52 protein-coding genes (1 of these 52 only partly in view) are annotated in these 55,935 nt (G+C 73.5%); 33 read left to right on the plus strand and 19 right to left on the minus strand.

Annotation, left to right across the window (positions count from 1 at the left end; genetic code table 11):
* The 3 genes from ACIBQ8_RS07465 to ACIBQ8_RS07475 form a co-directional block, all read right to left on the minus strand.
* Window positions 1-1,471 carry the 5' portion of a M4 family metallopeptidase gene (locus ACIBQ8_RS07465; protein WP_397191457.1) on the minus strand. 1,169 nt of this gene lie to the left of the window's left edge, so 1,471 of the gene's 2,640 nt are visible here — the first part of the coding sequence; its start codon is at window positions 1,469-1,471; its stop codon lies beyond the left edge, outside the window.
* Window positions 1,472-1,696: 225 nt separating this feature from the next.
* Complete coding sequence (locus ACIBQ8_RS07470; RefSeq protein WP_397174022.1) at window positions 1,697-2,842, minus strand: amidohydrolase family protein; 1,146 nt, start codon at window positions 2,840-2,842, stop codon at window positions 1,697-1,699.
* Between the two features lie 91 nt (window positions 2,843-2,933).
* Window positions 2,934-5,060, minus strand: coding sequence for an anthranilate synthase component I (locus ACIBQ8_RS07475; RefSeq protein ID WP_397191458.1), 2,127 nt, complete (start codon window positions 5,058-5,060; stop codon window positions 2,934-2,936).
* 238 nt (window positions 5,061-5,298) lie between these two features.
* On the opposite strand from ACIBQ8_RS07475, the gene ACIBQ8_RS07480 reads away from it, so the two are divergent.
* Complete coding sequence (locus ACIBQ8_RS07480) at window positions 5,299-6,738, plus strand: glycosyltransferase family 39 protein (RefSeq protein ID WP_397174018.1); 1,440 nt, start codon at window positions 5,299-5,301, stop codon at window positions 6,736-6,738.
* A 138-nt stretch (window positions 6,739-6,876) separates the two neighbouring features.
* Window positions 6,877-10,374 (plus strand): S8 family serine peptidase, encoded by a 3,498-nt coding sequence (locus tag ACIBQ8_RS07485; protein ID WP_397191459.1) that lies wholly within the window; start codon window positions 6,877-6,879, stop codon window positions 10,372-10,374.
* A 103-nt stretch (window positions 10,375-10,477) separates the two neighbouring features.
* Here the strand turns inward: ACIBQ8_RS07485 and ACIBQ8_RS07490 are convergent, their stop codons facing one another.
* Window positions 10,478-11,263, minus strand: a complete 786-nt coding sequence (locus ACIBQ8_RS07490) for an SGNH/GDSL hydrolase family protein (RefSeq protein ID WP_397174015.1) — start codon at window positions 11,261-11,263, stop codon at window positions 10,478-10,480.
* Between the two features lie 89 nt (window positions 11,264-11,352).
* Between ACIBQ8_RS07490 and ACIBQ8_RS07495 the strand changes: the two genes are divergently transcribed.
* On the plus strand, window positions 11,353-12,945 hold the full coding sequence (locus tag ACIBQ8_RS07495) for a CocE/NonD family hydrolase (protein ID WP_397191460.1): 1,593 nt from the start codon (window positions 11,353-11,355) through the stop codon (window positions 12,943-12,945).
* The gene (locus ACIBQ8_RS07500; RefSeq protein WP_397174011.1) at window positions 12,927-13,871 is read left to right on the plus strand and encodes a helix-turn-helix transcriptional regulator; all 945 of its coding nucleotides are present in this window, start codon (window positions 12,927-12,929) and stop codon (window positions 13,869-13,871) included. The genes ACIBQ8_RS07495 and ACIBQ8_RS07500 overlap by 19 nt, the downstream gene beginning before the upstream one ends.
* A gap of 93 nt (window positions 13,872-13,964) precedes the next feature.
* Here ACIBQ8_RS07500 and ACIBQ8_RS07505 read toward each other — a convergent pair whose 3' ends face one another.
* Window positions 13,965-14,855, minus strand: a complete 891-nt coding sequence (locus ACIBQ8_RS07505) for an SDR family oxidoreductase (protein WP_397191461.1) — start codon at window positions 14,853-14,855, stop codon at window positions 13,965-13,967.
* Window positions 14,856-14,933: 78 nt separating this feature from the next.
* Here ACIBQ8_RS07505 and ACIBQ8_RS07510 point away from each other — a divergent pair, with 78 nt between their 5' ends.
* The 4 genes from ACIBQ8_RS07510 (at window position 14,934) to mctP (ending at window position 18,145) form a co-directional block, all read left to right on the plus strand.
* The gene (locus tag ACIBQ8_RS07510) at window positions 14,934-15,482 is read left to right on the plus strand and encodes a VOC family protein (RefSeq protein ID WP_358286477.1); all 549 of its coding nucleotides are present in this window, start codon (window positions 14,934-14,936) and stop codon (window positions 15,480-15,482) included.
* Window positions 15,482-16,111, plus strand: coding sequence for a carboxymuconolactone decarboxylase family protein (locus ACIBQ8_RS07515; protein WP_387675525.1), 630 nt, complete (start codon window positions 15,482-15,484; stop codon window positions 16,109-16,111). The genes ACIBQ8_RS07510 and ACIBQ8_RS07515 overlap by 1 nt, the downstream gene beginning before the upstream one ends.
* Before the next feature lie 229 nt (window positions 16,112-16,340).
* Window positions 16,341-16,553 carry a DUF3311 domain-containing protein gene (locus ACIBQ8_RS07520; protein WP_352329975.1) on the plus strand — a complete coding sequence of 71 codons (213 nt, stop codon included), beginning with the start codon at window positions 16,341-16,343 and terminating at the stop codon, window positions 16,551-16,553.
* A complete protein-coding gene (gene mctP / locus ACIBQ8_RS07525) occupies window positions 16,550-18,145 on the plus strand; it encodes a monocarboxylate uptake permease MctP (RefSeq protein ID WP_397174007.1) in 1,596 nt (531 codons plus the stop codon). Before ACIBQ8_RS07520 ends, mctP begins: the two co-directional genes overlap by 4 nt.
* 3 nt (window positions 18,146-18,148) lie before the next feature.
* Here mctP and ACIBQ8_RS07530 read toward each other — a convergent pair whose 3' ends face one another.
* On the minus strand, window positions 18,149-18,493 hold the full coding sequence (locus ACIBQ8_RS07530) for a DUF6285 domain-containing protein (protein ID WP_397174006.1): 345 nt from the start codon (window positions 18,491-18,493) through the stop codon (window positions 18,149-18,151).
* Between the two features lie 342 nt (window positions 18,494-18,835).
* On the opposite strand from ACIBQ8_RS07530, the gene ACIBQ8_RS07535 reads away from it, so the two are divergent.
* The 5 genes from ACIBQ8_RS07535 to ACIBQ8_RS07555 all read left to right on the plus strand — a co-directional run bounded on the left by ACIBQ8_RS07535 (window position 18,836) and on the right by ACIBQ8_RS07555 (window position 23,145).
* Window positions 18,836-19,021, plus strand: coding sequence for a hypothetical protein (locus tag ACIBQ8_RS07535; RefSeq protein WP_397174004.1), 186 nt, complete (start codon window positions 18,836-18,838; stop codon window positions 19,019-19,021).
* Window positions 19,022-19,220: 199 nt separating this feature from the next.
* Window positions 19,221-20,114 (plus strand): hypothetical protein, encoded by an 894-nt coding sequence (locus ACIBQ8_RS07540; protein WP_397191462.1) that lies wholly within the window; start codon window positions 19,221-19,223, stop codon window positions 20,112-20,114.
* 2 nt (window positions 20,115-20,116) lie between these two features.
* Entirely contained in the window at window positions 20,117-20,908 is a 792-nt protein-coding gene (locus ACIBQ8_RS07545) for a hypothetical protein (RefSeq protein ID WP_397191463.1), read from the plus strand.
* A 9-nt stretch (window positions 20,909-20,917) separates the two neighbouring features.
* Window positions 20,918-22,108 (plus strand): acyl-CoA dehydrogenase family protein, encoded by a 1,191-nt coding sequence (locus tag ACIBQ8_RS07550; RefSeq protein WP_397173999.1) that lies wholly within the window; start codon window positions 20,918-20,920, stop codon window positions 22,106-22,108.
* Complete coding sequence (locus ACIBQ8_RS07555; protein ID WP_397191464.1) at window positions 22,105-23,145, plus strand: phosphotransferase family protein; 1,041 nt, start codon at window positions 22,105-22,107, stop codon at window positions 23,143-23,145. Before ACIBQ8_RS07550 ends, ACIBQ8_RS07555 begins: the two co-directional genes overlap by 4 nt.
* A 34-nt stretch (window positions 23,146-23,179) precedes the next feature.
* On the opposite strand, the gene ACIBQ8_RS07560 is transcribed toward ACIBQ8_RS07555, so the two are convergent.
* Window positions 23,180-23,755, minus strand: a complete 576-nt coding sequence (locus tag ACIBQ8_RS07560) for a TetR/AcrR family transcriptional regulator (RefSeq protein WP_397173995.1) — start codon at window positions 23,753-23,755, stop codon at window positions 23,180-23,182.
* Complete coding sequence (locus ACIBQ8_RS07565) at window positions 23,752-24,171, minus strand: hypothetical protein (protein WP_397173994.1); 420 nt, start codon at window positions 24,169-24,171, stop codon at window positions 23,752-23,754. The genes ACIBQ8_RS07560 and ACIBQ8_RS07565 overlap by 4 nt, the downstream gene beginning before the upstream one ends.
* Before the next feature lie 55 nt (window positions 24,172-24,226).
* On the opposite strand from ACIBQ8_RS07565, the gene ACIBQ8_RS07570 reads away from it, so the two are divergent.
* The 5 genes from ACIBQ8_RS07570 to ACIBQ8_RS07590 are packed head-to-tail and all read left to right on the plus strand — an operon-like array spanning window position 24,227 to window position 29,553.
* Window positions 24,227-24,907, plus strand: coding sequence for a class I SAM-dependent methyltransferase (locus ACIBQ8_RS07570; protein WP_397173992.1), 681 nt, complete (start codon window positions 24,227-24,229; stop codon window positions 24,905-24,907).
* 50 nt (window positions 24,908-24,957) lie between these two features.
* Entirely contained in the window at window positions 24,958-25,728 is a 771-nt protein-coding gene (locus tag ACIBQ8_RS07575; protein WP_397173990.1) for a hypothetical protein, read from the plus strand.
* On the plus strand, window positions 25,725-26,855 hold the full coding sequence (locus ACIBQ8_RS07580; protein ID WP_397191465.1) for a hypothetical protein: 1,131 nt from the start codon (window positions 25,725-25,727) through the stop codon (window positions 26,853-26,855). The genes ACIBQ8_RS07575 and ACIBQ8_RS07580 overlap by 4 nt, the downstream gene beginning before the upstream one ends.
* On the plus strand, window positions 26,843-28,279 hold the full coding sequence (locus ACIBQ8_RS07585; RefSeq protein WP_397191466.1) for a hypothetical protein: 1,437 nt from the start codon (window positions 26,843-26,845) through the stop codon (window positions 28,277-28,279). The genes ACIBQ8_RS07580 and ACIBQ8_RS07585 overlap by 13 nt, the downstream gene beginning before the upstream one ends.
* Entirely contained in the window at window positions 28,270-29,553 is a 1,284-nt protein-coding gene (locus ACIBQ8_RS07590) for an AAA family ATPase (protein WP_397191467.1), read from the plus strand. Before ACIBQ8_RS07585 ends, ACIBQ8_RS07590 begins: the two co-directional genes overlap by 10 nt.
* A gap of 23 nt (window positions 29,554-29,576) precedes the next feature.
* On the opposite strand, the gene ACIBQ8_RS07595 is transcribed toward ACIBQ8_RS07590, so the two are convergent.
* Complete coding sequence (locus tag ACIBQ8_RS07595) at window positions 29,577-30,506, minus strand: GNAT family N-acetyltransferase (protein ID WP_397191468.1); 930 nt, start codon at window positions 30,504-30,506, stop codon at window positions 29,577-29,579.
* A 52-nt stretch (window positions 30,507-30,558) separates the two neighbouring features.
* Between ACIBQ8_RS07595 and ACIBQ8_RS07600 the strand changes: the two genes are divergently transcribed.
* Entirely contained in the window at window positions 30,559-30,897 is a 339-nt protein-coding gene (locus ACIBQ8_RS07600) for an STAS domain-containing protein (RefSeq protein ID WP_397173981.1), read from the plus strand.
* On the opposite strand, the gene ACIBQ8_RS07605 is transcribed toward ACIBQ8_RS07600, so the two are convergent.
* The gene (locus ACIBQ8_RS07605) at window positions 30,878-32,452 is read right to left on the minus strand and encodes an MDR family MFS transporter (protein ID WP_397191469.1); all 1,575 of its coding nucleotides are present in this window, start codon (window positions 32,450-32,452) and stop codon (window positions 30,878-30,880) included. The genes ACIBQ8_RS07600 and ACIBQ8_RS07605 overlap by 20 nt on opposite strands.
* 100 nt (window positions 32,453-32,552) lie before the next feature.
* Between ACIBQ8_RS07605 and ACIBQ8_RS07610 the strand changes: the two genes are divergently transcribed.
* Window positions 32,553-33,101: a TetR/AcrR family transcriptional regulator gene (locus ACIBQ8_RS07610; RefSeq protein ID WP_397173977.1), complete on the plus strand. Its 549-nt coding sequence runs from the start codon at window positions 32,553-32,555 to the stop codon at window positions 33,099-33,101.
* A 92-nt stretch (window positions 33,102-33,193) separates the two neighbouring features.
* A complete protein-coding gene (locus tag ACIBQ8_RS07615) occupies window positions 33,194-33,625 on the plus strand; it encodes an ATP-binding protein (protein ID WP_352350930.1) in 432 nt (143 codons plus the stop codon).
* A 227-nt stretch (window positions 33,626-33,852) separates the two neighbouring features.
* On the opposite strand, the gene ACIBQ8_RS07620 is transcribed toward ACIBQ8_RS07615, so the two are convergent.
* Complete coding sequence (locus tag ACIBQ8_RS07620) at window positions 33,853-34,230, minus strand: hypothetical protein (protein ID WP_352331442.1); 378 nt, start codon at window positions 34,228-34,230, stop codon at window positions 33,853-33,855.
* A 58-nt stretch (window positions 34,231-34,288) separates the two neighbouring features.
* Window positions 34,289-35,248: a Ppx/GppA family phosphatase gene (locus ACIBQ8_RS07625; RefSeq protein WP_397191470.1), complete on the minus strand. Its 960-nt coding sequence runs from the start codon at window positions 35,246-35,248 to the stop codon at window positions 34,289-34,291.
* A 99-nt stretch (window positions 35,249-35,347) separates the two neighbouring features.
* On the opposite strand from ACIBQ8_RS07625, the gene ACIBQ8_RS07630 reads away from it, so the two are divergent.
* Window positions 35,348-36,574 carry a UDP-N-acetylglucosamine--N-acetylmuramyl-(pentapeptide) pyrophosphoryl-undecaprenol N-acetylglucosamine transferase gene (locus tag ACIBQ8_RS07630; RefSeq protein WP_397191471.1) on the plus strand — a complete coding sequence of 409 codons (1,227 nt, stop codon included), beginning with the start codon at window positions 35,348-35,350 and terminating at the stop codon, window positions 36,572-36,574.
* On the opposite strand, the gene ACIBQ8_RS07635 is transcribed toward ACIBQ8_RS07630, so the two are convergent.
* The 3 genes from ACIBQ8_RS07635 to ACIBQ8_RS07645 form a co-directional block, all read right to left on the minus strand.
* Window positions 36,544-37,443, minus strand: coding sequence for a hypothetical protein (locus tag ACIBQ8_RS07635; RefSeq protein WP_397173969.1), 900 nt, complete (start codon window positions 37,441-37,443; stop codon window positions 36,544-36,546). The two genes, ACIBQ8_RS07630 and ACIBQ8_RS07635, sit on opposite strands and share 31 nt — an antisense overlap.
* Window positions 37,444-37,504: 61 nt before the next feature.
* On the minus strand, window positions 37,505-38,392 hold the full coding sequence (locus ACIBQ8_RS07640; protein WP_397173967.1) for a hypothetical protein: 888 nt from the start codon (window positions 38,390-38,392) through the stop codon (window positions 37,505-37,507).
* Between the two features lie 49 nt (window positions 38,393-38,441).
* Entirely contained in the window at window positions 38,442-39,926 is a 1,485-nt protein-coding gene (locus ACIBQ8_RS07645; RefSeq protein WP_397191472.1) for a hypothetical protein, read from the minus strand.
* Between the two features lie 155 nt (window positions 39,927-40,081).
* Here ACIBQ8_RS07645 and ACIBQ8_RS07650 point away from each other — a divergent pair, with 155 nt between their 5' ends.
* Window positions 40,082-40,738, plus strand: coding sequence for a response regulator transcription factor (locus ACIBQ8_RS07650; RefSeq protein ID WP_397173963.1), 657 nt, complete (start codon window positions 40,082-40,084; stop codon window positions 40,736-40,738).
* Window positions 40,735-41,874, plus strand: a complete 1,140-nt coding sequence (locus ACIBQ8_RS07655; RefSeq protein WP_397173961.1) for a sensor histidine kinase — start codon at window positions 40,735-40,737, stop codon at window positions 41,872-41,874. Before ACIBQ8_RS07650 ends, ACIBQ8_RS07655 begins: the two co-directional genes overlap by 4 nt.
* Before the next feature lie 51 nt (window positions 41,875-41,925).
* Here the strand turns inward: ACIBQ8_RS07655 and ACIBQ8_RS07660 are convergent, their stop codons facing one another.
* Window positions 41,926-44,742: an NACHT domain-containing protein gene (locus tag ACIBQ8_RS07660; RefSeq protein WP_397191473.1), complete on the minus strand. Its 2,817-nt coding sequence runs from the start codon at window positions 44,740-44,742 to the stop codon at window positions 41,926-41,928.
* A gap of 76 nt (window positions 44,743-44,818) precedes the next feature.
* Window positions 44,819-46,684, minus strand: coding sequence for a propionyl-CoA synthetase (locus ACIBQ8_RS07665; protein WP_397191474.1), 1,866 nt, complete (start codon window positions 46,682-46,684; stop codon window positions 44,819-44,821).
* Window positions 46,685-46,741: 57 nt separating this feature from the next.
* Here ACIBQ8_RS07665 and ACIBQ8_RS07670 point away from each other — a divergent pair, with 57 nt between their 5' ends.
* Entirely contained in the window at window positions 46,742-47,380 is a 639-nt protein-coding gene (locus ACIBQ8_RS07670; RefSeq protein ID WP_397173956.1) for a DNA polymerase beta superfamily protein, read from the plus strand.
* Window positions 47,377-48,138, plus strand: coding sequence for a DNA polymerase beta superfamily protein (locus ACIBQ8_RS07675; RefSeq protein WP_397191475.1), 762 nt, complete (start codon window positions 47,377-47,379; stop codon window positions 48,136-48,138). The genes ACIBQ8_RS07670 and ACIBQ8_RS07675 overlap by 4 nt, the downstream gene beginning before the upstream one ends.
* Before the next feature lie 33 nt (window positions 48,139-48,171).
* On the opposite strand, the gene ACIBQ8_RS07680 is transcribed toward ACIBQ8_RS07675, so the two are convergent.
* Complete coding sequence (locus ACIBQ8_RS07680; RefSeq protein WP_397191476.1) at window positions 48,172-49,107, minus strand: GNAT family N-acetyltransferase; 936 nt, start codon at window positions 49,105-49,107, stop codon at window positions 48,172-48,174.
* A gap of 241 nt (window positions 49,108-49,348) precedes the next feature.
* On the opposite strand from ACIBQ8_RS07680, the gene ACIBQ8_RS07685 reads away from it, so the two are divergent.
* Both ACIBQ8_RS07685 and ACIBQ8_RS07690 read left to right on the plus strand, forming a co-directional pair.
* Window positions 49,349-50,392 carry a hypothetical protein gene (locus ACIBQ8_RS07685; protein WP_397173950.1) on the plus strand — a complete coding sequence of 348 codons (1,044 nt, stop codon included), beginning with the start codon at window positions 49,349-49,351 and terminating at the stop codon, window positions 50,390-50,392.
* A 121-nt stretch (window positions 50,393-50,513) separates the two neighbouring features.
* A complete protein-coding gene (locus ACIBQ8_RS07690; RefSeq protein WP_364337432.1) occupies window positions 50,514-51,029 on the plus strand; it encodes a hypothetical protein in 516 nt (171 codons plus the stop codon).
* A gap of 51 nt (window positions 51,030-51,080) precedes the next feature.
* Here ACIBQ8_RS07690 and ACIBQ8_RS07695 read toward each other — a convergent pair whose 3' ends face one another.
* Window positions 51,081-51,875 (minus strand): class I SAM-dependent methyltransferase, encoded by a 795-nt coding sequence (locus tag ACIBQ8_RS07695; protein WP_397173948.1) that lies wholly within the window; start codon window positions 51,873-51,875, stop codon window positions 51,081-51,083.
* Window positions 51,876-52,026: 151 nt separating this feature from the next.
* Between ACIBQ8_RS07695 and def the strand changes: the two genes are divergently transcribed.
* The 5 genes from def to ACIBQ8_RS07720 all read left to right on the plus strand — a co-directional run bounded on the left by def (window position 52,027) and on the right by ACIBQ8_RS07720 (window position 55,534).
* Window positions 52,027-52,566 carry a peptide deformylase gene (gene def, locus ACIBQ8_RS07700; RefSeq protein WP_397173947.1) on the plus strand — a complete coding sequence of 180 codons (540 nt, stop codon included), beginning with the start codon at window positions 52,027-52,029 and terminating at the stop codon, window positions 52,564-52,566.
* Window positions 52,567-52,573: 7 nt separating this feature from the next.
* Window positions 52,574-53,221: a helix-turn-helix domain-containing protein gene (locus ACIBQ8_RS07705; protein WP_397191477.1), complete on the plus strand. Its 648-nt coding sequence runs from the start codon at window positions 52,574-52,576 to the stop codon at window positions 53,219-53,221.
* The gene (locus ACIBQ8_RS07710; RefSeq protein WP_397191478.1) at window positions 53,214-54,626 is read left to right on the plus strand and encodes a pyridoxal phosphate-dependent decarboxylase family protein; all 1,413 of its coding nucleotides are present in this window, start codon (window positions 53,214-53,216) and stop codon (window positions 54,624-54,626) included. Before ACIBQ8_RS07705 ends, ACIBQ8_RS07710 begins: the two co-directional genes overlap by 8 nt.
* A 131-nt stretch (window positions 54,627-54,757) precedes the next feature.
* A complete protein-coding gene (locus tag ACIBQ8_RS07715) occupies window positions 54,758-55,174 on the plus strand; it encodes a CBS domain-containing protein (protein ID WP_352325227.1) in 417 nt (138 codons plus the stop codon).
* Window positions 55,175-55,183: 9 nt separating this feature from the next.
* Window positions 55,184-55,534, plus strand: coding sequence for an MmcQ/YjbR family DNA-binding protein (locus ACIBQ8_RS07720; RefSeq protein WP_364088265.1), 351 nt, complete (start codon window positions 55,184-55,186; stop codon window positions 55,532-55,534).
* The last annotated feature ends 401 nt before the right edge of the window (window positions 55,535-55,935 follow it).

The raw sequence follows: 55,935 nt of genomic DNA on the forward strand, positions 1-55,935 counted from the left end.
CGAAGCCGGCGCCGAGCCGCTCCCTGACGTCCCACAGGGCGCCGGAGAAGATCGTGGAGTTGAGGTGCACGCCGCCGGCGTCGATCGCGGTGGTGACGCCGAGGTAGTCCTCGGCGGCGTCGCGGTCGTCGTCCAGGTCGCGGGTGGCGCACTGGGCGGGCGGCAGGCTCTTGCACAGGTCCTCGCCGAGCAGGCTGGCGTCGGGGTCGCTCATCGGGATGCCGAGCGCGCCGGTCTGGATGGCGTTGCCGAAGTAGTCGGCCAGGCCCTCGTTCATCGCGCCCGACTGGCCCTGGTAGACCAGGTCGGCGCTGTGGGTGATGACGCCGTGGGTCATCTCGTGGCCGACGACGTCGAGGCCGGCGGCGAAGGAGTGCAGGTCGGCGCCGCCGCCGCCGTAGACCATCTTGGTGCCGTCCCAGAAGGCGTTCTCGAACGGGCTGCCGTAGTAGGTGACATTGACGACCGAGTACATCGTGCCGCCCTTGCCGTCGAGCCCGTCGCGGCCGAGCCCCTTGTAGTACTCGTAGACCTTGCCGGCGCCCCAGTGGGCGTCCACGGCGCCGCTGCCGGTGTGCTCGGGGCCGAAGGCGGGCGTGGGCGACTTGGCGAGCTCGGTGCCCGCCGGCACGCCGGGTTCGAGGAACTGCTGCACGTCGGCGCCGGCGGCGTCGTAGCTGAGGATCTCGCCAGTGGCGCCGTTCCACATCGGGCGGGCGCGGTCGCGCAGCTCGTACGCGCCGTCGGCCCGCTGGTAGGCGTTGAGCGGGACGGTCCTGCCGTGCGCGGTCTGCCCGCTGCCGGTCGCCGGGCCCTCCATGCGCAGCCGGTCCAGGGCGAACAGCGGCCGGCCGGAGTGGGCGTCCACGTAGGCGTCCAGCAGGACGGGCCGCTTCCTGGCCGCGTCGGCGCCGGTCAGGGTGACGTGCCAGGCCAGCACGCCCGTGCCGCGCGGCAGCACGACGAGCTCGCCGGGCGTGGCCTTGACCGTGGCGCGGACCTGGTCGTCCCGGACGAGCCGGGCGCGGGCCAGCCGGGCCGCCAGCGCGGGGGTGACCGTGGGCGTGGTGTTCACGTCGAGCTCGGTGAGGAAGCGGCCGCCGGCGCCGGTGACCTCGCGGTCCGCGCCGTCCTTGCGGAAGCGGACCAGGTACTGGGCGCCGAAGACGGGCAGGTTCCGGTACCGCTGGGCGAACCTGACGGTCTCGTCCTGGCCGTTCACGACCGTGCGCAGGGGCACCAGGTCGGCGGGGTCGAGGTGGTAGCGCGGGTCGGCCAGGTGGGCCTTGGCCGCGGCGACGGGGTCCGGCGCGGCGGCGGGCTCGGCCAGCCCGCTCACCTCGGCGGGGGCCCGGGTGCCGGCCCGGGACTCCACCTGCGGCTGCGGCGGGTCGTCGGCCGCCGCGACACCGGGGACGGCCAGCGCGAGTGACAGGGCTGCGGCCGTGAGGGCCAAGGGACGCCAGGACACGACACCTCCAGGTGTGGCGTAGGGGTTCTGGCGCCCACGATCATCACAGCAATATTGACAAACAGACAAATCACAATTTGATTACCGGAAATGCAAATTTCCGATTAGCGCATGAAATGTCGCGAATTAATGGCATTCCGTCACGGCCACAACGCGCACCGCCGCCACCGGCGGCGTCCGGCCCACCAGGCGGGGCCCCTTTGAGCCGCCACCGGCGGGCGGCCGTCAGAGGCGGTACACCCGGCGGGCGTTGCCCGAGCCGATCATGTGGGCGATCCTGGCCGCGTCGGCCGGGCTCCACTCCCCCGCCTCCAGCCGGGCCAGCAGGGCCGCGCCCAGCGCCTGCCGGTGGTACAGGGCGCCGAGGTAGCCGCTCTCGGCCACGCCGCGGCAACCGGAGCTGAACAGCTGCTTGTGGAACGGCGCCAGCTCCAGCAGTTCGTCCATGACGCGGGCCGAGGCGGCGGCGGTGTGCGGCAGGGCCGGGCCGACGTCGACGTAGACGTGCGGGTAGACGCCCGCCAGGTAGGCGGCGGTGCGGTGGTAGGGGTAGCAGTGGAGCAGGATGACCGGCACGCCGAGGGGCTGCAACGCGTCCATGAGGGCGCTCAGCCGGGCCGGGTCCGTACGGTGCAGGTCGGGGCCGCGCCCGCCGAACCCGGCCTGGAACTGCACCGGCAGCCCCCGCTCGCGGGCCACGTCGATCGCGCTCCACAGCAGGTGGCGCAGCAGCACCGGGTCGGTCAGCGGCCGTTTGGGGTCGGCCAGGCGGCGGTTGGCCCCGGCGATGACCGAGCCGGTGCTCGGCCTGGCCGGGTCGAAGTCGAGCCCGCAGCGGGCCGCGACGACCGTCTTGAGCCCGACCGCCCTGGCGGCCCTGGCCGACAGCTCGTCGGCCAGGCCGTCGAGGTAGTCGACGGCGAGCTGCGCCGACTCGGCGACGTCCTGCTCGATCTGCTCGATCCGGACGATCTCGTCGGCGGCGGCCCCGCCGTGGCGGCCCATTTCGGCCGCCGACAGCAGGTCGATGTCCTCGTCCCCGGTGTCCACCAGGAACGCCACCACCCCCGCCCCGGCCAGCAGGCGCCGGTTGACCTCTCCGGCGCCCAGCTCGGCCCGCCGGGCGAGGTAGACGGCCGGCGGCGCGTGCGGCTCCAGGCCGAGCAGCGGGGCGCACCAGCGGCGCAGGCTCAGGCCGAACGGCGAGTCGAAATGCGTGGTGCCGGGCGGGGCCGGGGCGCCGCCGGCGTTGATCAGCGGCTCGAACTGGGCCCGGGTCAGGTCGTCCCGGCGAACCCCGTGACAGTGGTGGTCGACGAGCGGGGCGAGCAGCGCGTCACGCACCGTGTCGGGCAGGGCTACGGGGAGCATGCGGAGACTCTAGGGGAGCCCCGCACGCCCCCGCGGACGTTTTGCCCTACGACAGGAACACCCTGCCCCTTCCCAGACGAACCGGCGCGGGTCAGCGCCGGGTGAGCCGCAGCACGTTCGCGATGATCTTCGCGCCCGCGCCGCCCTCCTGGGTGAGGATCGACTCGGGGTGGAACTGCACGGCGAAGCGCCGCCGCTCGACGTCCTCGATGGCCATGACGTTGCCGTCGGGCGTGAGCGCGGTCGGGGTGAAGCCGACCACGCCGGGCCGCTTGGCGTGCAGCGAGTGGTAGCGGGCCGCGGTGAACTCCTCGGGCAGCCCCTCCAGCAGCGCGCTGTCGCCGAGGCGGCTGACCTGGCCGCGCTTGCCGTGCTCGGGATAGTCGAGCAGCTCCAGCGAGCCGCCGGCGTGCTCGACCATGGCCTGCAGGCCCAGGCAGACGCCGAAGACGGGCAGGTCGCGGGCGTAGATCTCGTCGATGAGCGCCGCCATGCCGAAGTCGGACGGCCAGCCGGGGCCGGGCGAGAGCACGACCAGGTCGGGCGCGACGTCGTCGATGGTGCGGGCCGGGAAGCCGTGGCGCAGCGTCACCACGTCGGCCCCCTCCTGGCGGAAGTAGTCGGCCAGCGTGTTGACGAAGGAGTCCTCGTGGTCGACCAGCAGCACCTTCATGCCGGCCCCCCGCTGCTCCCTGACCACGGCGGGCGGGACGACGTCGGGCTGGTTGACCGCGGCCAGGGCGCCGAGCAGGGCGCTGGCCTTGAGCTCGGTCTCGCGCTCCTCGGCCTCGGGGTCGGAGTCGAACAGCAGGGTCGCCCCGGCCCGGACGGTGGCCACGCCGTTCTTGATCTGGGCGGTGCGCAGGGTCAGGCCGGTGTTCATGGAGCCGTCGAAGCCGATGAAGCCGATGGCGCCGCCGTACCAGCGGCGGGTGGTGGCCTCGTGGTCCTCGATGAACTGCATGGCCCACGTCTTGGGGGCGCCGGTGACGGTGACGGCCCACATGTGGGTGAGGAAGGCGTCGAGGGCGTCGAACTCGGGACGCAGGCGGCCCTCGATGTGGTCGACGGTGTGGATCAGGCGCGAGTAGAGCTCGATCTGGCGGCGGCCGATGACCTTGACCGTGCCGGGGACGCAGATGCGCGACTTGTCGTTGCGGTCGACGTCGGTGCACATGGTCAGCTCCGACTCCTCCTTGACGCTGCTCAGGAGGGTGCGGATGGCCTCGGCGTCCTCGACCGGGTTGCTGCCGCGGGCGATGGTGCCGGAGATGGGGCAGGTCTCGACGCGGTCGCCGTTGACCCGGACGTACATCTCGGGCGAGGCGCCCACGAGGTGCTCGCCGTCGCCGAGGCTGATGATGAACTCGTACGGCGCCGGGTTGCTGTGGCGCAGGCTGCGGTAGAAGGCCGACGGGTCGGTGCAGACGGCGTGGAAGACCTGGCCGGGCACGACCTCGAACAGGTCGCCGCGCTTGAACCGCTCCTTGGCGGCGGCCACGACCTTGGCGTACTCGCCGCGCACGGGGTCCTTCGGCAGCTCGCCGGGGACGACCTGCGGGACGGAGGTGCCGGTGCGCTCCAGGCCGCGGGTGGTGGCGCCGTCGACGGTGAACTCGTAGCGGTACTCGACGCTGGTCTCGCGCTGGCGGTCGATGACGACGATCCGGTCGGGCAGGTGGAGCACCAGGTCGCGCTGGTCGTCGGGACGGGCCAGCTCCTGCCGGATGGGCTCGAACTGGAAGGCCAGGTCGTAGCCGAAGGAGCCGTAGAGGCCGAGGTGGGGGTCGTCGCCCGCGAAGGCGGCGATGACCTCGCGGATCGCGGTGAACACGGTGGGCCGGCGGCTGCGCATCTCCTCCGGCAGCAGGTCCTCCGACTCCGGGACGTGCACCTCGACGCGGTCGGGCGTCGGCTCGCTGACCGGCTTGCCCGCGGCGAGCAGGCAGGAGGCCACGGCGGGCAGCACGACCCTGCCGCGCTCGTTGAGCGCGGTCGCCGAGATGACCCGCCCCTTGGCGACCAGCTCCAGGCAGGGGTCGACGTAGCCGAAGGCCCATCGGCTGTAGCGGCCCGGGTAGTCCATGCCCGACGAGAAGGCGCCGCCGCGCCGCTCGCCGAGCGCGGTCACGATCTCTTCGAGCGCCTCTTCCGACACGTCGCGTGCCTCGCGCTCGACGCCGACGCCCCCGGCGGTGGTATATCCGCTGCTCTCCACTTGCTGCCCCTTACCACGTCACATCATGAGGCCCCGGGGGCGGACACGAGAAAGGCCGCCATCCGGGGCGGCCGTCCTTTGAGAGGAATGCGAAAACGCGCCGCCTAGGAGCGGCGCCACCACTGGATCTGAGGGCGATTTCGCATGCCCCCAGGTTAACCGGCGGACCAAGATCGCGCAACGCGACACCCGCTCCGGCAGTGACAAACGGCAAGGAAAGGATCTAGCCTCGACGTCCATGGAACGGCCCTGGGCGTGGCGTCCGGTGACGGTGACCGCGGTCCTGACCGCCGGCGTGGCCCTCGCACTGAGCCCCTGGTACGGCTACCACCGCGACGAGCTGTACTTCCGCGTCCTGGCCGGCCACCCGGCCTGGGGGTACGTCGATCAGCCCCCGCTGACGCCGATGCTGGCCAAGGCGGCGCTCGGCCTGTTCGGCGACACGGTGACGGCGCTGCGGGTGTTCCCCGCGCTGGCCGCCGCGGTCGTGGTGGTGCTGGTGGCGCTGGTGGCGCGGGAGCTGGGCGGCGACCGGCTCGCCCAGACGATGGCCGCCGTGGGCGCGGCGACCGGGGCGTACACGCTGATCGCGGCGCACACGCTGCTGACGGTCAGCTTCGACCTGCCGCTGTGGACGGCGGCGATCCTGTTCGCGCTGCGGGCGCTGCTGCGCGAGCAGCCGCGCTGGTGGCTCGCGGCGGGCGCGGTGATCGGGCTGGCCACCTACAACAAGCACCTCATCGCGCTGCTGGTGCTGGGCCTGGCGGCGGGCCTGCTGATCGCCGGGCCGCGCCGGGCGCTGGGCAGCCCGTGGTTGTGGGGCGGCGCGCTGGTGGCCGCCGTGCTGGCCGCGCCGAACCTGATCTACCAGGCCACGCACGGCTGGCCGCAGCTGTCGATGGCCGCCGCGCTCAGCGCGGACAAGGGCGCCGAGATGCGGGCGCTGTTCGTGCCGATGCAGCTCACGCTGTTCGGGCCGGTGGTCTCGGTGATCGCGGCGCTGGGGTTCGTCCGGCTGTGGCGCGAGCGGCGGGCGCGGGCGCTGGCGGTGGCCTATCCGGTGACGGCGGTGCTGACGCTGGTCAGCGGCGGGCGCTTCGACTACACCGCGGGGCTGATCGTGGCGCTGTTCGCGGCCGGGTGCGTGAGCGTGTCGCGGGCGCGGGCCGGGCGGGTGCGCGCGGCGTGGGCGTTCCTCGCGGTCAACGCGGCGGCCTGCGCGGTGCTCGCGCTGCCGCTCGTGCCGGTCGGCGCGCTGGCCGCCACACCGGTGCCGGCGATCAACGAGGTGGCCCGCGAGTCGGTCGGCTGGCCGCGCTTCGCCGCCGCCGTCGGCGGCGTGCTGCAGGGGCTGCCGCCGGACGAGCGGGCCCGCGCGGTGGTCGTGACGGGCAACTACGGCGAGTACGGCGCCCTCGACCGGGCGGGCCTGACCCGCGTGTACTCCGGCCACAACCAGCTCTGGGCGTACGGCCCGCCGCCGGACGACGCGACCGTGGCGATCCTGGTGAACATGGGCGGACGGGCCCGCGCGCTGTTCGGCTCCTGCGAGCAGAAGGCCCGCGTGGACAACGGCGTGGACGTCGGCAACGAGGAGCAGGGCCTGCCGGTGTGGCTGTGCCGGGATCCCGTGCGGCCGTGGTCCGCCACCTGGCCGATGTGGCGACATTTCAGCTGACCACATTACATTTCGGGATTTTTCGGAGCTTGTTAGGATCAGCGCCCTTGCTTTCCCGACAGGATCTCTTCACCCTTCTCGACAGAGGCGGAAAGATCACCTCTTCCTCACCGTCGTGAACGTCGTGAAGGAGAGCACGTGCGCAACACCCTCACCTGGCGTGCGATCCTGACCGGGATCGTCACCGCCGCCGCCCTGGCCGTCCCCCAGGCCCCGGCGCACGCGGCGCCCGAACCCGGCAAGATCTCCCGGACCGTCCAGGCCGAGCTGGACAAGGACGGCAAGGCCACCTTCTGGGTCCGGATGAAGGGCACCGCCGACCTCGGGGCCGCCCGCCGGGCCGCCACCAAGCGGGCCCGGACGCAGCTCGTCTACCAGGCCAAGACCGAGCGGGCCAGGACCTCGCAGGCCGGGCTGGTCAAGCTGCTGGACGCCCAGAAGGCCGACTACACCTCGTACTGGATCGTCGACGCCGTCCGGGTGACCGCGGACGCCAAGCTGGCCTCGGCGATCAGCGAGCTGCCCGAGGTGGACCGGATCGACCCGGTCACCGTCGTCGCGCTGCCCAAGCCCGTGACCGGCCGGGCCGAGCCCCGGGCCGGCGCGGTCGAGTGGAACGTCGACCGCGTCGGCGCCCCGCGGGTGTGGAGCGAGCTGGGCGACCGGGGCGAGGGCATCGTGGTCGCCTCGATCGACTCCGGCGTCCAATACGACCATCCCGACCTGGCCGCGAGCTACCGGGGCAGGAACCCCGACGGCTCCTACACCCACGACTACAACTGGTTCGACCCGGCGCGCATCTGCCCGTCGGCGGCGCCGTGCGACAACAACGGCCACGGCACGCACGTCATGGGCACGATGGCGGGCGCGAACGGCATCGGCGTGGCGCCCGGCGTGCGCTGGATCGCCGCCAAGGGCTGCGAGGTCAACACCTGCACGGACGCCTCGCTGCTGGCCGCCGGCCAGTGGGTGCTGGCCCCGACCGACCTCAACGGCGGCAACCCGCGTCCCGACCTCGCGCCGGACATCGTCAACAACTCCTGGGGCGGCAACGGGTTCGACCCCTGGTACGTCGAGACCGTCCAGGCGTGGGTGGCCGCGGGCATCTTCCCCGCCTTCGCCAACGGCAACGAGGGCCCGGCCTGCCGCACCAGCGGCTCCCCCGGCCAGTACGCGATCAGCTACAGCGCCGGCGGCTTCGACGTCAACAACGTCCTGTACGGCAGGTCGAGCAAGGGCGAGGGCCAGGACGGCGAGATCAAGCCGAACATCGCGGCCCCCGCGGTGAACGTGCGCTCCTCGGTCCCGGACGACGACTACGACTCCTACACCGGCACCTCGATGGCCTCGCCGCACGTGGCCGCCACGGTGGCGCTGATCTGGTCGGCCGCGCCCCGGCTCCAGGGCGACGTGGCCGCGACCCGGCCGCTGCTGGACCGCACGGCGATCGACGTGGCCGACACGAGCTGCGGCGGCACCGCGGCCGACAACAACGTCTGGGGCGAGGGCCGCCTGGACGCCTACGCCGCCGTCCAGGCCGCGCCGGACGAAGGGCTGGGCGAGCTGCGCGGCACGGTCACGGCGGCGGGCGAGCCGGTGCCGGGCGTGACGGTCAAGGTGACCGGGCCGCTGGCGCGCGCGGTGGTCACCGGCCAGGACGGCACGTACACGATCCCGCGCCTGCTGCCCGGCGAGTACGCGCTGACGGCGGAGAAGTTCGGCTACGACCGCGGCAGCGCCACGGCCACGGTGACCGCCGAGCAGGTCACGACCGGCGACGTGGCGCTCACCCGGCAGCCGTCCGGCACGCTGTCGGGCACGGTCAGCACGGCCGGTGTGCCCGAGGCGGGCGCGACCGTGGCCGCCGGCGGCACGCCGGTGAGCGCGGTCACCGACGCCTCCGGCCGGTACACGATGACGCTGCCGCGCGGGACGTACACGCTGACGGTCACCCCGGTCTCGCGCTGCTCCAGCGGCGCGAGCGCGCAGGTCGCCGTGGACGGGGACACCGTCAAGGACGTGGAGCTGCCGCTGCGCGGCGACGGCTTCGGCTACACCTGCCGGGCGGCGGCGCAGCCGTACGTCGCCGGGACCGAGAGGCTGGCGCTGACCGGCGACGACGAGGCCGTGCAGGTGACGCTGCCGTTCGCGGTCCCGTTCTACGGCACCGGGCAGTCGAAGGCGTGGATCAGCACGAACGGGTTCGTCACCTTCGCCGCCGACCGGGTCACCACGGGCAGCAACAGCCGCCTGCCGGGCACGGGCACGCCGAACAACGCGGTCTACCCGTACTGGGACGACCTGAAGGTGGACGCCGAGGCGGGCGTCTACACCGGCGTCGTGGGCACGGCCCCGCACCGCCAGTACGTCGTGGAGTGGCGCAACGTCACCTTCTACAGCGGGACCGGCGAGCGGGTGTCGTTCGCGGCGCTGCTGGGCGAGGACGGCTCGGTCTCCTTCCGGTACAAGGACGTCGAGAGCGAGCGCGACCAGGGCTCCAGCGCCACGGTCGGCATCGAGAACGCGGCCGGCACGGACGCGCTGCTGTACTCCTACGAGGAGGCCGCGCTGGCCACCGGCCGCGGCGTGACGTTCACCGCGAGCCGGCACGGCCTGGTGACCGGCGTGGTCACCGACGCCAACGACGGCGAGCCGCTGGCCGGGGCGTCGGTGAAGCTGGGCGACGCGGCCTCGTTCACGACCGGCGCGGACGGGTCGTTCTTCGGGCAGGTCCCGGCGGGCGACTACGACGTGGTGGTGGCCAAGGAGAACTACGGCACCTTCACCAAGCCGGTCACGGTCGCGCCCGGCACGCTGACCAGGATCGACACCGCCCTGGTCACCGGCCGGGTGAGCGCCTCGGCCGCCGAGCTGACCGCGGTCATGCCCGCCGGGGCGACCAGGACGCGCACGCTGGAGCTGACGAACCTGGGCTCCCCCACCGCCTACACGGTGACCAGTGACGCCGACTGGGCGTCGGTCACGCCGCAGGCGGGCGAGCTGGCCAGGGGCCAGAAGGCGACGCTGCGGGTGACGCTCTCCGGCGCCGGGGTGACGCCCGGCGGGATGCGCACCGGCAAGCTGGTCGTCAAGTCGGCCAGCGGGCGGCAGCCGGCCATCGAGATCAAGGTGACCGTGGTGGTGCCCAAGTTCCAGGTGGCCGTGGACGCCGGCGGGACGAAGGCGCTGACCGACGCCGACGGCGACGCCTGGACGCCCGACCGCCGCTGGGCCCAGGGCGGGTACGGCTACGTGGCGACCTCCTCCAAGACGGCGAGCACGTCCAGGACCATCGCGGGCACCGCCGACCAGGCGCTGTTCCGGACGGCCAGGGAGGGCATGCTGGAGTACCGGTTCGACGGCGTGCCCGCCGGGACGTACACGGTGGAGCTGGACTTCGCCGAGGTGAAGAGCACGCAGATGGGCAAGCGGGTCTTCGACGTCCTCGTCGAGGGCCAGCTCGCGATCCCGGCGCTGGACCTGGCGCTGGAGGCGGGCACGTACACGGCGGTGGCCAGGCAGTACACGGTGAAGGTGACCGACGGTCAGCTCAACGTGCGCTTCGCCGCCCGGCAGGGGGCCACGCTGGTCAACGGCGTGCGCGTCTCCGAGCGCCCGGACAAGGCGCTGCCCTGACCGTCCGGGGTCCCGCCGTTCCTGGTACGGCGGGACCCCGGGCCGCCGGCCGGATCAGCGGCCAGGGTCAGCGGCCGGGATCGGCGGCGGGCCGGGGCCGGGGTCAGGGGCCGGCGGTGGGCAGCGGGGCGAGGTCGGGGCGCTTGGGCGCGACGCCGTCGCCCGAGGAGCGCCGGTTGATGCGCCTGCCGATCCACGGGCCGAGGTAGGTCCTGGCCCAGCGCAGGTCCTCGCGGCGGGCGGCCGTCCAGACCGGCGGCCGCCTGGCCGGGTAGGCCTCCCGCCAGTCCTCCGCCACCGGCACGCCGAGCACCTCGGCGGCCCGCAGCGCCACCCGGCGGTGGCCGTCGGGGCTGAGGTGCAGGCGGTCGGCGTTCCAGGCGCGCGGGTCGCGCAGGACCGGCATCGGCCACAGGTCCACCAGCAGCGCGTCGTAGCGGCGGGCGATGTCGTGGATGTGCAGGTTGTAGACCTCGATCTTGGAGTGGGCCAGCCGCATCACCGGCACGTGCCGCAGGTCGAAGCCGGTGAACATGAGCACCCGGCTGCCCGCCTCGGTGAGCGTCCTGACGCCCTCCTCCAGCCGCCTGGCCACGGACGCCGGTCCGCTGCCCGGCCGCAGGATGTCGTTGCCCCCGGCGCACAGCGAGACCAGGTCGGCGCCGAGCTCGACCGCCTTCGGCACCTGCTCCGACACGATCTGGTCGATCAGCCGGCCGCGCACGGCGAGGTTGGCGTACCGCAGTGCGGGCTCCCCGGCCCGGCGGCGGTCGGCCTCGATGTGCTCGGCCAGCCGGTCGGCCCAGCCGCGGAACCCGTGGTCGGCCGGGTCCTCAAGTCCTTCGGTGAAACTGTCCCCTAGGGCGACATACGAAGTGATTCGTCCCATGACCGGATAGTTTGCCAAGGACCTTTGTCCTTACGCGACCGTAACCCCCGGCTACCACCCGTCGCGCCCGATCTGTTACTGGTTAGGACATGAGACGCGTGCGGCTCCGGCGGGACATCCCGGTCCCGATGCCCGACGGTGTGACGCTGCTGGCCGACCATTACGCCCCGGGGCACGGGCGGCCGGGCCCGGCGGTGCTGATCCGTTCGCCGTACGGCCGGCGCGGCCTGTTCGGCTGGATGTACGGCCGCGGCTTCGCCAGGAACGGCTTCCACGTGCTGATCCAGAGCTGCCGGGGCGGCTTCGGCTCCGGCGGCAGCCTCGACCCGCTCGGCGACGAGCACGACGACGGCCTGGCCACCATCGCCTGGCTGCGCGAACAGCCCTGGTACGGCGGCTCGTTCGCCATGTTCGGCCCCTCCTACCTCGGCTACGCCCAGTGGGCCGTCGCCGCCGAGGCCGGGCCTGAGCTCAAGGCCATGGCCACGCAGATCACCGCCTCCCAGTTCAGGGACGCCGCCTACGTGGGCGGCGCGTTCGCGCTGGAGTCGACGCTGAGCTGGACCACGCTGACCGACACCATGACGCGCCGCTTCGTCGGCGGGGCCGCGATGCTGACCGCCCCCAGGCTGACCCGCCGGGCCGTGCTGTCGGGGCGGCCGGTGGCCGAGCTGGACCTGGCCTCGGCGGGCCGGCCGCTGCGGTTCTTCCGCGACCTGCTGGCCCACCACGCCGACCCGGCCGTGCCGTACTGGCACAAGCGCGACTTCTCCCTCAAGGTCGGCGAGGTGGAGGCGGCGGTCACCATGCTCGGCGGCTGGTACGACGTGTTCCTGCCCTGGCAGCTCAAGGACTACGCGGCGCTGCGGGCGGCCGGGCGGCGGCCGTACCTGACGATCGGGCCCTGGTACCACGTCGACTCCCGGCACGGGCGGCCCTCGAAGGCCGAGGCGCTGGCCTGGTTCCGCGCCCACCTCATGGACGACCCGTCCGGCCTGCGGGCGGACCCCGTGCGGCTGTACGTCACCGGGGCCGGGGAGTGGCGCGACTACCCCGACTGGCCGGTGCCGGGCATGCGGGAGCAGCGCTGGCACCTGCGGCCGGGCGGCGGGCTGGACCCGCGCGAGCCGGAGGAGGCCGGGTCCGACCGGTTCCGCTACCACCCCGCCCATCCGACGCCGGCGATCGGCGGTCCCGTGCTGCTGGCCGACTCCAGGCCGCGCGACCAGCGGCGCCTGGAGGCCCGCCGCGACGTGCTGGTCTACAGCTCGGCGGCGCTGGAGGCGGACGTGGAGATGATCGGCCCGGTGCACGCCGACGTCCACGTCCGGTCCAGCACGCCGCACGTGGACGTCGTGGTCCGGGTCTGCGACGTGCAACCCGACGGGCGCTCGCTCAACCTGTGCGAGGGGGTGCGCCGGCTGACCGCCGTCGAGGGGAACGGCGACGGCGTGCGCCGCGTCCGGGTGGAGTTGTGGCCGATCGGCCACCGGTTCCGGCGCGGCCACCGGATCCGGGTGCACGTGGCGGCCGGCGCGTACCCGACGATCGCCCGCAATCCGGGCACCGGCGAGCCGGTGGGCGCGCCCGGCGGCCCGATGGTGCCCGCCGACGTCGAGGTGTTCCACTCCCCCGCCCGCCCCTCGGCCGTGGTGCTGCCGCTGTGCGCGCCGCGCGGCTGATGTCGCTGGTCCTGCTGTTGCAGGCCAGGGGCGGGATGACGGCGGCCGAGCTGGCCAGGGAGCTGGAGGTCTCCGAGCGCACGGTGCACCGCGACGTGCTGGCGCTGTCGGAGGCGGGCGTGCCGGTCTACGCCGACCGCGGGCGCGGCGGCGGCTACCGGCTGCTGGACGGCTACCGCACCCGGCTGACCGGGCTGGACCGGGCCGAGGCCGAGGCGCTGTTCCTGTCGGGGGTGCCCGCGGCGCTGCGCGAGATGGGCTTGCAGGAGGTGGCTGCGACGGCCCGGCTCAAGGCCGCCGCGGCGCTGTCCCCCTCGCTGCGCGACGCCCCCGCCACGGCCGCGCAGCGTTTCCACCTGGACGCGCCCGGCTGGTACGCCGCCGACACGCCGCCGCCCCCGGCGCTGGCCCCGCTGGCCAGGGCCGTGTGGAACGACCTGCCGGTCACGGTGGTCTACAAGGAGCGCACGCGGGAGCTGGAGCCGTACGGGCTGGTGCTGAAGGCGGGCGCCTGGTACCTGGTGGCCCGCCTCGGCGAGCGGTTCCTGATCTTCCGGGTGGACCGCATGGGGGACGTCCGCGCCCGCGAGCCGCGTTTCGAACGGGACGCGGACTTCGACCTGGCCGCCTTCTGGGCCGGGCAGGCGGCCGAGTTCAGCCGCTCCCTGCTCAGGGACGTGATCACGTTGCGGCTGACCCCGGCCGGCCGGCGCATGCTGCGCTATGTCGCCGACCCGGCCGCCCTGGACGACGCCCTGGCCTCGCTCCAGCCGGACGGGACCGTCCACCTGGCCGTGGAGTCGGTGCGGGTGGCCTTCACCCAGGTGCTGCGGTTCGGCCCGGAGGCCGAGGTGCTGGCGCCGGAGGAGCTGCGCGCCCAGGTCGCCGACGCCGCCGCCCGCATGGCCGAGCTCTACCGGCGCTGAGGACGCCCGCGTGACCGGGCTCCACCTGCGCTGAGGACGCCCGCGTGACGGGGCTCCACCTGCGTCGAGAACTGCCCGGCCGCGCGGCGGCGGTCAGCGGTAGTCCTCCCAGCCGCCGTCGCCGCCCTTCTCCATGACCTCGGCGATGTAGCGCCACACCTGCGGCCGGCTGCCGTCCACGTCGGTGACGCCGTACGCCTCGGCCAGCTCGCCGCTGGTCACCGAGGAGCCCGACCACCTGCGCCGGTCGGGATCCCGGGCCAGGGCGGCCACGCCGCGGCCGACGTAGGCGGGGGTCTCGGAGACCATCCACGCGCGGTCCGCCTTCGCCTCGTGCCAGTTCTCCTCGGTGACGCCGAAGCCCTCCAGCATCGCCTCCGAGCGCAGGAACCCGGGCGTGACGGCCACCGCCGTCCCGCCGTACGGGCGCAGCTCGTGGGACCAGGCGAAGGCCAGCCGGTTGACCGACAGCTTGGCCAGGTCGAAGTAGACGTTCTCGCGGTAGCGGGTCCGGTGGAACTCCCAGGTGCCGTCGGTGACCTCCACGACCAGGCCGCCCTCGTGCCGGATCAGCAGCGGCAGCAGGTGGCGGGCGCTGATGAGGTGGGTGTCGACGGCCAGCCTGAGCAGGCGCAGCCCGTCGTCCAGGTCGTGCTCCCAGACGGGGGTCTCCCACTTCCACAGGCCGTCGCCGCCCCACACGTCGTTGACCAGCACGTCCAGCCGCCCTTGTTCCCGCTCGACGCGGGCGGCCAGCCCGGCCACCGCCGCCGGGTCCAGGAAGTCGACGGGGACCACGATGCCCGTCCCGCCCGCCGCGCTCACCAGCTCGGCGGTCTCCTCGATCGTCTCCGGACGGTTCATCTCCGAACGTCGCTCGCGCGTGCTGCGTCCGGCGCAGTAGACCGTCGCTCCGGCCGCCCCGAGGGCGACCGCCATTCCTCGTCCCGTTCCGCGGGTCGCGCCCGCCACCACAGCAATCACGGGCACGATCGTGGCCCGGATACCCGCCACCTCCTGTCATGTTTTCCATCCGGACGCTGTGATAAGTAGTTGATTACCATGAACAGCGAATTCGAGCTCCGCGGGGTCAACCACATCGCCCTGGTCTGCTCGGACATGAAGCAGACCGTCGACTTCTACTCCGGCGTGCTGGGCATGCCGCTGATCAAGACGATCGAGCTGCCCCTGGGCTGGGGTCAGCACTTCTTCTTCGACTGCGGCGGCGGCAACGCGCTGGCCTTCTTCTGGTTCCCCGACGCGCCTGAGGGCGTGCCGGGGGTCTCGGCGCCGAAGAACCTGCCGGACCGGGGCGAGCTGCTGTCGGCGGTCGGCTCGATGAACCACATCGCCTTCGACGTGCCGCCCGAGCGCATCGAGGAGTACCGCGACCGGCTGGTGGCCAAGGGCATCGACGTGGGCGTGCTGCTCAACCACGACGACAGCGAGTTCGGCGTGGCGCCCGCGATGCACGAGGGCGTCTTCGTCCGGTCCATCTACTTCAAGGACCCCGACGGGATCCTGGTGGAGTTCGCCGCCTGGACGCGGCCGGTCGGGCAGCCGGGCGACGTCCGGCACGAGCCCAGGACCGCCGCCGACCGGACCGTCTGATGCCGCGCCTGCGGCGGGTGCCGCCCGAGGAGGTGACCGACCCCGTCGTCCGGTTCTTCCACGACCGGCTGCTGTCGCCCGACGGCACGGGGACCGCGACCGGCTCGCCGGGCGACTGGTGGACGGTCTTCGCCCTCGACCCCAAGATCTTCCGCCACTGCGTCAAGGGCTTCCAGATCTACCGGGAGTCCCGGCTGGACCCGGTGCTGCGCGAGCTGGGGCAGACCAGGGCGGGCTGGGCGCGGCAGAGCCAGTTCGTCTACTCCCAGCACTGCAAGCAGCTCAGGGCGCTCGGCGTGCCCGAGGAGAAGGTGCGGGCGGTGGCCTCCTGGCAGGTCAGCGACCGGTTCGGCGAGCTGGAGCGGGCGGTGCTGGCCTACACCGACGGCCTGGTGCTCGACGGCGGCCGGGTGCACGACGAGGTGTTCGCCGTGCTGCGCGCCCACCTGCCCGACGAGCAGATCCTGGAGCTGACCTACATCGTCTGCCTGTACGAGATGCACGCCACCATGGCCCGGGCGCTGCGGCTGGAGTTCGACGACCGCCCCGACCCGATCACCGAGGTGCCCGCTCCCGAGGGGTACGGCACGCGCGACATCGCCGACGAAGTGACCGTTCGTCGCGAGTAGCCGACCATTCGCCGATCGCCCCGTTCCGCGCGGCGCGGGAGCGACTTAACGTGCCGTTGGCGAGGGGTGGCTTTGGTCTCGCATATTGAGATTTCATCTCGACATTTAGGCCAAACCGTAATGTTCCGGACATTGGGTTTAATACCACCGGAAAGCTAATCTCCCTCCATTGACGACGTTGTCAGGAGCCGGTCAACACGCCGCTCCTGATCCCCCAATCGGAGGGCCGATGACTACCGGGGAATCCGGGCAGCCGCCGCGTACCGACCGCAGCCCGTGGAACTGGCTGCTGGTCGTGCCGATCGTGCTGCCGCTGCTGACGTTCCTGTTCAACTCCGACGAGCCGCGCCTGCTCGGCTTCCCGCTGTTCTACTGGCTGCAGCTCGCCTTCATCGTGGTCGGCGTCGGCTGCACCACGATCGTCTACAGGATGACCAAATGAGCGGGCACGTGACCGAGCTGGTCGTCTTCGGGCTGCTGTTCATCCTGGTCAGCGGCATGGGCTTCGTGGCGGCCCGCTGGCGGCGGCCCACCGACCTGGCCAGCCTCAACGAGTGGGGCCTCGGCGGCCGCAGCTTCGGCTCGTGGGTCACCTGGTTCCTGGTCGGCGGCGACCTGTACACCGCCTACACGTTCGTGGCCGTGCCCGCGCTGGTGTTCAGCTCCGGCGCGCTCGGCTTCTACGCGCTGCCCTACACCGTGGTGGTCTACCCGCTGGTGTTCCTGGTGCTGGCGCGGATGTGGTCGGTCTCGCACGTGCACGGGTTCGTCACGCCCGCCGACTTCGTCCGGGCCCGGTTCGGGTCGCCGACGCTGGCGCTGCTGATCGCCATCACCGGGCTGGTGGCCACGATGCCGTACATCGCGCTGCAGCTCGTCGGCATCGAGGCCGTGCTGAAGTCGATGGGCATCACCGGGCACCTGCCGATCATCATCGCCTTCGCGATCCTGGCGGCCTACACCTACCAGTCGGGCCTGCGCGCGCCCGCGCTGATCGCCTTCGTCAAGGACGCGCTGATCTACATCGTGATCCTGGCCGCGGTCATCTACATCCCGGCCAAGCTGGGCGGCTGGGGCAACATCTTCGACATGGCGCAGGCCAAGTTCGACAAGACCCCCGCGCCGGGCGACGGCATCCTGCTCAACGGCGCCAACCAGCTCCAGTACGTCACGCTGGCCTTCGGCTCGGCCCTGGCGCTGTTCCTCTACCCGCACAGCCTCACCGGCGTGCTGGCCTCCAAGAACCGCAACGTCATCAAGCGCAACATGTCGGCGCTGCCCGCCTACAGCTTCGTGCTCGGCCTGATCGCGCTGCTCGGCTTCATGGCCATCGCGGCCGGCACCAAGCCGGTCGGCGGCGACCCGAACACGATCGTGCCGAACCTGTTCGACCAGCTCTTCCCCGACTGGTTCGCCGGCGTGGCGTTCGCGGCCATCGGCATCGGCGCGCTGGTGCCGGCGGCGATCATGTCGATCGCGGCGGCGAACCTGTTCACCCGCAACATCTACCGCGAGTACATCAACAAGCAGGCCACCGACGCCCAGGAGGCCAACGTCTCCAAGGTCGTCTCGCTGGTGGTCAAGGTGGGCGCGGTGCTGTGCATCCTGCTGCTCGACCCGCAGTTCTCGATCGACCTGCAGCTCATCGGCGGCGTGATCATCCTGCAGACGCTGCCGTCGGTGGCGCTCGGCCTGTACACCCGCTGGTTCCACAAGGGCGGCCTGATGGCCGGCTGGGCCGCGGGCCTGGCGGCGGGCATGTGGATGCTCTACCTCATCCCCAACCCGGCCAAGGGCAAGGAGCACTTCGGCGGCTCGGCCTTCGGCCTGTCGAACCTGGGCCTGGACACCAAGATGACCCTCTACGCGGGCTTCCTCGCGCTGATCGTCAACCTGGTGGTCGCCGCGGTCGCCACGCTGATCTTCCGGGCGGCCAAGGTGGCCGACGGCGAGGACGCCACCCGGCGCGGCGACTACTTCGCCGACGAGGGCGACCCGGGCGTCAAGGACCTGGACCTGGCCGGGTCCCACTGACGCTCACGGCTGCTGGAGGTAGCCGGGATCGGCCACCTCCAGCTTGGCCCGGACGGCCTGGACCAGGGCGGCGGTGAGCGCGTCGTCGCCGTCGAAGCGGCCCGCGCGGACGGCGGCGGCCAGCTCGGCGTCGTCGGCCACGCCCAGCGCCGCCAGCCGCGCGGCGTGCTCGGCGGCCTGGTCCTGGCCCAGCTCGATCTCCCGCTCGACCATGGCCAGCACGTTGATCGCCACCCGCGTGTGGAAGCGCACCCGCCCCTCGACCGCGGGCAGCACGTCGTCCCGCAGGAACCCGCGGACGGCCGCGACGAGCTGCGCGGCGGTGGGCACGTCATGGGGCTGCGCCATCGGCGGCACTCCCGTCCCTCGGCTCCGGAGCCGTACGCCCGCGCACGGCCAGTCGTGAGCCCAGGCATAAGGATCGTTCCCCCTGCCTGTCAAGGCCCCCGGCCCGTGGATGACCTTTCTCCACCCCCGGGACGACAGACCTTCCCCCGCGATCGGCGTGTCTCTACCGAACCGCCCCTACCGGCGGTGGCGGGTCCCCGCGCGACGATGGCACGCTTCCCGAGCGGCCCGGCCCTCCGGGGTCACGCGGACGGCCCGGACGGCTGGGAAAGTCGCCCGGCGCAGCTCCCGGCCCCCGGCTTCCCGGGCCGCTCAGCCGCAGTCAACCCGAGGGAGCGCAGCATGAACGACGACGTACGCGTCAAGGCCTGCCGCATCAACGACCACGTGGAACTCATCCACGACTCCTCCCCCGACGTGATCCTGGAGATCCCGCGCCGCGACTGGCAGCACTTCCTGGAGGCGGTCAGGTCGGGCGCGTTCGAGCTGGAGGTACTGCCCCGCAAGGCCGAGGAGAACGCGGCCTGACCCCGTCCCCTCCGAAGGGTCCGGCGGCCGCGGATGCACTGCGGCCGCCGGGCCCTTTCCCGTGCCACGGCGGGTCCACAGCGGGTCCGCGGCGGGTCTGCGGCGGGTCTGCGCGGTCCGGGCGGGCGCGGGCGGCACGATGGGGGCCGGTTCTGTCGGTGGGCACGCGTACGGTCGTCCCAACCGGACGGTGGGTGGTATGTCGGTGACCGAGGAGCAGGCCGCGGTGCTCGCCCTGACCAGGGCCACCGCCGGGCCGTGGCACCACACCGCGCGGGTCGTGGAGGCCCGGGGCAGCGCGCTGCGGCTGGCCCGCGGCGACCTCGGCGGGCTCGGCGAGCCCGACAGGGCGCACGCCGCGCGGGTCGTCGCGCGGCTGCGGCCGGGCGACCTCGGCCGGGCCGAGGCGCTCATCGCCTCCTGCCCCGCCGCGCTGGTGACCGTCCTCGACGACGGCTATCCGGGCAACCTGGCCGCCGCCTACAACCTCCAGCCGTTCCTGTGGGTGCGCGGCCGGTTGAGGGGCTGCGACCACCGGTCGGTGGCGGTCACCGGCGACGCCCCCGGCGCCTGCGCCGGGGCCCGCGCCCTGGCCGCGGCCGGCCTGACCGTCGTCTGCGACGCGCCACGCACCGCCGCCGCCGCGATGACGGCCGGAGGCCGCGCCATCATGGTCGCCCCGCACAACAGCCGGCCGGTGACCGAGGAGCCCGACGCCCTGACGGTCGGCCCCGACGGCGGACGGCAGGTGACCCCGGAGCCCCAGGCCCTGGGGGGCGGGCCGGGCGGGGGCGGGGCCCTTGTGGTGGTGTCGGCGTTCTGGCCGGGCACTGTTGTGACGGACCGGACGCGGGCGGTGGCCGGGCTGGTGACCAGCGGGATGGCCGCCGCGTTCTACGCCGGTGGCGCGGGCGACGGCGAGCGGGCGGCGATGGCGCTGTCCCAGGGCAAGCACGTCTTCGCCGCGCCCGGCCTGCCCTGGACGCCCCGCCTGGCCTACCGGGGAGGAGTCACTGTCGTAGCGGGCATTGACGACCTGGCGCGCCAGGCGGTCAATCTTGTAGATGTGACCCGGCTGACGACCGTCTTCTGACCATGGGCGACGCCCGCGCGGTGACCGAGGCGTACCTGCAGATCTTCCGCAACGTCCCGGCCGCCGGCCCCGGCGTCTGCCGGATCTGCCACACCGGCGCCGGCGGGCCGTCCGGCCTCTGCGTCACCTGCGGGGTCACCACCCAGGGCCTGTACCGCCACACCGAGCACGTCGTGCCCGTCTCGCTGTGCGTGCGCGACGGCGACGGCGCCCAGTTGCACGCGATCGTCACCCGCCGCAGGGACCCGCCGGGCAGCGTGCGGCGGGTGCCCTTCCTGGCCGCCACCGTGGCGCGCTTCCACCGGGCCCACTCCGCCTGCCTGACCCGGCTGGCCGGCGGCCCCTTCACGATGGTGACCACGTTGCCCGGCACCCGGCTCGACCGGCCCGTCGAGGTCTTCGGCCCGATGCCGCGGATCGTCGACATGGTGGGCGGCCTGCGGGGGCTGCACCGTCCCGTGCTGATGGCGGGGTCGGCGCAGGCGGCCGAGAATCTCGCGCGGCGGCGTTCGGACGAGCGGGCCTTCCAGGTGCTGGGCCGCGTCGACGGCGCGCGGGTGCTGCTGGTGGACGACCTGTTCGTCTCCGGCGCGCACGTCCAGAGCGCGGCCTCGGCGCTCTACCTGGCCGGGGCGCGGGCGGTGGTCGCGCTGGTGATCGCGCGGCTGGTCTTCCCGCGCGCCGGCGGCGAGACCGCCCGCCTGTGGGAGCGGGCCTGCGCCGAGCGGTTCGACTTCGACCGCTGCTGCTGCGCGGGCGCGCCGACCGTTGACCGCGCAACGGATTTCGGTTGAGATCACCCCATGAGCTTCGCCGTACCCGAGCACGTCCGGCCGATCCGCGACGCCGTGCGCGCGTTCATGACCGAGCGCGTCGAACCGGCCGAGGAGGTGCTGCACGAGGGCGGGCCGCGGGCCGCCGCCACCATGGCCGGGCTGCGGGACGAGGCCAGGAAGGAGGGCCTGTGGGCCCTCGGCCACCCGCGCGAGCTGGGCGGCGGCGGCCTGCCGTTCCTCGACTACGTCTACGTCAACGAGGTCCAGGGCCGCAGCGAGTACGGGCAGCTCGCCCTCGGCACGTTCACGCTCCAGGACTCGCTGATGCTGCACGAGCACGCCTCCCCCGAGCAGCGCGAGCGCTACCTGGAGCCGCTGGTGCGCGGCGACATCTCGCCCAGCTTCGCGATGACCGAGCCGGAGGTCTCCAGCAGCGACCCCACCCAGCTCACCACCTCCGCCGTGCTCGACGGCGACGAATGGGTGATCAACGGGCACAAGTGGTTCACCACGGGCGCGTCGGCGGCGGCGTACACGACCGTGATGTGCCGGACCGAGCCGGACGCGCCGCCCCACCGGGCCTTCTCCATGATCCTCGTGCCGACGGACACGCCCGGCTACACGATCGTGCGCGAGACGCCGGTGCTCGGCCTCGGCGGCGCGCACTGCGAGGTGCGCTACGACGACGTGCGGGTGCCGGCCGCGAACCTGCTGGGCGAGCGCGGGCACGGCTTCGTCATCGCCCAGCGGCGTCTCGGGCCCGGCCGGATCTTCCACTGCATGCGCTGGCTCGGGCAGGCGCAGCGGGCCTTCGACCTGATGTGCCGGCGGCTGCACGCGCGCACCGCCTTCGGCGAGCCGCTGGCGGCCAAGCAGCTCATGCGGCAGCACGTGTTCGACTCCTACACCGAGATCCAGGCCGCCCGCCTGCTCACGCTCCAGGCCGCCGAGGCCGTGGACGCCGGCTCGCAGGCCCGCGTCGAGATCGGCGCGATCAAGGTGGTGGGGGCGCGCATGCTGCACAACGTCATCGACCGGGCCGTCCAGGTGTACGGCGCGGCCGGCCTGACCCCCGACACGCCGCTGGACCGCATGTACCGGCACGCCCGCGCCGCGCGCGTCTACGACGGCCCCGACGAGGTGCACATCGACGCGGTCGGCCGCCGCCTCCTGGGCGCGTACGCGGCCGGCGGGGCCTGGGAGTTCGGCCCGCGATGAACCGCGTCGAGACGATCGTCCGCGAGGTGTACGGCCCGGAGGCGGCCGTCCCGTACGCGGTCAGGCTGCCCGGCGGGGCCTCCAGGGAGACCTGGGCCCTGGACGTGGTCGTCCCCGGCGGCGACCGGCACGAGCTGGTGCTCCGGCTCGACGGGCCGAGGGCCGCCCTGGAGGCGGGTACGGGACTGGCCGAAGAGGCGCGGCTGATGCGGGCGGCGTCCGCCGCCGGAGTGCCCGTCCCGCACGTCGTCGCCGCCGGCCCGCCCGCCCAGCCGCCCGCCGGGTCGTACGTGCTGATGAGCCGGATCCCCGGCGAGACCATCCCGCGCCGGATCCTGCGGGACGAGGCGTACCGGGAGGCCCGGCCGAGGCTGGCCGCCCAGTGCGGGCGGGCGCTGGCGGCGATCCATCGCATGCCGCTGTCATGCCTGCCCGAGCCCGAGCCCGAGCCCGAGCGCGCGCCCGAGCCCGCGCCCGACCCCGCGACCGAGCCCGCGACCTCCTCAGAGACCGCGCCGCAGAGCGTGCCCGCTGACCCGCTGCGCCGCTGGCGTGACGTGCTGGACCTGACCGGCGAGCCGCACCCGGTGTTCGAGCTGGCCCTGCGCAGGCTGGAAGCCGACCGGCCGCCCGCCGTCCCGGCGTGTGTCGTGCACGGCGACTTCCGCAACGGCAACCTGATCGTCGGCCCGGAGGGCGTCCGGGCCGTGCTCGACTGGGAGCTGGCCCACGCCGGCGACCCGCTGGAGGACCTGGGCTGGCTGTGCGTCAAGGCGTGGCGGTTCGGCTCGCCGCTGCCCGTGGGCGGGTTCGGCGGCTACGCCGAGCTGGCCGCCGCCTACGAGGAGGCCGGCGGCCCGCCCGTCGACCTGGACGCGCTGCGCTGGTGGGAGACGTTCGGGGTGCTGAAATGGGGGATCATCTGCGTCATGCAGACCATGCGGCACCTGCGCGGCGGCGCCTCCTCGGTGGAGCTGGCCGCCCTCGGCCGCCGCGCCTGCCAGAACGAGTGGGACCTGCTCGGCCTGCTGACCTGACCGGGCCGCCGCCCGTCCGTCAGGCCGCCGGGCCTCAGCCCACGGCGACGGCCGCCGCGATCACGTCGACCAGCCCCTCCACCACCTGCGAGCGGTCGACCTCCGGATGCTCCAGCCACCAGTCGCCCGTCGTCTGCACCATGCCGACGAACGCGTGGCCGAGCACCTGCGCCCGCACCGGGTCGGCCACCACCCGCTCGTCGGCCAGCACCCGGCCCAGCTCCTCGCCCAGGCCGCGCACGAGCGAGGTCATGTGGGAGCGGATGCGGGTGTCCTCGGCGCTGGCCCGGTGGAACAGGAAGCGGTAGAGGTCGAGGTTGGCCGAGATCAGGTCGAGATAGACGCCGATGGCGGCGCGGGCACGGGCCCGCAGGTCGGTGCCGGGCCCGGCGAACTGCGGGCGGAGCTGGGCGATGACCGTGCGCACGTGGCGGTCGGCCAGCGCCTGGTACAGGCCGCTCTTGTCGCCGAAGTGGCGGTAGAGGACGGGTTTGGTGATGCCGGCCTCGGCGGCGATGGCCGCCATCGACACCTCGGGACCCTCGGCCAGGATGGCCCGGTCGGCGGCGTCGAGCAGCGCCCTGCGCCGGTCGGGGTCCCGTCTGCTCATCTGCTCAGGATAGATCGCAGACGACGCGGCAGCAGCGCCGAGAAGACCAGTAACGCGCCGGTGTAGGCGTACAGGCCGGTCGCCCCGGCGAGGGTGCCGGGGGGCTCGGCCCACGGCGGCTCCCACAGGCCGGGCAGCGCGGCCGCCAGGCCGATCGCGGCCCGCAGGTCGAGGGCGAACAGCACGCCCGCCACCGCCAGCGGCAGCCCGCAGGCCAGCGCCGCGGCGGGCCAGGCGGCCAGCAGCGCGACGATCAGGGCCGCCGCCGCCAGCAGGCCCGGCCCGGCCGGGGCCGGGGCGAAGGCCGCCTGCCCGGCCCGCAGCGCCCTGGCGCCCGCCTCGGTCAGGTAGTAGACGGGGGGAACGGCGGCCAGGCCCACGCCGACGCCGATCAGAACTCGTACCTCACCGGTCACAGAGGCCATCGTCCCCCGCTCACGCGCGGCTCACGCGGCGGTTAGGTTTTTGGGCATGAAGAACACCGGCACAGGCCCAGGCGTCATCACCCCCGACGGATCCCCGGTCGAGTTCTACACCCTCCTCCGGCCCGGCCGCGACGCCGAGATCGTCATCCGGGAGACCCCGCCGGGCGGGTCCGTCCTGGAGCTCGGGGCCGGTGTCGGCAGGGTCACCCACGCGCTCGTCGAGGCCGGGTTGCAGGTGGTGGCCGTGGACGAGTCCGCCGAGATGCTGGCCCACGTGCGCGGGGCCGAGACCGTGCACGCGCGGCTTCAGGACCTGCGGCTCGACCGGCGCTTCGACACCGTGACGCTGGCCTCCCAGCTCGTCAACGTCGTCGACGTGGAGGTCAGGCGGTCCTTCCTGGCGGCGTGCGCGCGGCACGTCAAGCCGGGCGGGGCGGTGCTCGTCCAGTGGATGACGGCCGAGCGGCACGACGGCTGGCGGGCCGGCTCGGGCCGCAAGGACGGCGACGTCACGATCACCCTGGCGCAGGTCGAGCAGATCTCCCCCGCCGTGTTCGCCGCGACCATGCGCTACGAGCACGGCGACCGGGTCTGGACCCAGTCGTTCACCTCGCGCCGCATGACCGACGACGAGCTGGCCGACGCCCTGGCCGCCGAGGGGCTGCGGCTGGAGCGGTTCGTCACCGAGGACCGCATGTGGTTCCTGGCCCGGCCCTTTACATCGTAGATTTCGGTGTAAATACTGGGAAATACTGGAACTGTTGATACCCTCGCGCCATGAGTGACCCGCTGGACGAGCTGGAGCGGCGGATCGACGAGCTCCGGGCCGGCGTGCGCAGGGCCATGCGCGTCAAGGACGGCGCGACGGCGCGCGTCCTGCGTGCCGAGCTGCGCGCCGCCGAGCGCGCCTGGGACGCCCTGGTGAGCGGCGAGCAGCCGCGCGCCAAGGCGGAAGGGCCCCGGCTGGTCACCGTGCGCGAGCAGGTGCACCAGGCGCTCGCGCTGCTCGGGGCCGCCGCGCAGCCGCGCCTGGTGGTGGCGGTCAGCGGCGCGTTCTTCGCCGGCACCATCCGCAGCGCCCAGCTCACCAGCCTGCGCCGCGACGAGGAGCGCTCGTTTCGGTCCACGCCGCACGGCAGGCCGTACTACCTGTGCGCGGCGCTGACCGACCGCCTCTCCCCCGCCCGCGGCCTGCTGACGCTCAGCACGTGGCCGCTGGAACGGCGGGTGGTCGGCCCGCTCAGCCCCCGCGTCGACTTCCTGACCTGCGCCGTCGCGGTGGCCTCGCACGACAGCGAGGACGAGCGGGCCCTGCGCTTACTGGCGCGCATGGCCAGGAACGTGCCCGGCGCCACGGCCACCGACCTCGGGCCGCCCGACCGCCGGCGGATCGCCGAGGCGGCCAGGGCCGAGCTGGCGGTGCACGCAGAACGCGACACGCGCGACCGCGCCGAGCTGGCACGACGCGCCACATCCCAGCTCGGTGACGTGGCCAGGCTCTTCGGCGCCGCTACGCTGGGCACGATCAAGGAGGAGACAGCGACGTGAGCGGCTTGAGACGCGAGGACGGCCCGGCCCACCGGCTCGACGCGCTGCGCGGCACGACGCCGCCCAAGCCGCACGACGCCAGAGCGATCGCGGCCCTGGCCGCCAACCCCGGCTGCACCCGCCGGGCCCTCATGGACGGCGCCGGCGTCGACAAGGACGCCGCCGCCCGCCACCTGGGCTTCCCCGCCCCGTTCGGCCAGTCGCCGTTCGCGATCACCCGCGGGAACGCGTTCGAGGCGCTGGTGAAGGCCGACGGCTGCGCCGAGCTGCTGCGCATGCTGCGCGAGGTGCTGCACCTGCCGGTCGCCGAGGTGGCCTACCACGACGTGGAGAACGTCGGCGCGCACCTGCGCCACACCCACACCCGCGCCCTGTTCGACCGGGCGGCGCGCGGCGACCAGGACGCCGGCACGCTGTTCGACCACCCGCTGCTCAGCCTGGAGATCGCCGGCCACACCGCGTTCCTCGAACCCGACGTGGTGGCCTTCCAGCTCGGCGGGCGCTTCCACGTGGTGGAGATCAAGTCTTTCGCGGTGGTCGACGGGCAGGCCGAGCCGGCCGCGGTGGCCGCCGCCGCCCGCCAGGCCGCCGTCTACGTGCTGGCGCTGCGCACGATGCTGGCCGAGCTGGGGCACGACCCGCTCGCCGTCTCCCACGACGTGGTGCTGGTGTGCCCCGAGAACTTCGCCAACCGGCCGGTGGCGACCCTGGTCGACGTGCGCAGGCAGCTCGCCGTGCTGCGCCGCCAGCTCACCCGGATGACCGGCCTCGACCGGCTGCTCGCCGCGCTGCCCGACGACCTCAGCTTCGACCTGCGGCCCGGCGAGGACGGCCGGCCCACTCGCCCGGTGGCCGAGCTGGCCGACGCGCTGCGCAGGACCACCGCCCGCTACGCCCCCGACTGCCTGTCGGCGTGCGACCTGTGCTTCTTCTGCCGGGACGAGGCCCGCCAGGAGGGCGCCTCCGACCTGCTCGGCCGCCAGGTGCGCGACGAGCTGGGCGGGGTCGCCTCGGTGGCCGAGGCGCTGGGCCTGGCCGACGGCCTGCGCGACCCGGCCGACGGCCAGGAGGAGATCGCCGGCCTGCTCCGCAACGCCGAACGCCTGCGCAGGGAGTGCCTCAGTTGAGCCTGCTCACCTCGCTCGCCCGGCTGCGCGCCCTGCGGGAGGGGATCGCCCAGCCCGTCGCCACGGTCCGCCACTGCCACGTGGGCGCGCGGCCGATGGTGTTCATCCCGCTCAAGCTGTCGGGCGAGGCCGCCGCGCCGCTGGCCGCCATGCTGGGCACCGACCGCGACCGGCCGCGCCTGCTCGTCGTCACCCAGCCGCGCAACCGCGACCTGCGCTTCGCCTGGGCCGCCGAGCTGGCCGGGGTGCTGCTGCCGTACGTCGAGGGGTTCACCGCCGACACCGAGACGGTCGAGCGCAAGAACTCCGACCCCTACGAGCGGTCGCTCGACGCGCCGCAGCTCGTCCTGCCGAACCTGGCGGGCGTCGGCTTCACCAGGCTGCTCGGCCGCTCCACGCGCTTCCGCAGGCCCGACGGGCCCTACCCGGTGCCGCCCGAGGTGCCGCTGCTGGGGCGGTGGCTGACGTACTTCGCCGAGCGGGCGGCCTACCCGGGCTCGTCGCTGACGCTGGCCGCGACCGAGGAGCTGGGCCGCCACTGGGCCAGCGGGCAGAGCGCGCTGGAGGACGCCAACCTGGCCGCGCTGCTGTCCTGGATCACCCAGGGGCCCTCCGACGACGCCGAGGACCCGCTGATCTGGCCGCCCGCCGGGCCCGCGACCGATCCGGGCTTCGACGCCGAGGTGCTCGCGCCGGCCATCGACAGCGAGTCGCCCGAGCGGGTCGCCGAGGCGCTGCGCACCCAGCTCGAACCCACCTGGCGGCTGATGTGGCAGGCGCTCGACCTGCTGGCCGGGCTGGAGCCGGGCGCGAGCGTGGCCCAGCGCTGGGAGCAGGACCGCGGCTCGTTCAGCGCCATGGCCGCCCACATCGCCGAGGGCGCGCCGCCGCAGGCCAGGCGCGACGGCGCGGTGGCCGCCGCGGCCAAGCTGGCCCGCATGGAACGTGCCCAGGCCGCCTACGACGTGCAGCGCGCCTACGACGACCCGCTGGTGATGGCCGAGTACCGGCTGACCGGCGAGGCGTTCGCCGGCGAGGTGGTCGAGACCGTCCCCGACAATGTCGAGGGCGAGGGCCGCTCGCGCAAGCTGCGTCCGCTGGTGGTGCTCAAGACCGACGACCCGGTACGCCTGCCGCCCGGCGCCTCGCTCGGCACCCCGCAGCGCCGCGGCCAGGGCGCCGAGCTGGTGGAGGCGCACGGCGGGCTGATCACCCTGAAGATCACCAAGGGCATGGGCCGCGGGAAGACGCCCGCCCCCGGCGCGGTGCCGGAGATCGGCGAGCGGGTCTGCTACACCTCGCTGACCGACGACTTCCAGGGCTCGCCGGCGCTGCCCGAGGCCGAGGCCACGCCGTGGACGCACGGCGGGCCGCCGCAGGAGTACATCCCCGACGACGAGGACGCCCAGGAGGAATGGTCGTGAGCGAGAGCCCGGAGCAGGTGATCGCGAACGTCCTGGCCGACCTGCCCAGGAACCGCGGCGTCGTGGTGGACTCCCCGCCGGGCGCGGGCAAGTCCACGCTGGTCGTGCGCGCGGCCGCGCACATCGCCGCCACCGGCGAGCCGCTGATGATCGTCGCCCAGACGAACGAGCAGGTCGACGACCTGGTGGCCCGCATCTCCGACAAGCACCCGCACCTGAAGGTCGGGCGGCTGTCGGCCGGCGGGTACGTCCCCCACCCGCGCATGCTGGAGCTGGCCGGCGTCACGATCGGCACCAGGATCCAGGACCTCGGCGACCCCGACATCGTCATCGCCACGGCCGACAAGTGGGCGTGGATCTCCGGCCGGGTGTGGCCGTGGGCGATCGTGGACGAGGCGTACCAGATGCGCTCGGACAAGCTGCTGCGCATCGCGGGGCTGTTCGAGCGGGCGCTGTTCGTCGGCGACCCCGGGCAGCTCGACCCGTTCTCGATCGTCGACGGCGACCGCTGGTCGGGGTTGTCGTGGGACCCGTTGCAGAGCGCGGTGGCGGTGCTGCTGCGGCACAACCCGGAGCTGCCGGTCCACCGGCTGCCGGTGTCCTGGCGGCTGCCCGCCTCGGCCGCGCCGGTGGTGTCGAAGGCGTTCTACCCGTTCACCGGGTTCCGGTCGGGCACCTCGGCGTGCGACCGGCGGCTCGAACTGACCGCGGGCGGCATGGGCACCGTGCACGACCGCGCGCTGGAGGAGGCCGCCCGGTCGGGGTGGGCGCTGCTGGAGCTGCCCGAGCGGCACACCGTGCGCACCGACGGCGAGGCCGTGCAGGCCGTGGCGCTGCTGGCGGCGCGGCTGCTGCAGCGCGGCGCGGTGGCCGCCTCCGAGCAGGGCGAGCGGCCGGTGACCGCCGACCGGATCGCGGTCGGGGCGGCCCACCGCGACCAGGTGGCCGCGATCAGGGCCGCCGGGCTGCCGCCGGAGATCACCGTCGACACCGCCAACCGCCTCCAGGGCCGCGAGTACGACGTGACGATCGTGCTGCACCCGCTGTCGGGCCGCCGCGACGCCACCGCCTTCCACCTGGAGTCGGGGCGGCTGTGCGTGCTGGCCTCACGTCATCGGCACGCCTGCGTGATGGTGGCGCGGGCGGGCATCGCCGAGCTGCTGGACGCCCACCCGTCGGCCGAGCCGGTGCAGCTCGGGGTGCCGGTGAAGTTCCCCGACGGCTGGGAGGCCAACCAGTCGGTGCTGGAGCACCTGGCCCGCCACCGGGTCTGAAGGGAGCCGGTGGCGGGACGCCGTCACACGCGGCGCCGCCAGACGTCGATGGCCAGCACGCGGCGCATGCCCGCCGACTCGTACAGGCCCAGCGCGGGGGTGGTGTTGTTGCTGTCCACGTGCAGGATCGTGCCCTTGCGACCTCTGGCGGCGTCGGCGGCGAAGGCGTGCCGGAGCAGGAAGCGGCCCAGGCCGCGGCCGCGGAAGCCCGGGTGCACGGCGAGCGTGGCGACGTAGCCGCAGTCTTCGTCGGGGACGAACTGGTTGCTGCCGATCAGCACGCCGGCGGGCTCCCCGTCGATCCTGGCCAGGGTGAGCTGGCTCCAGTCGGTGACGCTCATCGCCTGGCGGCGCTCGTACCAGTGGTCGTAGTCGACCGGGACGAAGCCGAAGTGCTCGGCGAAGCCGATCTGGTGCACCTGGTGCGCGGCGCGACGGGTCTGCTCGTCCTCGCCGGTGTGCAGGGTGAGGCCGGGCGGCGGGGCGGGCGCCTCGACCGGGGCCGCGTGGTCGGCGCGCATGCGGTGGAAGCTGGTGCCGGGCTCGAAGCCCTGCTCCTTGGCGTAGGACTGCTTGTCCTGGTCGGCGCGGTAGATGCCGATGTCGAGGGTGACGCCGTCGTGGCCGCGCTCGGCGCCGAGCTCGCGGGCGCGGGCGGTGACCGTGCGCCACAGCTCCTGCCGCAGGTCGTCCAGGCCAGGGCGGGTGACGACCTCGATGTTGACCAGGTCGCTGTCGCCCACCCGGCAGGCCCAGGCCCAGCCGGTCAGGCGGCCCGTCTCGTCGCGGGCCAGCCAGCCGTCCCTGTCGAGGTCGAAGCCCGGCTCGGCCAGCTCGTCGGCGATGTCGTCGAGCGTCATGTCGGGCGACCCGATGACCTCGGTGTCGTAGGCGGCGACCAGCTCGTGGATGGCCGCGGCGTCGTCGACCCGGGGGCGGCTCAAGATGTGCATGGGGAGGATTGTCCACACTTCACCCACCCCGGCGCCTCCCATTTTTCCCGGGGTGGCTAGGCTGGGCCGGGTGGTCGACAGGAAGCCGCTGCACATCGAGGTCGCCACGCCCGACGCGACGACCGTAGCGCTCGCCCTGTCCGGCGACCTCGACTACGAGTCCGTCAGCCGGCTGGGCGACTTCCCCATCGCCGCCGGTTGCACGGCGATCGACGTCGACCTGTCCCGGCTGACCTTCGTCGACTCCTCCGGCCTGGCCGGGCTCGTCCGCCTCCACCTGCGCGCCGCGGACGCCGGCGCCACCGTACGGGTGGTGGCGCTGACGCCCTACCTGCGCAGCCTGTTCCTGCTGACGGCGATCGACCGGCTGTTCAGCCTGCCGCCGGGCTGACCGCCTCCTGCGGGGCCGCCTCGGCGGGAGCGCCGCCGCGCAGCGGGATCTCCTTGATGAAGGCCGCCAGCAGCGGCACCACGACGGCGAAGGCGATGGCCCACCAGAACACGCCGGAGATGGAGGTCGCCAGCGACTCCAGGATCCCGGTGCGCATCTGCGGGGCGAGCTGTTCGAGCTGCTTGGGGTCCATCCTGGCGCCGCCGCCCGAGGTCATGCGCTCGGCCGCCTGGGCGCCGAAGCGGCCGGTCAGCTCCGACAGGTAGTGGTTGTTGAAGATCGCGCCGAACAGCGAGACGCCGAACGAGCCGCCGATCGACCGGAAGAACGTGGTGGCGCTGCTGGAGACGCCGAGGTCCTTCTGCTCGACGCTGTTCTGCGCGATGAGCATGGTGGTCTGCATGAGGAAGCCCATGCCGAGGCCGAGCACGGCGATGTAGAGGCCGGTCTGCCAGGAGGCCGTGTCGACGCCCATCGTGGACAGCAGCCACATGCCCGCGGCCATGCCGACGCCGCCGATGATCGGGTAGATCTTGTACTTGCCGGTGCTGGTGATGGCCTTGCCGACGAACAGCGACACGACCATGGCCGCGGCCATCATGGGCAGCAGCAGCAGGCCGGAGTTGGTGGCCGTGGCGCCCTGCACGGTCTGCTGGAACAGCGGCAGGAAGTTGATCGCGCCGAACATGGCGAAGCCGAGCAGGAAGCCGATGCCCGAGATCAGGGTGAAGTTGCGGTTGCGGAACAGCTGGAGCGGCATGATGGGCTCGGCCACGCGGCGCTCGACCACGATGAAGCCGGCCAGGAAGACCACGGCGACCGCGATCAGGGTGAGGATCTGCCAGGAGCCCCAGGTGTACTCGTTGCCGCCCCAGGTGGTGATGAGCACCATCGCGGTGATGCTGACCGACAGCAGGACCGCTCCGGCCCAGTCGATGCGCACCTTGTTGTGCGTGCGCGGCAGGTGCAGGTTGAGCACGAGCAGGACCAGCGCGACCGCGCCGACCGGCAGGTTCACGTAGAAGGCCCAGCGCCAGTCGAGGTGGTCGGTGATGAAGCCGCCGACGAGCGGGCCGGCGATCATCGCCAGCGACATGACGCCGGCCATGATGCCCTGGTACTGGCCGCGCTCGCGGGGCGGCACCAGGTCGCCGATGATGGCCATGACGTTGACCATGAGGCCGCCGGCGCCGAGGCCCTGGATCGCGCGGAAGGCGATCAGCTCGGTCATGCCGTCGGCGGGGCCGCCGAGCATGGAGGAGCCGGCCATGCCGCACAGCGCGGAGCCGATCATGAAGATGACGACCGAGGTGATGAAGATGGTCTTGCGGCCGTACAGGTCGCCGATCTTGCCCCAGATCGGCGTCGAGACGGTCGTGCCCAGGACGTAGGCGGTCACCACCCACGACAGATGGGTCAGGCCCCCTAACTCGCCCACGATGCGCGGCATGGCCGTGCCCACGATCATGTTGTCCAGCATGGCCAGCACCATGGCCAGCATCAGGCCCGGCAGGACGACCATGACCTCGCGGCGCCGTCCGACTGCCTCCGCCACTGCACACCCCCAGTTGTGATCTTGCTTACTTGCCGACCGGCAAGCTTAGAATAAGCTAGATACTTACTTGCCGACCGTCAAGTCGAAATCAAGGTGCAAAGTGCGGGAAGACACGCGGGCGCGGATCCAGGAGATCGCGCTGAAACTCTTCACGGAGCAGGGGTACGAGGCGACCTCGCTGCGCGAGATCGCCGAAGAGCTGGGCGTGACCAAGGCCGCGCTGTACTACCACTTCAAGACCAAGGAGGACATCATCGGCAGCCTGGTCGACCTCCGGGTCGCCGAGCTGCGGGAGCTGCTGGAGTGGGCCAGGAGCGCGCCGAAGACGCCCGAGACCCGCCGCGAGCTGCTCGAACGCTACGCCGAACGGCTGCGCCAGCCCCGTTACCTGGCCGTCGCCCGCTTCCTGGAGAGCAACCAGACGGCGATGCGCAACCACCCCCAGCTCGCCAAGATGCGCGACACGATGATGGAGCTCACCGCCGAGATGAGCGACCCCGGCGCCACGCCCACCGAGCGCATCAGCCGCTCGCTGGCGCTGTTCGCGCTGCACGCCGGCAAGTGGCTGTCGATGGCCGGCGAGGGGCTGACCGAGGAGGAGATCGACAAGGCGTGCATGGAGGTGGCGCTGCGGCTCGTGGAGCAGTAGCGACCCCTGTGGCACTTCGACGGCGGCGCGGACGATTGGCACGCGGGATCCGGGGCAGAAGGCTCGCACGCATCCAGACGGGAGGAGACGCAGTGGAGGCGACGATAGCGCTCCGACTGCCCAGGGATGCGGCGAGCGTCCCGCTGATCAGGCAGATGCTGGACGGCACGCTGCGGTCGCTCGGCGTCGAGGCCCAGATTCGCGACGACATCGAGCTGATGCTGACCGAGGCGTGCGCGAACGTGGTCAAGCACGCGACGCCCAGCGACGACTACACCGTCAGCGCCTGCGTGCACGACGACCTGTGCGTCATCAAGGTCGTCGACACGGGGGGCGGTTTCGATCCGAACAAGGTGATCGAACCCGGCCCGGGGGCCGAGCACGGCCGCGGACTGCAGATCATGCGCGCGCTCGCCGACGACATCCGCTTCACCAACGTGCGCGAGAACGGGGCGATGGTCTGCCTGGAGAAGAAGCTGCGCTTCACCCCCGGGGCGGCGGGACAGCATCTCATCGCCAGGTGACCCGCACACCGGGGCCGGGGGGGGGGGGCGGGCCGGCCCCCCCCCCCCGGGGCCCCCCCCCCCCCCCCGCCGCGTAGCAGTGTGCAGGCCTGCGCGCAGAGGCGGGCGGGGCGGCGGGCCCCCCCCCCCCCGGGGGGCGGCGGCCCCCCCCCCCCCCCCGGGGCCCCCCCCCCGGGGGGCCCGGCCCCCCGCCCCCCCCCCCCCCCGGCCCTTTCACTGCTCGTTCCTCACTGTTCGTTGCCGGAGACGGCGGTCGTGGTGAGGCCGGAGGGCCTGCGTACGCGGGCGCTCCGGCCGGGACGGCTCACGTCGGGACGCCGGTCGCCCCCGCGGATCACGGGCGCGAGCCGGAGACGGCGGCTCACCAGGGGCGTGCCGCCGCTCAGCTTCGCCCGCAGCCGCGCGGGCGCCTCGGGGGCGCTGAGTTTCAGCGTCAACCGTGCCCCTCGGCGGGTCAGCCGCCGCCACAACGTGTGCCAGTCCACCATCGTTCCGGCCAGCGCGGCCATCGCCAGCATCGCGACCACCGCGATGACCAGGACGGCCAGGACGATGAGGACGAAGACGATCACCAGGGAGCCGATCGTACCGAGGACTGTCAACATTGGGCGAAAAGTGCCCGCTCACCAGCGAACTATGCCAATTTTTTGGGATATATCGGCCTTACTCGGCAATCCCCGTCGACTGGTCCAGCCGTCCGGGCAGGAGGTCGAGCCGGCGCAGTATCACGCCCTCGCGCAGCGCCCACGGGCACACCTCCAGCCGCTCCACCTCGAACAGGTCCATGGCGGCGTCGGCCACCAGCGCCCCGGCCGCCAGTTGCGCGGCCCTGCCCTCGGACACCCCGGACAGCGCGGCCCGCTCGGCGGAGCTCATGCCGGTCAGCCTGGCCGCCCAGGACGCCATGTCGGCGCGGGAGAGCGCGCGCGAGACGTACGGGCCCTCGCTGGAGGCCGGCGCGCCGGCGATCCTGGCGAGCTGCTTGAAGGTCTTGGAGGTGGCCACGGCGCGGTCGGGCTCGCCGTACCTGGCCACGTCGCCGACCGTGCGGGCGATCTCCGTACGGACGTGCTTGCGCAGCTTGCGCACCTCCTCGGCGGAGGGCGGGTCGCCGGTGAACCAGTCGCGGGTCAGCCGCCCGGCGCCGAGCGGCAGCGACACCGCGACGTCGGGCTCCTCGTCCACCCCGGCGGCGATCTCCAGCGAGCCGCCGCCGATGTCGAAGGCCAGCAGCCGCCCGGACGACCACCCGAACCACCGGCGCACCGCGAGGAACGTCAGCCGGGCCTCGTCGCGCCCGGACAGCACCGCGATGTGCACGCCGCAGCGCTTGTCGATCTCGGCGAGCACGTGCTCGCCGTTGGCCGACTCGCGCACGGCCGAGGTGGCGAAGGCGAGCAGGTCCTCCACCCCCTTGTCCTCGGCCAGGCGCACCGCCTCCTCGACGAACGCGCCGAGCCGTTCGATGCCCTCGGGCGCGAGCCGGTTGTCCGCGCCCAGGTACTGGGTGAGGCGCAGCTCTTCCTTGTGGGAGTAGGCGGGCATGGGCCGCGCGCCCCGGTGGGCGTCGACGACGAGTAAATGGACGGTGTTCGAGCCGATGTCCAGCACGCCTAGTCGCATGGGAAAACGCTACCGGTCTGCGGCTTTTCGGGCGAAGTCGGCTCCGCCCCGGCCGAGCCGGGCACACGGGCTTCCGCCGCGCGGCCATAGTCTGATCGCATGTCACGAACCCTGCGACTGCTGATCACCGGCGGCGGCACCGGCGGTCACACCTATCCGGCCCTGACGACCCTGTCGGCCGTCCAGCGACGTCAGGTGCCGCACGACGTGCTGTGGGTGGGCACGGAGAACGGCCTGGAGGCCCGGATCACGGCCGAGCACGGCATCCCGTTCAAGGCGATCACCACGGGCAAGCTGCGCCGCCGTCCGAACCTCAAGGAGCTCGGCACCAACATCGCCGACGTGTTCCGCATCCCCGTCGGGGTGTTCCAGGCGGTGGGGCACGCCGCCCGCTACCTGCCCGACGTGGTGCTGTCCACCGGCGGGTACGTGGCGGTGCCGATCGGCGTGGCGGCCAAGCTGATCCGCCGCCCGCTGGTCATGCACGAGCAGACGACCGTGGTGGGCCTGGCCAACCGCATCCTGGCCCGGCTGGCGACCCGGATCGCGCTGTCGCACGAGTCGTCGCTGGAGCACCTGCCGCCGTCGGCGCGGGCCAAGGCCGTGGTGACCGGCAACCCGGTGCGTCCGGAGCTGCTGCAGGGCAACCGGGCGGCGGCCTACGACCTGTTCGGGCTGACGTTCGAGGTGCCGCTGATCTACGTGACCGGCGGGGCGCAGGGCAGCAAGCAGATCAACACGCTGATCGCCGAGATCCTGCCGCGGTTGCTGCCGCACGCGCAGGTCGTCCACCAGTGCGGGCCGGCCTGGATCGACCAGATGCGGGCGGTCGAGGTGCCGCCCGGCCTGGCCGACCGTTACCACCCGGTGCCGTACGTGGGGGCCGAGCTGCCCGACCTGTTCGCCGCGGCCGACGTGGTGATCTCGCGCAGCGGCGCGGGCACGGTGTCGGAGCTGACCGCGATCGGCAAGCCGTCGCTGCTGATCCCGCTGATCCCGACCGGCGGCGACGAGCAGCGCAAGAACGCCGGTTACCTGGTCTCGGCGGGGGCCGCGCGGGCGCTGCTGGAGCCGCGGCCGACGGCCGAGCAGCTGCTGGCCGAGCTGATGCCGATGCTGGCCGATCCCGGGCTGCGCGCGGCGATGGCGCAGGCGGCGGCCAAGCTGGGCCGCCTCGATGCCGCCGACGCCCTGTGCGACCTGCTCCTGGAGGCCGCCCACGGCGGCGGCTCCCCCGCCCCACACGGCCACGGCGGTCAGGGCTTCGGCGGGCAGGGCTTCGGGGTCCAGGGCGGTCAGGGTTCCGGGGGGCCCGGCTCCAGGTAGCGGAAGGCCTCGTGGGCGGAGCTGACGCTCCGCCTGAGCGCCTGGTCCAGGCGGTCGGCGTCCTCGGTCAGGCGGGTCAGCTCGTCCATCGCGGCCTCGCCCGCGCCGGTCTCGGCGACGAGCTCCTCGTACTCGTGCAGCCGCGCGTGCAGCTCGGCGATCTGCTGCCGGGCCCGGTAGGCGCGTTCGGCCTCGGCCACGTTGGCGGCGTACCGCTCCAGGGCCTCCACCCGGGCCACGACGGCCTGCTCGCTGCTGTCCAGCGCCCTGGTGAGAGGTTCGGCCACGGCCGCGACCTCGGGCGCGTTCTCCCCCGACAGGGTCTGCCGGTGCCTGGCGCGCAGGCCGGACAGCTTGGCCAGCAGGCGGGCGATCTCCCACTCCTGGGCGGGCAGCATCACCGCGTTGCGCACGTCGTCCAGCAGCCCTTCGAGGTTGACCCGTGACTGCGACACCGTGGCGACCGCCCGCTGGGCCCGGCGCAGCAGCCTGCGCGAGGACTCGTCGAGGTCGTCGAGGAGCACGTACCGGCCCTCGTGCCGGACGGCCTGGGCGTGCACCCGCCGCTCGTGCTCGGCCTCCTCGCCCTCCGGCGTCTCGGTGCGGACGAACGTCACGATCATCAGGGGGATGGCGAGGAGCACGAGCAACAGCGGCCCCAGGGAGCGGCCGAGCCCTCCGGCGCCCAGCAGCAGGCCGAGGCAGACGGTCGCCCCGCAGACCGCGCCGAGCCGCCAGTACGGCCCGGCGGGCAGGCTCGGGCCGTCCGGGACCCAGCCCCTGCGCGTCCTGAGCAGCAGCCGCCGGTTGTCCCTGAGCAGCCGCGCGTCGGCCGGCGGCACGCCGGGATCGACGATCACGTCGGCCATGATGTCGGATCGGATGGGGATTCACCTCCTGCGAGGGCGGTTCCGCCCGGCCACCGGCATGTCAGCTCTCCAGGTACCGGAACGCCTCGTGGGCCGACCGCACGCTGCGCCGCAACACCTGCTCCAGGTGGTCGGCGTCCTCGGCGAGCCTGTCGATCTCCGGGACGGCCAGCGCGTCGGCGCCGGTCTCGGCCAGCAGCTCCTCGTAGCGCGGCAGGCGGGCGCGCAGCTCCTCGATCTGGCCGCGGGCGTGGTAGGCGCGTTCGGCCTCGGCGACGTGCCCGGCGTAACGTTCCAGGGCCTCGACGCGGGCGATCATGGCGGCCTCGCTGGTGGCCAGGGCCCGGTCCAGCGGCTCGATCACGGCGGCCACCTCGGGGGCGATGCCCCGGGACACCAGGGCGGCGTGCTCGGCGCGTAAGGCCGACAGCTTGGCCAGCAGGCGGGCGATCTCCCACTCCTGGGCGGGCAGCATGAGCGCGTTGCGGGCATCGTCGAGCAGGCCCTCGGCGTTGACGTGCGAGCGCAGCACCGAGCCGATGGCTTGCTGCGCCCTGGTCAGCACGTCCGCGGCGGCCCGGTCGAAGTCCTCGGGCAGCAGGTAGCGGTCCCGGTACGGGCGGGCCCGCTCGTACACCTCGCGGTCGCGCGAGACGTCGTGCTCGGGCAGCTCGCTGATCGAGGCGATCTTGACCAGCACGATGAAGACGAACGTGCCCAGCAACGTGAACCCGGCCGCCGGGTGGGACAGGGCCAGCAGCACGGCCATGAGCGCGACCACCCCGGGCGTGGCGGCCAGCAGGGCCAGGCTGGAGACGTTCCGGCACCGGCCCGGGCGCGCGTCGGCCGGCGGCACCCAGCCCGACCGGATCCTGGACAGCAGCCGAGCGTTGGCCCGCAGCATCCCCGCGACCTCCGGAGGAACCCCCGGATCGACGACCACACCCACGCTCTGTCCCGGCACCTTGGCGCCCCCAACGCTCGCGATGCAGTGGATATTACGTATTTTTTCGCAAGGATGTCAGCCTCCGAAGGGTCAGGCCCGGAAACCCCCAGGTCCGTGCCCCCGTCCCCGTCCGTGCTTTCGTCACTGCCTCCATGACGACCAGGGCGGCGGACACGCAGGCGAAGGGGATGGCGGGCAGGACGTACCGGTGGTCGAAGTCGAGGGCCGCCACCGGGGCCAGCAGCAGGAACGCCGCCATCGTCCACGGCAGCAGGGCGGCGCGGCGGCGGCCGGCCGAGCCGAGGCCGCCGGCCAGGAGCAGCACGCCGAAGACCGTGCCGTGCAGGAACCAGGGGTAGGGGTAGGCGGCCAGGATCGAGGCGTACGGCTCGACGGAGCTCATGCCGTGGATGCCGGGGTCGTACTCCGAGCGCACCTTCGCGACGAGGGCCTGCCGCTCGGGCAGCGGCCAGGAGCCGCGGGGGAAGGTGGTGGACGGGTTCATCCGCCGGGGGTGGGGCACCGGCGACCAGGTGAAGGCGAGTGAGGTGTCGCGGGCCACCTCGCGCAGGTAGTCCAGCGGCTGGGCGGCGATGGCGCGCAGGGCGAACGACCTGGCCAGGTCGTTGTGGGCGAACCGGTCGCCCGGGAGCCGGTTGAGCGAGGCGCCGGGGGCCCAGACGTACTCCGAGGCGGCGTCGGCGACGGTGCCGTTCGGGCAGAGCGGGGCCTCGGCGGGCGGCGGCTGGATGATCGAGCAGTCGGCGAAGGTCATGGTCCTGGCCCACAGGGCGACGCCGTCGGAGCCGCTGAGGGCGAAACGGCCGTGGTGCTGGGCGTACCAGCCGGCGTAGGCCGCCAGCGGCAGGGCGCCGGCCAGCACCAGCGCGGCCACCCGCCGCCAGGGCGCGCGGCGCAGCACCAGCCAGCCGGCCGCCAGGGCGAGCAGCGGCACGGCGGCCGTCCTGGTCAGCCCGGCCAGCGCGAGCAGCAGCCCGGCCGCCGCCGCGGCCCGCGCCGACGGCGCCCCGGGCAGGCCGCGCGGCGCGCCCGAGGGGGCGTGGCGCCACATCAGGACCACCAGCGCGGCGGTGATCAGGAAGATGACCTGGAGGTCCGACAGCACGGCGTGCTCCAGCCGGACGAAGGACGGGTCGAACAGCACCGGCACGGTCGCCAGGGCGGCCCCCCGGCCGGGCAGCGAGCGGCGGCGCAGCAACGCGTAGATCATCACGCCGATCCCCAGGCCCATGGCGTGCTGCACCCCGGCGACCAGCTCCACGCTGCGGAAGGGCCGCAGGGCCCACAGGAACCAGGAGTACCCGGCGGGGTGGAAGGCCGCCTGGGGCCGCAGGTGCACGGCGGTGTCCAGGTACGTGAAGGAGTCGTACCAGTAGAGCTGCGCCGTGTCGTACCCGAGCATGACCAGCACGCGCAGTGCGGCGGCGAGCGCCAGCACGCAGGCGAACAGCGCGTGGCCGCGCGGGCGGCGCGCGGCGGGCGCGAGCCGACGCGTCCCGGCCAGGATGGCTGCCATGACCTTCTCCCCCGTGGCCGACCGGGCCGGTCCCGGTCGCAGGGGAGGCAGTCCAGCGGGACGCCGATAACCTGAGCGTCACCGGAACTGGTTACGCCCGCGTTATGCGGCCTGGTCCAGACTTGCGGCATTTAAGATCTTTTTGGGGGCTACAGGTGCGGGTTCTGATCGCCGAGGACGAGCGCATGCTCGCCGACTCGATCGCCGAGGGGTTACGGGGCGAGGCGCTCGCCGTCGACGTCGCCTACGACGGGGAGGCGGCGCTGGAACGGCTCGGCGTGCACGACTACGACGTGCTGATCCTCGACAGGGACCTGCCGGGCGTGCACGGCGACGAGGTGTGCCGGACGGTGGTGGAGCAGGACCGGCTGGTCAGGGTGCTCATGCTGACCGCGTCCGGCGACGTGCGGGCGCGGGTGTCGGGGCTGTCGCTGGGGGCCGACGACTACCTGCCCAAGCCGTTCGCGTTCGAGGAGCTGGTGGCGCGGGTGCACGCGCTCGGGCGGCGCGCCCGCCGGGCCGATCCGCCGATGCTGGAGCGGGCGGGCGTGCGGCTGGACTGGGCCCACCGGCAGGTGTTCCGCGACGGCGTGTACGTCCCGCTGGCCCGCAAGGAGTTCGGCGTGCTGGCCGAGCTGCTGCGCGCCCAGGGCGCGGTGGTCTCGGCCGAGGAGCTGCTGGAGAAGGTCTGGGACGAGCACATCGACCCGTTCACCAACACCGTGCGGACGACGATGATGAAGCTGCGCAAGAAGCTCGGCGAGCCGCAGGTGATCGAGACCGTCCCGGGATCGGGGTACCGCGTCCCATGACCGTGCGCATGCGTTTCGCCCTGGCCTGCGCCGGGGTGTTCCTCTTCCTCGGCGCCCTGACGGTGACCGGGGTGTACTTCGTCGTCCGGTCGCAGCTGGAGTTCCGGGCCGACCTGGTCAGGCCCGACTCCTCCCGGCAGTACTTCTACGGCGACTCCTACGAGGTCGCCTACCGCCATGCGATGCGGGTGCGCGCGGCCTACCAGCGCGAGACGCTGAGCGGCGTGCGCACCGTGGGCGGGCTCATCGTGCTGGCCGCCACGGCCGGGGCCTTCGGAGTCGGCTGGCGGGCGGCGGGCTGGGTGCTGCGGCCGGTCAAGGCGGTCACCGAGACCGCCCGCCGGGTCGCCCAGAGCCACGACCTGACCGAGCGCATCGCCTACGAGGGCCCGCGCGACGAGGTCAAGGAGCTCACCGAGATCTACGACACCATGCTCGGCCGGCTGGCCCGCTCGTTCGACGGGCAGCGCCGGTTCGTCGCCAACGCCTCGCACGAGCTGCGCACCCCGCTGACGATCAACCGCACCCTGGTGGACGTCGCCGTCCGCCGCCCCGACGCCACCGACGACGTCAAGCGGCTCGGCGAGTCGCTGCTGCTGGTCAACGCCCGGCACGAACGCCTCATCGACGGCCTGCTGGCCCTGGCCGAGGGCGAGCAGGCGGTGCTGGACCGGCGGCCCTTCGACCTGACCGACGTCGCCGAGCACGTGCTCGACCAGGCCGGCGAGGAGGCGGCCGAGCGGGAGGTGACGATCCACCGGCTGCTGGACTCGGCGCCGACGACGGGCGAGGCGGTGCTGGTCGAGCGGCTGGTGCAGAACCTGGTGGAGAACGCGATCCGGCACAACCAGCCCAAGGGCGAGGTGTGGGTGACGACGCGGCGGCGGGCCGAGCAGGTCGAGCTGGTGGTGGCCAACACCGGGCTGCACGTGCCGCCGTACGAGATCGAGACGATCTTCCAGCCGTTCCGGCGGCTGCACGGCGACCGGCTGCGGTCGGAGCGGGGCAGCGGGCTCGGCCTGTCGATCGTGCGGGTCATCGCCGAGGCCCACAGGGGCACGGTGATCGCCAGGCCGCGCGACGAGGGCGGCCTGACGATCACCGTGGAGCTGCCCGTGGACCCGTCCGCGCCCTGACGGCCGTCGCGGGCCCCGGCGGACCCTGACATCCGGCGTGCCGCCGGTGGGTCAGTCGCCGCCCTGGCGGATCTGCCAGAGTTCCTCCTCCGGCACGCCCGCCTTGACCAGTTGCTCCCAGGTCGCCACCCGCTCGGTCGGGTCGGCCAGCACCAGGCCGAGCAGCGGGCGCAGCTCGGCGTGGTCGGCGCCGTCCGCGCGCCACAGCGCGCCCAGCGCCCGGTGCACCGCCGGGGACCGCACGGCCGCCGTCTCCACCAGCTCCCGCAGGACGGCCACCCGGTCGTGGAAGCGCAGCGCGCGCCCCTCCCCCACGGCCAGCATCAGCAGGTCGAGCAGCCTGCGGTGGCGGGGCGCGTGACCGGTGGCCGCGGCCACGATCGCGTCGCCCATGGCGGTGCCCTCGGCGCCGCCGAGGATCACCTCCTCCTGGCCGCGCCCGGCGACGCGGTGCGCCGACAGGGCGTGGACCAGGCCCGTCCAGCCCTCGTGCCCGAGCTGGCCCTTCCACAGGTGGCTGAAGGACGCCCAGCGGCCCAGCGGGTCGGGCCCGCCCAGGAGGTGCGAGACGGGCACGGGCTCCGGCGAGGCGGCCACGATGAGCAGCGCCAGGTTGGCCGAGTAGGCGGCCAGGCGGCGGGTGACGGGATGGCGTACCGGCTCGAAGCCGGTGAAGCAGCGGCGGCGGCGCTCGTACAGGGACCGGCGCAGCAGCCCGGCCAGGTGGGTCACGCACCGGGCGCGGACGGCCGCCGGCACCTCGTCCAGCAGCTCCAGGATGAACCCGACCGTCGGGCCGCGCTCGGCCAGGCAGGAGAACGACGTGACCGCGTAGAGCAGGTCGTCGTCCACGCTCTGGGCCAGGGCCAGCGGCTCGTCCCCGGCCAGGCGGCGGCGCCGGTCGAGGTCGCGCAGGGCGTACACGGTCAGCCAGGCGGTCAGGAACTCGCCGAAGGTGGAGTGGAGGAAGGAGTGGCCGTCCCGGCGGATGAAGAAGAAGCGCTCGGTGGCCCGGCGGGCCCAGTCGACGGGCGGGCGCGGCTCGTCGGGCTCGTCCTGGCCGCCTTCGCACAGGGCGGGCAGGTCGCGGGCGAGGTCCTCCTCGGTGATGACCTGCCGGCCGCGGGCGAGCATCGACAGGGCGACCGTGCCGAGCAGGACGAGCTCGCTGTCGATGGCCACCCGCTGCGGGGTGGCGGTCTCGCGTTCGGTGAAGTCGCGCAGCAGCACCTCGTACAGGCGGGCGCGGCCGATCGGGCGGTGCTCGCGCTGCAGGGCGTTGCCGCCGGCGTCGTAGAGCGCGAGCAGCAGCAGGAGCAGCGGCTGCCGGGCCATCTCGCCCTGGGCCAGCGCGGTCGCCGCGGGCAGGGGCTTCAGGTCGCGCCGGGCCAGCAGGGCGCGGTTGGCCTGGTCCCAGATGTCGAGCCACTGGCGCACCTGGTCGTCCTCGAACGGCTGGAGCTGCAGCGCCAGCAGCCCGTCGGGGAACCTGATGCGGTCGGCCACCACGGTCCGGCTGGTCACGATCACCACGACCGGCCGCCCCAGCGCGGCCTCGCGGCGCTGGAACTCCTGCAGGTGCCCGAGGTAGTCGTAGCGGTTGACGCCGCCCTGCAGCAGCTCGTCGAAGCCGTCGAGCAGGATCACCGGCAGCGCGCCGTCGCCCGCGGCGACCAGGTCGGCGTAGGCGACCTCCTCCTCCAGCACGGCGGCGACGGCCTGCTCGATCTGCTCGGCGACCGGCGCGCGCGGCGAGACGCGCGGCAGCTCCACCCTGATCGGCAGGAACTCCGACCTGGCCAGGCGGGCGCCGAGCACCTCGGTCAGCTTGGACTTGCCGGAGCCGGGCTCGCCGAGCACCAGCAGGGGCGCCTGGGTGGCGCGCAGCGAGGTGAGGTGGCCGACGAGGAACGCCTCGGCGTCGGGCAGCAGGCGCTGGTCGCGCCACCAGCCGACGGAGGAGGGGTCGGACTCGCGGGTCAGCTCGGCGACCCGGCAGCGCGGGCTGAGGTAGCCCTCGCCGAGCAGCGGGAGCGAGACGTCCTCGGGCAGCTTGCCGGCTGCCAGCAGGGGACGGTCGAGCGCGTTCGCGGCCATCCTGGCCCGGTGGATCATGGGACGGTCGCCGACCCGCGGCGGCGCCAGCTCGGCCAGCAGCCAGGCCACCCGCGACAGGCCGGTGCCCGGCGGCTGGCGGTCGGTGACCAGGCTGCGCACGCCGAACTCGTGGCTGTCCAGGGACAGCGAGCGGAAGTCCTCGTCGTAGATGCGCAGGGCGTGCGCGGGCGGGCCCTCGGCCAGCATGCGGGGTAACAGGAGCTGGTCGTCGACGGGCAGCTCGTCCCACACGCTGAGGCCGCCGACGAACCCGGCCATGGCCTCCGACATGCGCAGGTGGGCGCGTTCGACGGCCTGGCGGGTCTCGGCGAAGGGCACGTGCGGCTCGGGGGTGGGCAGGCGTTCCATGAGGAGCCCGGCCACCAGGCGGGCGAAGCGCTCGGGGGTGGGCACGCCGTGGGAGATCTTGTCGGCCCGGTCGAGCTGCTCCAGGGTGAAGGGCAGCTTGGCCTCCCCCAGCGCCTCGAACCAGGCCGAGACGACGATCACCGCGTGCGCGGCGGCCAGGCGCTGGGTGCGGGTGTAACGGTCCACGCCGCCCTTCAGCTCGGGCATCCTGCGGATGACCTCCTCGCCGTAGCGCACGACGTCGGACCGCAGGTCGGCCAGGCCCATGGTGAGCAGCCCGCCCCCGGCCAGCGCCCACCCGGTGCGGGCGGCGGCCGCGGCGAAGCCGACCACCTTGACGAGCCTGCCCTCCTTGCAGCCGAGCACCCTCAGGGCGTCGGCGTAACTCGGGGTCTCGATCATCAGCCTTCTCTCCGGGACCGGGAGGTCCCATCATGCGCCGGGAGGCGCCCCCGGCGCTGCCCGGACGCCCTCTCCGCTATGGCCCTTTCACCGCGTCGGCGATCTCCGGCAGCACGCCGGGGTCCTCGATGGTGGACGGCGTGGCGTACGGCCGCCCGTCGGCGATGTCGCGCATGGTGGCGCGCAGGATCTTGCCCGAGCGCGTCTTGGGCAGCCGGGCGACCACCACGGCCCGGCGGAAGGCGGCGACCGGCCCGACGTGCTCGCGCACCAGGGCGGTCAGCTCGCGCTCGACGTCGGCCGGGTCGCGGCCGGAGCCGGACTTGAGCACCACGAACCCGACCGGGAGCTGCCCCTTCAGCGCGTCGGCCACGCCGATCACCGCGCACTCGGCGACGTCGGGATGGGCGGCGATCACCTCCTCCATCGCGCCCGTGGACAGGCGGTGACCGGCCACGTTGATCACGTCGTCGATGCGGCCCATGACGTAGAGGTAGCCGTCGGCGTCGATGTGGCCGCCGTCGCCGGTCAGGTAGTGGCCGGGGTAGCGGGACAGGTAGGAGGCCTGGAAGCGCTCCTCGTCGCGGTAGAGGGTGGGCAGGCAGCCGGGCGGCAGCGGCAGCCGGACGGTGACCGCGCCCTCCACGCCGGGCGGGCACTCGCGGCCCTCGGCGTCGAGGACGCGCACGTCGTAGCCGGGGACGGGTTTCGTCGGCGAGCCCGGCTTGATCGGCAGGGTCTCGATGCCGACGCAGTTGGCCGCGACGGGCCAGCCGGTCTCGGTCTGCCACCAGTGGTCGATGACGGGGACGCCGAGCAGGTCGCTCGCCCAGTGGTAGGTGTCGGGGTCGAGGCGCTCACCGGCGAGGAAGAGGTGCCGCAGCCCGGACAGATCGTACTTTTTCGCGAAATTGCCGGCGGGATCTTCCTTCTTGATGGCCCTGATCGCGGTGGGCGCGGTGAACAGCGTGCGCACGCCGTGCTGGGCGGTCACCCGCCAGAACGCGCCGGGGTCGGGGGTGCCGACGGGTTTGCCCTCGTACAGGACGGTCGTGCAGCCGGTCAGCAGCGGCGCGTAGACGATGTAGGAGTGGCCGACGACCCAGCCGACGTCGGAGGCGGCCCAGAAGACCTCGCCGGGGGCGGCGCCGTAGACGTTGGTCATGCTCCAGCGCAGCGCGACCGCGTGGCCGCCGTTGTCGCGCAGCACGCCCTTGGGCAGGCCGGTGGTGCCGGAGGTGTAGAGCACGTAGAGCGGGTCGGTGGCGGCCACGCTGACGCACCCGGCGGGCTCGGCGGCGCGCACGGACTCGTGCCAGTCGAGGTCGCGGCCCGGCGCCAGCTCGGCCGGGCCCTGCGGGCGCTGCAGGATCACGCAGTGGGCGGGCCGGTGGGCGGCCTGGTCGAGGGCGGCGTCGAGCAGCGGCTTGTAGGCCACGACCCGGCCCGGCTCGATGCCGCAGGAGGCCGACAGCACCACCTTGGGCTCGGCGTGCTCGATGCGCAGGGCCAGCTCCCTGGCGGCGAAGCCGCCGAACACCACCGAGTGCACCGCGCCGAGCCGCGCGCAGGCCAGCATCGCGACGACCGCCTCGGGCACCATCGGCATGTAGATCACCACGGTGTCGCCGGCCGTCACGCCGAGCGCCTTGAGCATGCCCGCCGTCCGCGCCACCTCGTCGAGCAGCTCGGCGTAGGTGATCGTGCGGACGGCGCCGGTGACCGGGCTGTCGTGGATCAGCGCCGCCTGCTCGCCGCGGCCGGCCGCGACGTGCCGGTCGAGCGCGTTGTGGCAGGTGTTGAGCCGTCCGTCGGGGAACCACCGGCTCCCGTCGCTGACGACGGCGGGCGCGACGTCCCAGTCGATGTCGCGCGCCGCCTGCGCCCAGAACTCCTCCGGGCGCTGGATGCTCCGCCGGTAAGCCTCGTCATAGCCGCCCACTTTTCGATCAGACCAGCCGCCGGCCCCCGAACGCAAGCCCCGTGGGAGGGTGTCCGGATGAATGACGATCTCATCCTGTCCGTCGTGACGGGGTCGCGGGCGTACGGGCTGGAGACCGCGGCGTCCGACACCGACCGGCGCGGCGTGTTCGTGGCCCCCACCGCGGACTTCTGGCGGCTGTCCAAACCGCCCACGCACCGCGACGGGCCGCTGCCCGAGCAGTTCTCGTGGGAGGTGGAGCGCTTCTGCGTGCTGGCGCTGGAGGCCAACCCGACGGTGCTGGAGTGCCTGTGGTCGCCGATCGTGGAGGTGGAGACCCCGGCCGGGCGGCGGCTGCGCGAGCTGCGCGGGGCGTTCGTGTCGCGGCGGGCGCGGCAGACGTTCGCCGGGTACGCCGTCGACCAGTTCCGGCGGCTCGACCCGGCGGCGCCCAAGTGGAAGCAGGCCATGCACATGCTGCGGCTGCTGCTCAGCGGCCTGCACCTGATGCGGCACGGCGAGCCGCTGGTCGAGGTCGGGGCGCACCGCGACCGGCTGCTGGCCGTCCGGCGCGGCGAGGTCCCGTGGGCCGAGGTGGACGCCTGGCGGGCCGCGCTGGCGGCGGAGCTGGCCGCCGCGCCCTGCGTCCTGCCGGAGCGGCCGGACCGCGAGCGCGTGGAGGACTTCCTGGTGAGCATGCGTGAGGAGCACCTGTGAACGCGCTGCCGTCGCAGCCGTCGCTGCCGTCCTGGCTCCCGGAGATCCCCGGCGAGCAGCCGTACCCGGTGGCGTTCGCCGCGGTGAGCGGCGCCCATCTGTACGGCTTCCCGTCCGTGGACTCCGACGTGGACCTGCGCGGCGTGCACGTGCTGCCGGTCGAGGAGGTGGCCGGGCTGCGCATCGGGCCGCAGACGCTGGACCGGACGTGGACGCGCGAGGGCGTCGAAGTGGACCTGGTCACGCACGACCTGGTCAAGTTCTGCCGGCTGCTGCTCGGCCGCAACGGTTACGTGCTCGAACAGCTCCTGTCGCCGCTGGTGGTGACCTCCTCGCCGGTGCACGAGGAGCTGGTGGCGCTGGCGTCCGGGTGCGTGACGCGGCACCACGCCCACCACTACCTGGGGTTCGCGCGTACGCAGTGGCGGTTGTTCGGGCGCACGGGCGAGCTGAAGCCGCTGCTGTACACCTTCCGCGTGCTGGCGACAGGCACCCACCTCATGCGCACCGGGGAGCTGGAGGCCGACCTGACGCGGCTGCTGGCGTACGGGCCGCCGTACCTGCCGGAGCTGGTGGCGGCCAAGCGGGAGGCAGAGCACGGCGCGGCGCCGCAGGTGGCGGGGGTGGCCGAGGACGTGGCGCGGATGACGGCCGCGCTGGAGGCGGCGCGCGAGGGCTCGGCGCTGCCCGAGCGGGCCACCGCGGGCGACGCGCTGCACGACCTGGCCGTGCGGGCGCGCCTGGCGTCCCGTCCCTGACGGGGTGCGGCCGGTCAGGGACGGGACGGCAGGTCAGGCGGCGCCGGGGGCGGCCGACAGGACGAGCCGGACCGAGACGTTCTCGTACCCGGCGCGTTCGAACGCCCGCGCCATCGGGACGTTGCCCGCGTCGGTGTCGGCCATGATGCCCGGCACGCCGCGCTCGGCGTGGAAGCGGGTGATCTCGCCGAGCAGCTCGTCGACGTAGCCGCGGCCCCGGTGCGCGGGCACCACGCCGAGGTAGCCGACCACGGGCCCGGCGTCGTTGGCGGAGGGCAGCGCGACGCCCACCAGGTCGCCGCTCTTGTCGTAGGCCAGCCGCCACCAGGACCGCTCGCCCCGCATCGAGCGGTTGTCGCGGACGTCCTCGCGGGCCTGTTCCACCGGGTCCATGGTCATCAGGGCCTGGCGGGTGTGGAAGTCGAGGGTGCCCTCGGCGACCTGGCGGAAGGCGTCCACGAACGCCTCGTCGTCGTCATCGCCGCGGAAGACCAGCCGGTCGGACGGCTCGGGCACCGGCGCGCCGGGCGTCCAGGCGTAGCGCAGGCGTTCCAGTTCCTCGGTCAGCCCGGCGCGGCCGGCGGCCTCCCAGCGCCAGGCGATGGCCGCCGACGCCTTCGGGTCCTCACGCCAGCCGTTGGGGACGAACACGTGGTACTCCGGCGTGCGGCCGAACGCGGCGTGCGCGTGACGCAGCAGGTCGGCGGCCAGGCCCACACGGTCCTCGACGGAGGGGTGGACGTAGACGCAGTCGAGGGCGAGCGGCCGCTCCTCCCCGGCGAAGCCCCACCAGACGGCGCGGGCCAGGATCTCGCCGTTCTCCTCGGCGAGCCAGATGCGGTCGTAGCGGTAGTTGCGGCTCTCCAGGAAGGAGAGCAGCCGGTCGGGATGGGCCCAGCTGATGGATTCGTCGACGACGCAGCCGAGCAGGCGGTCGAGGTCAGCCTCGGCCGCGGGACGGAAAAGCACAGTTCCTCCGAGAAATGAAAATCACACTTACACCGCTAAACATCTCAGTGCCTCCCTTCTCCCGACATTTCGCAGCACTCTAGCCCAAGCCCCCGCCGTCCGCCCGCCGTTTTCCCGGACGTGATCTTCCCCTCGTGGCCGCGGGACGACGTGAGTACGCTGGACCGCGTCCGGTTTCCGGCCTTTCGCGAGCCGGCGGGACGATTCCGATGCGGCCGACGATGAGGACAGGATGGGCTCCGTGAGGTCCTACGACGACGACGCGCTGCCGCTGCAACCGCCGATCCGGCTCCCCGACGCCGCCACCCTGGCCTCCGCGGTCCGCGCCGCGCCGCTCGCGGGCGAGCTGGGCGCCTTGCTCGACCCGCCCGACGCTCCGCAGGCCGCCCTGCCTGACACCCCACAGGCCGCCCTGCCCGACGCTCCGCAGGCTGAGCAGGGTGACGAGCAGGGCGACGAGCGCGAGCGGGCCGGTGACGCGCGGGTGCTGGAGGCGTGGGCGCGGGTGTGCCGGGCGCGGCTGGCCGCCGACGAGCGGCTGCTGCTGGAGCTCATCCGCATGTTCCTGTCCAGGGAGCCGGTCGCCGGGCGGGTGCCTCAGGCGCTGACCGACCTGGGGCTGGTGCGGCAGGCGGAGCCGTACACGCTGAGCTGGCTCGGGCTGTGGGTGGCGCGGCTGATCATCGCCGAGACCGCCGGGCAGGAGATCCCCGTCATGGGGACGCTGGCCGGCGCCGACGCCGCCACGCTGCTGCACGGCCTGCGCTCCTACCCCGAGGCCGAGCGGAGCGAGGAGCTGGCGGGCTGGCTGGCCGGACGCGACCGCGAGCACGCCGCCGCCGAGATCGCCGGGGCGCTGGCCGGGGTGAGCCCGCTGAGCCGGGCGGTCGGCGTGGAGCTGCTGGAGTCGAGCCTCGGCGAGGAGGGCCGCCGGGCGCTGCGCGGGCTGCTGACGGAGCCCCGGCTGGGCGCGGTGGTCGCGGCCAGGACGGGCCACGAGGAACGGCGGCCCACCCCCGACGAGATCGCCTGGGTGCTGGTGGACATGGCGGCGGCGCTGCTGGAGTTCGGCGGCGGCGAGGCGGGCGAGGTGATCGACTCGATCGCCATGGGGATGGACGCGGAGGAGCAGGCGGGCACGATCGCGATCCTCGCCTTCGGCGACCACCCGTGGACGGGACGGGTGCTGCGCGTCGTGATCGACCACCACCCGGACGAGCGCGTCACGGCCGCGGCCCGCAAGGCCCTGCGCCGCCTGCGCGGCCTCGCCGACATCCGCACCTGACGGTCCACGGCTCCGCGGCCAGGGCCATCGGGCCAGGACTACCGGGGGCAGGGCTGCGGGGCAGGGCTCTTGGGGACGCGGACCCGCGGGCGCGGCGGCCGGGGCCGGTAGAGTCGGCCCGATGACGAAGCATACGATCTCCCCGCAGAGCGGCATCCTGGGCGACGGCTTCGGCTGCGACTGCGGCGCGGTGCTGGCCGGGCGGATGGCGGCCGAGCTGCACGCCGCCGAGAACGGCCGGTGCTCGGCCTGTCTCGGCTCGGCGGTGGAGCAGCTGGCCCCCGACCTGACGCGCGGGTGCACGGTCTGCGCGGCGACCGGGGGCCGCAAGGAGCAGATCACCTGGCAGCTCGCCCACACCGAGGCCGAGGAGCTGATCACGATGACCGTGGTGCGCGGCATCGTGGCGGGGCTCGACGGGCCGTTCCACCTGTCGGAGATCGCCGACACCGTGCGGGCCGGGTTCGGGCTGCCCGCCGGGCGGCTGCCGGTGGGGCCGCGCGTGCGCGACCTGCTGCTCCAGCTCCAGGCGGCGGGCGAGATCGCCATGCTGTCGGCCCCCGACGAGCTGCTGGGCACCGACCAGGTGCTCTACCGCGACCCCCAGTGGCAGCGCACCCGCACCCTCGGCCTCTGACCCACACCCCCGCCCGGCAGGTCAGGGGCGATCGGTCGGCCGTCCGGCGGGTCAGGGGCGGCAGAGGATCTCGCCGTGCAGGACGGAGAGCCAGCCGTCGTCGGCGGCGGCCCATTCCAGCCAGCCGTCGGCCATGCGCTCCAGGTCGGACTCGGTGGCCGCGCCGGTGGCGAGCGCCTGCTCGGCCAGCGCCGAGCGCCGGACGCGGTCGGCCCACATGCCGCCCCACCACGCGCGGTCGTCGGGGGTGGCGAAGCACCAGGTGGAGGAGGTGGCGGTGACCTCCTGGAAGCCGGCGGCGCGGGCCCAGGACAGCAGGCGCCGCCCGGCGTCCGGCTCGCCGCCGTTCGCGCGGGCCAGGCGCTGGTAGAGGGCCATCCAGTCGTCCAGCGCGGGCAGGCGCGGGTACCAGGCGAAGGCCGAGTAGTCGCTGTCCCTGGCCGCGACGTAGCCGCCGGGCTTGGTCACCCGGCGCATCTCGCGCAGCGCCCGTACCGGGTCGCCCACGTGCTGGAGCACCTGGTGGGCGTGGACCAGGCAGAAGGTGTCGTCGGGGAAGTCGAGCGCGTGCGCGTCGGCGACGGCGAAGTCCACGTTGCCCAGCCCGCGCGCGCCGATCTCGGCCCTGGCCAGCGCCAGGGCGTCCTCGGTCACCTCCGACGCCGTCACGTGGGCCACCAGCGCGGCCAGGTCCGCGGTGATCGTGCCGGGCCCGCTGCCGACGTCGAGGACCTTCATCGCGGGCCGCAGGTGCGGCAGCAGGTACGCGGCCGAGTTCTCCGCGGTGCGCCACCGGTGCGAGCGCAGGACGGATTCGTGGTGCCCATGGGTGTAGACGGCGTCCATCGAAAGACTCCTTCACGACGATGTGTGCTCCGACCCTAGCGCGAGTCTCATCTATCGAGAGGATGTGTCTTTCTATGTGAGACTGCGTCGTGCGTCCGGCGGCGCTCATAGACTGGTCGCGGCAATGTTTCGGCAAAAGGAAGGCGTGGTCGTGGGAGAGGTCCGGCCGATCGTGCACGTGGGCGATCCGGTGCTGCACCATCCGTGCGAGCCGGTCACCCGGTTCGACGGCGAGCTGGCGGCGCTGGTCGACGACATGTTCGCGAGCATGTACGCGGCCGAGGGCGTGGGCCTGGCCGCCAACCAGATCGGCGTGCCGCTGCGCGTGTTCGTCTACGACTGCCCCGACGCCGAGGGCGTCGGCCACAAGGGCGTCGTGGTCAACCCGGCCCTGGAGCTGCCCGGCCTCGGCGAGCGCCGCCTCGATCCCGACGACGAGGGCTGCCTGTCGGTGCCCGGCCAGTTCGCCCCGCTCCCCCGCCCCGACCACGCCACCGTCCACGGCTTCGACGCCGAGGGGCGGCCGGTCACGGTCGAGGGCACCGGCCTGCTGGCCCGCTGCCTCCAGCACGAGACCGACCACCTCGACGGCTACCTGTACATCGACCGCCTGCCGGCCAAACGCCGCAAGCAGGTGCTGGCAGCGTACGAGCAGTCCATGGCCGCTAAAGAGGACATTTCTCCGCTATAGTGGAGGAATGCAAGGTGAAGGCGTACTGTCCAGCGGGCTGTCCCTGGCCGCGCTGGGCGGTCGCATCCGCGCCGAGCGGCACGGGCGCGGGTTGTCCGTCGAGCGCCTGGCCGAGCTGAGCGGCATCAGCCGGAGCATGGTCTCCGACGTCGAGCGCGGCGCCAAGTCGCCGACCGTGCTGGTGCTCGACCGCCTGGCCACGGCCCTCGGCACGTCGATCTCCCGGCTGCTCGACGAACCGGCGCGCGAGGACGTGCGCGTGCTGCGGCACGACCGGCAGCGGGTGCTGCGCGACCCGTCGGGCTGGGAACGCCGGGTGCTGTCGCCGGTGCTGGCCGACGTGGAGTTCGAGTTCATGCGGACCACCATCGGCCCCGGCGTGGACGCGGGCGAGTTCGCCCCGCACGCCCGGGGCTCGCGCGAGTACCTGGCCGTCGAGCGCGGCACGCTGCGCCTGACGATCGACGACCGGCCGTACGAGCTGGCGGCCGGCGACTCGGCCGCCTACCCCGGCGACCACCGCCACGCCTTCGCCAACGACGGGGCCGACGACTGCGTCTTCTACCTGGCCATGGAGCTGAATGGCGGCCGCCACGAGACCGGTCACCACGACACCCCGAACCACGACACCCGGAGGGAATCCCCGCATGGATGAGCTGCGCCGCGCCGGCGTCAGGGCTGCCGAGATCGCGGCCGCCCATCTGGAGGGCGTCCCGGCCGGGCCGGTGTGGCGGCCGGTGCCCGCCGACGAGCGCGCCTGGCTGGGCGAGCTGCCGCTGCCCGAGGCCGGGCGTCCCCTCGACGCGCTGCTCGACGACGTGAGCGCCCATGTGCTGCCGTACCCGATGGGCAACGGGCACCCGCGCTTCTTCGGCTGGGTGAACTCGCCGCCCTCCCCCGCGGGCGTGATGATCGAGCCGCTGGCCGCCGCGCTCAACCCGAGCTGCGCGGGCGGCGACCACGCGGGCCCGCTGCTGGAGCGTACGGCGGTGCGCTGGCTGGCCGAGCTGGTCGGCTTCCCCCACCCGCCCGGCGGCGGCCTGCTGACCAGCGGCGCGTCGATGGCCACGATCATCTGCCTGGCCACGGCCCGGCAGCGCGCCGCGCTCGCCGACGGCTGGGACGCCCGCGAGGAGGGCCTGCACGGCCGCCCGCCCATGATCATGTACGTCACCGAGGAGGGCCACAGCTGCCTGCACAAGGCGGCCCAGTTGCTCGGCCTCGGCACCCGGAACGTCCGGAAGGTGCCGGTGGACGCCGCCTTCCGCATGGACGTCGGCGCGCTGCGCACGATGATCGCCGACGACCTGGCGGCCGGCCTGCGGCCGTTCTGCGTGGCGGGCAGCGCGGGCACCGTCAACTCCGGCGCCGTCGATCCGCTCGACGCCATCGCCGACGTGGCCGCCGAGCACGGGCTCTGGTTCCACGTGGACGGCGCCTACGGCGCGCTCGGCGTGCTCGACGCGCGCTCGGCGCCCGCCTACGCGGGGCTGGACCGGGCCGACTCGCTGGCCCTCGACCCGCACAAGTGGCTCGGCGTCCCGGTGGGCTGCGGCTGCGCGCTGCTGCGCGATCCGGCCGCCGCGCGGGCCGCCTTCAGCCTGGTGCCGTCGTACCTGATCGACGACAACGCCGACGACCTGGGCTGGTTCTCCGAGTACGGGCCCGAGCAGACCCGTCCGTTCCGGGCGCTGAAGACCTGGGCGACGCTGTCGTACCTGGGCAGGCAGGGCGTCACGCGCCTGGTCGAGCACACCGGCGGCCTGGCGCGCACGCTGGCCGCCATGGTCGAGCAGGCCCCGGACTTCGAGCTGCTCGCGCCGGTCGCCACCTCCATCACGGCCTTCCGCCACACGCCCGCGACGGCCGGGCCCGGCGGGCTCGACGCGCTCAACCGGGCCCTGCCGGGGGCCGTCCAGGCGCGCGGCAACGCCTTCCTCACCGGCACCCGCCTCGGCGGCCGGGACGCGCTGCGGGCCTGCTTCCTGCATCCCGACACCACCGAGGACGACCTGGCGATCCTGCTTGAGGAGATCCGCCTGGCGGCGAAGACGCTCTGAGCCCCGGTAAAGGGCTTCTCCACGGACGTACCGGACACGCACGGCCGGACGCCGGGATCCGACAAAGCCCTGTGAGCGGTCCCCCGGCCCGGGTAGTAAGCGGCCGGGACGTGAGCAAGCAGGAGGATCCCATGGCAGAGACCGTGGCAGACGTGATGACTTCCCACCCGGCGACGGTCGAGTGCGACCAGCCGGTGTCGGCCGCCGCGGCGCTCATGCGCGACAACGACGCGGGCGCGGTGATCGTCAACGAGAACGGGCGCATGAAGGGCATCGTCACGGACCGGGACATCACGATCCGGGTGGTGGCCGACGAGCGGGGGCCGGAGACGCCGGTCAGGGAGGCGTGCAGCCCGTCGGTCGAGGCGGTCGGGCCCGACACGAGCATCGACCAGGCCGTGCAGATCATGCGCTCGCACGCCGTGCGCCGCCTTCCGGTCGTCGAGGACGGCCGTCCCGTCGGCATCGTAAGCCTGGGCGACCTGGCGGTGGAGCGCGACCCGGACTCCGCCCTCGCCGACATCTCGGCCGCGGAGGGCAACCGCTAACGTGGCCGTGTGATCACCGTCGAGGACGTCCGGCGCTTCGCGCGCACCCTTCCGCGCTCGTCGGAGCACCTGATCCGGGACCGGGTCAAGTTCCGCGTGGGAAAGATCGTCTACGTGGCGTTCTCGCGGGACGAGACGCTGATGGGCTTCGGGTTCCCGAAGGAGGAACGCGAGGCCCTGGTGGCGGCCGAGCCCGGCAAGTTCCTCATGCCGGGCGAGTCCGACCTGCGCTTCAACTGGGTGGTCGCCCGCATGGACGCCCTCGACGCGGCGGAGATGCGGGAGCTGGTGCTGGAGGCGTGGCGCATGTGCGTCCCCAAGAAGGTCCGCCTGGAACAGCAACTCCAGACCGGCCCCTGACCCGTCCGGCCCGGTCCGGCCGTGCACGCCGGCCGGTGAAGGCCGCGTACACCGGCCCGTGAACCACCCCTGAGGCGCGCCACCGGCCGATCCTGCCCGTGCGCGCCTCTTTCGGCGTGCCCTGTCCACCGTGCCCTGTCCGCCGTGCCCGATCCGGCGAGCCGTGCCTCGGCAGGGGGACGATGGGCCCCCGCGGAATGGGACCCCTGTGGCATGAGCCCCTTTGGGGAACGAATCCCACAAAAAGGGCAGAAGCCTGTAAGTCAGATAAGTCCCCCTTCTCTGCATATTTCCGTTGAGTCGGCAGCCCTGGGCCAGAACCCGACTTCTTCCATTCGGATTCAACAGGCAATTCTTGGCACCAGTCACACCAGCACCACCCGTAACACCCCGAATCCTCC

The sequence above is a fragment of the Nonomuraea sp. NPDC049646 genome, from assembly GCF_044465525.1.
Lineage (GTDB): Bacteria > Actinomycetota > Actinomycetes > Streptosporangiales > Streptosporangiaceae > Nonomuraea.

Bases quoted from the DNA above. Each gene is read 5' to 3' on its own strand.
- ACIBQ8_RS07570 (WP_397173992.1), top strand. From the start codon at position 24,227: ATGAAGAACACCGGCACAGGCCCAGGCGTCATCACCCCCGACGGATCC.
- ACIBQ8_RS07625 (WP_397191470.1), bottom strand. From the start codon at position 35,248: ATGCGACTAGGCGTGCTGGACATCGGCTCGAACACCGTCCATTTACTC.
- ACIBQ8_RS07530 (WP_397174006.1), bottom strand. From the start codon at position 18,493: ATGGCGCAGCCCCATGACGTGCCCACCGCCGCGCAGCTCGTCGCGGCC.
- ACIBQ8_RS07540 (WP_397191462.1), top strand. From the start codon at position 19,221: ATGTCGGTGACCGAGGAGCAGGCCGCGGTGCTCGCCCTGACCAGGGCC.
- ACIBQ8_RS07670 (WP_397173956.1), top strand. From the start codon at position 46,742: ATGAATGACGATCTCATCCTGTCCGTCGTGACGGGGTCGCGGGCGTAC.
- ACIBQ8_RS07510 (WP_358286477.1), top strand. From the start codon at position 14,934: ATGAACAGCGAATTCGAGCTCCGCGGGGTCAACCACATCGCCCTGGTC.
- ACIBQ8_RS07515 (WP_387675525.1), top strand. From the start codon at position 15,482: ATGCCGCGCCTGCGGCGGGTGCCGCCCGAGGAGGTGACCGACCCCGTC.
- ACIBQ8_RS07660 (WP_397191473.1), bottom strand. From the start codon at position 44,742: ATGATCGAGACCCCGAGTTACGCCGACGCCCTGAGGGTGCTCGGCTGC.
- ACIBQ8_RS07590 (WP_397191467.1), top strand. From the start codon at position 28,270: ATGGTCGTGAGCGAGAGCCCGGAGCAGGTGATCGCGAACGTCCTGGCC.
- ACIBQ8_RS07545 (WP_397191463.1), top strand. From the start codon at position 20,117: ATGGGCGACGCCCGCGCGGTGACCGAGGCGTACCTGCAGATCTTCCGC.
- ACIBQ8_RS07690 (WP_364337432.1), top strand. From the start codon at position 50,514: ATGACGAAGCATACGATCTCCCCGCAGAGCGGCATCCTGGGCGACGGC.
- ACIBQ8_RS07520 (WP_352329975.1), top strand. From the start codon at position 16,341: ATGACTACCGGGGAATCCGGGCAGCCGCCGCGTACCGACCGCAGCCCG.
- ACIBQ8_RS07555 (WP_397191464.1), top strand. From the start codon at position 22,105: ATGAACCGCGTCGAGACGATCGTCCGCGAGGTGTACGGCCCGGAGGCG.
- ACIBQ8_RS07595 (WP_397191468.1), bottom strand. From the start codon at position 30,506: ATGCACATCTTGAGCCGCCCCCGGGTCGACGACGCCGCGGCCATCCAC.
- ACIBQ8_RS07495 (WP_397191460.1), top strand. From the start codon at position 11,353: ATGAGACGCGTGCGGCTCCGGCGGGACATCCCGGTCCCGATGCCCGAC.
- ACIBQ8_RS07470 (WP_397174022.1), bottom strand. From the start codon at position 2,842: ATGCTCCCCGTAGCCCTGCCCGACACGGTGCGTGACGCGCTGCTCGCC.
- ACIBQ8_RS07645 (WP_397191472.1), bottom strand. From the start codon at position 39,926: ATGGCAGCCATCCTGGCCGGGACGCGTCGGCTCGCGCCCGCCGCGCGC.
- ACIBQ8_RS07535 (WP_397174004.1), top strand. From the start codon at position 18,836: ATGAACGACGACGTACGCGTCAAGGCCTGCCGCATCAACGACCACGTG.
- ACIBQ8_RS07710 (WP_397191478.1), top strand. From the start codon at position 53,214: ATGGATGAGCTGCGCCGCGCCGGCGTCAGGGCTGCCGAGATCGCGGCC.
- ACIBQ8_RS07560 (WP_397173995.1), bottom strand. From the start codon at position 23,755: ATGAGCAGACGGGACCCCGACCGGCGCAGGGCGCTGCTCGACGCCGCC.
- ACIBQ8_RS07695 (WP_397173948.1), bottom strand. From the start codon at position 51,875: ATGGACGCCGTCTACACCCATGGGCACCACGAATCCGTCCTGCGCTCG.
- ACIBQ8_RS07490 (WP_397174015.1), bottom strand. From the start codon at position 11,263: ATGGGACGAATCACTTCGTATGTCGCCCTAGGGGACAGTTTCACCGAA.
- ACIBQ8_RS07620 (WP_352331442.1), bottom strand. From the start codon at position 34,230: ATGTTGACAGTCCTCGGTACGATCGGCTCCCTGGTGATCGTCTTCGTC.
- ACIBQ8_RS07655 (WP_397173961.1), top strand. From the start codon at position 40,735: ATGACCGTGCGCATGCGTTTCGCCCTGGCCTGCGCCGGGGTGTTCCTC.
- mctP (WP_397174007.1), top strand. From the start codon at position 16,550: ATGAGCGGGCACGTGACCGAGCTGGTCGTCTTCGGGCTGCTGTTCATC.
- ACIBQ8_RS07715 (WP_352325227.1), top strand. From the start codon at position 54,758: ATGGCAGAGACCGTGGCAGACGTGATGACTTCCCACCCGGCGACGGTC.
- ACIBQ8_RS07635 (WP_397173969.1), bottom strand. From the start codon at position 37,443: ATGGCCGACGTGATCGTCGATCCCGGCGTGCCGCCGGCCGACGCGCGG.
- ACIBQ8_RS07480 (WP_397174018.1), top strand. From the start codon at position 5,299: ATGGAACGGCCCTGGGCGTGGCGTCCGGTGACGGTGACCGCGGTCCTG.
- ACIBQ8_RS07550 (WP_397173999.1), top strand. From the start codon at position 20,918: ATGAGCTTCGCCGTACCCGAGCACGTCCGGCCGATCCGCGACGCCGTG.
- ACIBQ8_RS07705 (WP_397191477.1), top strand. From the start codon at position 52,574: ATGCAAGGTGAAGGCGTACTGTCCAGCGGGCTGTCCCTGGCCGCGCTG.
- ACIBQ8_RS07575 (WP_397173990.1), top strand. From the start codon at position 24,958: ATGAGTGACCCGCTGGACGAGCTGGAGCGGCGGATCGACGAGCTCCGG.
- ACIBQ8_RS07630 (WP_397191471.1), top strand. From the start codon at position 35,348: ATGTCACGAACCCTGCGACTGCTGATCACCGGCGGCGGCACCGGCGGT.